A 43,901-nucleotide genomic window follows, 5' to 3' on the forward strand; every position below is an offset into this window, starting at 1 on the left:
TCCTTGAGTTGCACCATACACCTGCTCTGTCAGAACAGTGCAAATATACTGAAATTCTGTTTATCCGAACAGTATTGAGGTATTTACCCAGTTATAACCGCATTGAGCTAATTCGGCCAAGTGATCAGGGGATTGGTTAGCCCCGCTGCAGTTAGCGAGTTCAGACCTCCGGTTTTTTCCAAAAACCCGGAGGTCTCACGCCGCTCAAGTCATAATCGCGCCACCCATCAGTTTTTCATAGCGCCGCTGGTGCTCCTTTGCCAGCTTGGGGCAGCGGGCCAGCTCTGGGTCGTCCTTCAGCAATGCTTCCGCCGCTTCCCGGGCCACCATCAGCACATCTTGGTCTTCAATCAGGCTGGCCAGGGCAAAGTCCGGCAGGCCCGACTGGCGGGTACCCAACACCTCCCCGGGGCCGCGAAACCGCAGGTCCATCTCGGCAATAAAGAAGCCATCCTGGGACTGTTCCAGCACCTTCAGCCGTTGTAAGGCTGTCTCGCTACGGCTGCTGCTCATCAGCAAGCAAAAGGACTGGGCCGCCCCCCGGCCCACCCGGCCCCGCAGTTGGTGGAGTTGCGATAGGCCAAACCGTTCCGCATGTTCAATCAGCATCACCGAGGCGTTGGGCACATCCACCCCCACTTCCACCACCGTGGTGGATACCAGAATGTGGGTCTCCCCAGCCCGAAAGGCGGAAATGGCCGCGTCTTTTTCAGCCGATGACAGGCGCCCATGCAGCAACCCCACCTGAAACTCAGGAAAGATCACCTCCGCTAGCTGGCGGTGCTCCTCCACCGCCGACTTCAGGTCCAGCTTTTCCGACTCTTCCACCAGGGGTAGCACCACATACACCTGGCGGCCCTGGGCCATTTCCCGCTTAATTAGGTCGTAGGCGTGGTGCCGTTCTCGGCTGGTCATCAGGGTGGTTTGGATCGCCTTGCGTCCGGGGGGCAGCTCATCAATTTGGCTGACGTCGAGATCCCCGTGCAGGGTCAAAGACAGGGTGCGAGGAATGGGCGTAGCGGTGAGGGTGAGCACATGGGGGTTGGCCCCTTTGCGCATTAGCCTGGCCCGCTGCTGCACCCCAAACCGATGCTGCTCGTCAATCACCACCAGGCCCAGCTCGCGAAACTGGACCGGGTCTTCAATTAGGGCGTGGGTGCCGACTAAAATCGGCAGTTCTCCGGTGGTCAGTTGCCCCAGCATTTGGCGGCGTTTGGCGGCCCGGGTGGAGCCAGTCAACAGCTCGACGGGCAGGTGCAGCTGGGTGAACCACTCCACCAGTTTGCGGTAGTGCTGCTCGGCCAGCACCTCGGTGGGGGCCATTAAGGCGGCCTGGTACCCGGCCTGAATCGCCGCCAGGGTAGCAATTACCGCCACGACGGTTTTACCGGAACCCACATCCCCCTGCACCAGGCGATTCATCGGCACGGGCTTTTGCAGGTCGGCCAAAATGGCGTTGACCACCCGCTGCTGGGCGTTGGTGAGGCTAAAGGGCAGAATGCTGTAAAAGTTGTCGATCAGCTCCCCAGTAGGGGCCAGGGTAATGGCGGTTTGTTGGGCCTGCTGCTGTTGGCGGCGACGCAGCAGCCCCAGTTGCAGGTAGAAAAATTCGTCGAAAATCAGGCGGCGACGGGCCTGGGCTAGCTGATCTTCATCGTCGGGAAAGTGGATTTGGCCGATCGCCTGCTTCAGCGGCACCAGTTCATGGCACTGACGCAGGTCCACGGGCAGGGGGTCTGGCAGCTCAGCTACGGCGGGTAGGGCGGCGGCGACGGCCTTGCGCACCAGGTCCGCTGGCACCCCCTCGGTGAGGGGGTACACCGGCACCAGGCGGCCAATGGTGAGGGACTCGATGCGATCGCTGAGGCTATCCAGCACCTCCAGGTGCGGATCGTCCAGGGTGACCCCATACTTCCCCTGCTTCACTAGCCCAGAGGCGGCCACGATCGCCCCCTGGGGATACTGGCGTTTTTGCTGGTGCTGCCAGCTGGGGGTGGCGTAGCGGTTGCCGGGGTAGAACCGGTTGAGCTTCAGGGTGCCGCTGCCGTCGGACAGCTGAAGCTCAAAAATGGTGAGTTTTTTGTTGCGGGGGCTGGTGAAACAGTTGACCCGCTTGACGCTACCGACAATGGTGACGGTTTCCCCTGGGTTCAAGTCACGAATTTTCACCTGCTGGGCGTAGTTGATGTGGTCTCGGGGGTAGTAGTAGAGGATGTCTTGGACCGTGAGCAGGCCCAGCTTGGCCAGGCGATCGCTGTTTTTAGGCCCGATGCCCTTCAGGTAGGTGAGGGGCTGGTCCAGGGTGGGGAGCCGACTGGGGGCCGTGGTAACGGCTACTGCAGTGGTGGGGGGGCGAGCCGGAGGCTTTTCCTGGGTGCGACCGGCGCGAATGGTGGCATGCCGTTCTAGCAAACGCTGGTTTTGGTGCAGAAATCGACGGGTTTCCGCCACCAGATGCTGCCGCTGGGCAAAGCTGAGGTCGCTGTAGCGACTGTACTGTTGGCCCAGAGCTTGCCAACTCTGCTGTTGTTCGGCGGGAAGGATGGCGGGGGGGTGGCTAAGACTTTCCCCTAAAAACCGACTAAAGGTTTGCTGCTTACCCACCAGATCATTGAAACCACTGTCGGCCTCCACAGACAGCGCCCGCTGCAGCCTGGTCCAGTCGGGGGAGGATGGTCGTGCCTCAGAGGTCATAGCGCTTGATTGATAGCTCCCATTCGCTGGCTAGCGATGCTTAGATGTATTGTCGTACCATACGGCCCGCCAAGCCTGCTCGGCTTCGGCGATCGCCAGTTCCCGCTGAGCTTGCTTATATTGCTTGCCCACCTTGCGCAATCGCCCCAGGGTCGTGCGCAGCTTGCCCCGCCACAGGGAGGCTTGCACATCGGCAAACTCAATATCTGACAGTCGTAGGTTAATGGCGGCCAGGTGGGTCATCGTACCCCCCAGTAGTTCCGGCTGCATCCCACTGGCCTCATCCGCCTCCGGGGATGGCTGATCATCTTCTGATTGATCCCGCAGTTCCACTAAGGCTTCCCAGGAGGTGCTCAAGGTCGACGGCTTAGAGTCCTCGTCCTCAGTCTGATCATTGCTGTCGCTGGCCTTGTCCTCCTGGTCCAAGACCTCATCCATATCCCCAGCCATGGCCACCAGAACATTCAGCAGGTTCGGCACCGGGTGACCATGATCGGCATCACGATCGGCCGCTGTGGCCGCCTCCAGCACCTCCTCCGGTAAGTCAGGCAGCACCTGGGCCGCTTGCAGACATTGATTAATTTGGTTAGAGATCTGCTGTAACACATTGCGAATGCGCTGTTCCAGCCGTAAGTGCTGCTTGGCGAGCTGGGTTGGGGTGAGGCGATCGCCCGTAAACAGTGGATCTTGAAGGGCGTCCTCCACCTTGTCGGCCATGGCGGCTAGCAACACCGACTGAATCAGCGATCGGGGGGGCATTGCCGCCGCTGACTCAGCCTCAGCGATCTCTGACGGGCTGGCTTGGTCGGTCGCGGCCAGTGCTGCCGAAGCAGATGCTGCTGAGTCGGGCTCTAGGGTGGCATCAGACGGTGGGTCGTCAGCCTCTGCCCCCTTTGCTTCACCCGTTTCCCCGGCTTCCTCTGCTTCCCTGGCTTCCTCTGCCTCTTCCTGTTCCATCGCCTGCAGAGCTTCTAGGGCCGCTTGGGCCGCCTCCTGCTCCTCTTGATCAGGCTCCATCAGATTTTGCAGCCAGTCTTGGGCTTTACGTCCTAGCCGCTGAATATCTTGCTGTAGCTTTTCCCGCCCTTTCACCGACAGGGCTAAAAACGCTTCGGGATAGATTTGGGTACAAAGGTGATAGGTGGCAATCACCCCTTGGCGGCGCACAGCATGTCCCAAAATTCCCAAATAGCTACTGTACAGCTCCTTAAAATCAGCAGCTAGGGAAGCCGTGGCTGCTTCCAGGGCGTCAATGTCTTTGCGAATCGTCTCAACCGACCTGACCATGCCGCTGTCTTTTCCTAATCAATGTTTGATTATAGTGTGCCCCAACTCACCCAGCAAAAAGGGGAGCCTTGCAAACCGCCGCTCCCCCCTTGGGCAATTCGATAGTGATACTAATCTGCCAGCTACTTTTTCTTGCTGGTTTGGGCCGCCACTTCCTCAGCAAAGTTAGTTTCCTCTTTCTCGATGCCTTCACCCAGCACAAACCGGGAGAAGCGTCGCACCTGAATATTTTCCCCTAACTGGGAAACCGCCTGCTTCACTAATTCTTCCACAGAAATATTCTGGTCCTTGATGAAGGGCTGATCCATCAGAGAAAGCTCCTTCAGCCGCTTTTCAATCCGGCCTTCCACAATTTTCTCGCGGATATTGGCTGGCTTTTTACCCAGATCATCGCGCCCCATTTCGATCTCTTTCTCTTTGGCCACGATCGCCTCAGGAATATCGCTAATACGCACATATTCCACATTAGGACAAGCGGCAATCTGCATCGCCACATCCCGTACCAGGCTTTTAAATTCATCCCGACGGGACACAAAGTCGGTTTCACAGTTGACTTCCACCAGTACGCCGACCCGGCCACCGGTGTGAATGTAACTGTCAACCAGTCCTTCCGATGCTACTCGGCCCTCTTTCTTCGCAGCTGAGGCAATGCCCTTCTGCCGCAGCCACTCAATGGACTTTTCGACGTCGCCATCATTTTCTTTCAGGGCTTTTTTACAGTCCATCATGCCTGCGCCCGTTTTGTCGCGCAGGTCTTTGACTAACTTCGCAGAAATTTCTGCCATGGTGCTTTACCTTCCTAACGCGCTACCGTCAACTTAAGTACATCTCGCTGACCCAATCCAGCTTAAACCGAAGCCAAACTTCGGGAAAGCCAAAGCCCTTTCTACCCCGTTAGCCAGACCTAACGGATCTATAGCGACAGATCCAGAGATCCAGACAGGTCGAACAGCATGGAGCTAGACGTGGCTGAGAGCCTCCCATCTATACATCTATATCAGACTCGTCCTATTCAGACTCGTCATCAGCTCCCGGGGCATCGTAGTCGTAATCGTCTTCGGCCCCATCATAATCATCGTAATCCTCATCGGGGGCGCTACGACCGTGGGATCCTTCATAAATGGCATCCGCCAGCTTACCCAGAATCAGCTTAATGGAACGGATGGCGTCGTCATTGCCAGGAATGGGCACATCCACCAGGTCGGGATCGCAGTTGGTATCTAGCAAGGAGATGATCGGAATCCCCAGCTTATGACACTCGGATACCGCGTTATATTCCCGCTTGATGTCAACGATGATGGCCACATCAGGTACCTTGCGCATGGTTTTGATGCCACCCAGGTACTTTTGCAGCTTTTCCAATTCACGGCGAAGCACCGCTGCTTCTTTTTTAGGGCGCAGGTCAATCGCCCCAATCTCTTCCATCCGCTCCAGCTCTTTGAGGCGATCTGCCCGAGACTTAATTGTGGCCCAGTTGGTTAACATCCCCCCCAGCCAGCGCTGGTTGACATAGTGGGAACCACAGCGGGAAGCTTCTTGGGCGACAATACCCGCCGCCTGGCGCTTGGTGCCAATGAATAAGAACTTTTGCCCATTGCCCGCTGCATCCCGCACAAAGCCATAGGCTTCTTCGATCAGCTGGGCGGTTTGCACCAGGTCAATGATATGAACCCCATTGCGGGAGGTGAAGATGTATTGATCCATCTTCGGGTTCCACCGACGAGTTTGGTGCCCAAAGTGAACCCCCGATTCTAGTAGTTCGGGTAGGGTAATAACAGCCATTTAGGTTTTCTCCTTTCGGGTTTATCCACCATCCGAACGCTCCCTCAATTAGCAAGAGACCCGAAATTTCGGATGTGCGATTTTGACAACCTTACAAAGATAACATAAATGAGCGACATCTTTCTATCAGGCTGTTTTGCCTTGGTCCTAAAGCGAATTTTGAAAGTTAGTTGGCCCTTCGTAACCAGAGCGTTGGGCTAACGCTTGCAGGGACTGAGCTCCTGATAAACGCTCGCCATTAATCTCCCAGGTGGGATAGCCGGTAATGCCTGCTTCCTGGCATTCTGGAGTTTGACTCTGCCCGTCAGATTGGGAGCATTCGACATAGTTAATCAGTTGAGCTGCTGCTTGGCCGAAAAGCTGCTTCTGATCCTGGCAGTGGGGGCACCACCAAGCACCGTAGAAGATGGCGCCCGTATCTGTTAGGTGCTGAGCCAGGGCAATTTCGGCAGGGCCAGACTGGGTGGTCACTTCAATCACGGGTTGCCCATCAGCCCCGGTTGCCGTGGTGGGTTGGCCGACATTGGCGTAAACGCCTAGGGTGCCGACAAAAACGACCACGACGGTGATTAGGCCGATAAAGAAGGGCTGGGACCAATCCGGCCAGTCTTGGCCAACTAGTGCCATTCCAAATAAGCCGGTGGATAGCAAGGCCGAGCCAATGCAGTACAGACAGGCGGCCTGAATTTCCGCCGTGAGTAGGTACATCAGGTAGCCACTGAAGACCATCATCGCGGTGCCACCGATGAACAGCAGCGGCTGGGTCCAGGTCATCAGCTTGGCCCGCAGCTCTTTCTGCTCAGGCATCCGCACCAGTAATGGGGCGATCGCCAGTACGACCATGCCCAGATAAGCCAGGAAGCCAAATAGTGCCAGGGGCTGCCCAAACACGGTGGCATAGGGACTGGATAGGACAATATCGCAGCCCTGGGTGGGGCAGGCGGTGGTATTGCCTGTGAACGCAATCACAGTTAAGTAAGCTGTGACTGCAGCTCCGATGGCGGCTAACCCAGCCATCAATGGGCGAGCATAGCGGTTAATCCAGGGAATGTCCTTTTTACGACGTGGCATGTCCTAATCTCCTAATACCTGACAGCAGGTTTATAGTAAGTTCAGCTCGGGATCTAGGGTTTTCCCACTGGCAAAACTCCAGGTCTGGCCTGGGAGTTGGTCTACATTACGGCTAAGCGTTCTGCAAATCGTCTAAAGTGGCTAACACTTCTTGGCTATGGATGGCCGGGCGCACGCCTAAAAAGCGGGCTCTGAGCATGCCATCAGGATCGATTATATAAGTGTGACGCAGGGAAGCGGCCCCTAGCCACGATCCATAGGCTTTACTCACCATCCCTTTGGGATCAGACAGCAGGGGAAACGCTAACCCTTCGGCATCGCAAAACTCGGCGTGGGAGTTGACACTGTCGGCACTAACACCAATCACTTGAGCATGGCGAGCCTGGTATTCGTCTAGATCTCGCTGAAACCGTTGGGCCTCTAGGGTGCAGCCGGAGGTAAAGTCGCGGGGATAGAAGTACAGCACCACCCACTGGTCACGATAGTCTGCCAGGGAAACAGAGCCATCGCCCGCATTGGTGGGCAGGGTAAAGTCAGGGGCAGGACTGCCCAGGGGAAGTTGGGGGCCGCCCAGGGCCAGGGCCGGGGGTGCCCACAGCAACCCACTAAACCAGCCCAGGCAAATCGTTAAAACCAGTTGAAGTAAGTGGCGACGACCGATCATAGGCATCCTCATGTTCTTTACTAAAGTTTACATGAGGTGGCTGGCGATCGCCCCCCCAGCCTTTAAGGGCATTCTATAAAGTTGTCGTTTAGGCGGTGGCAGCCCCAGTAAAACCAGGTTAAGTTGACCAGAGATCTCTGAATTCTCCTCCCTTCTGTCCTCTACTGTCTTGTCCATGAGGCTCCTAATCCCCAGTCCTTTCACCGTAGAGGCAGTAACGGTGAGCATTCGTGATTTACCTCAGGAACTGGCAGGTTGTCGCATCGTCCAACTATCGGATTTCCACTACGACGGGGAGCGACTCGCTACCCCTTTGCTCGAAGCCGTCATTGCCCAGGTCAACGCGCTCAAGCCTGATCTGGTGGCTCTAACGGGAGACTATGTCACCACCGATCCGGCCCCAATTTTTCGGCTTATCCCTTATTTGCAGCAGTTGCAAAGTCGTTATGGCACTGTGGCTGTTTTGGGTAACCACGACAATATGAGTCGTGGGGGCCGTCAGACGATTTTGCAAGCGCTGCGCCGGGCTGGTATTCAGGCCCTGTGGAACCAGGTGGCCTATCCGTTAGGTCCAGGGCTGCCGGTGGTGGGCCTCGCTGACTTTTGGTCTACCGAGTTTGACCCCACTGGGGTAATGGCCGCTATCCCTGAGGCTGTACCCCGGCTGGTACTTTCCCACAATCCCGATAGTGCGGCAGAATTAAGGTCCTATCGGGTGGACTTACAACTGTCAGGGCACACCCACGGCGGCCAAATTGTGTTGCCTGGGCTAGGGCCTGTGCCGGCTTTGACCCAGGCCTTGAAGCAATCCACCTGGGCTAGGCTGCCGTTTGTCAACCAGCAGTGTATTAAGGTAGTGCATCACTGGGATTGGGTCTCGGGGCTATATCAGGTGGGGGATAATCAGCTTTACGTAAACCGGGGGCTGGGCACCTATGCCCCAGGCCGATTTCGCTGCCCGCCGGAGGTTACGTTGGTAAGGCTGGTGGGGGAGTGATGGGGTGGATGGGGGGATGGGCGCTGCCCTGAGCTTGTCGAAGGGGGGATGGGGGGATGGGCGCTGCCCTGAGCTTGTCGAAGGGGGGATGGGGGGATGGGCGCTGCCCTGAGCTTGTCGAAGGGTGGATGGGGGGATGGGGAAGGTGGGGAGGTGACGGGGTGACGGGGTGGATAGGTGGTAGACGCGGAGCGGCTTCCCGCAGGGTAGGGTGGATGCGTAGGGGCGGACCTGTGTGTCCGCCCTGGTGGGGGAATGGGGAAGAGGAGAATTTTGGATTTTGGCATCCCCTCCTGGGAGGCCTGTGCTGAGCTTGTCGAAGTAGGCAGGGGTGGGTTTGCGAGAATTTTGGATTTTGAATTTTTCCTTTGCTACGCACGGGCTACGCCCTACGTTTTTCTGTTTTCGTTTTTCGTTCTCCAGGTTCGTAGGGGCAGACCTGCGTGTCCGCCCTGGCGGGAAATGGCTAGGCGGTAAACGATCGCCCTAGACCCAGCTTGGCCAACAGTTTGCGGTAAGTGATGGAGCTTTTGTCCCCAGCAATATGGACTTCATCGGCCAGGTTAATCGGTAGATCTTCTGGCCAGAGTTCTTCTACGATCACTTTATCTTCGCCAAACACTTGATGATTGAAGGCCAAGGTATCTTCGAGGGAAGCATCTTTGTCGAAGTTGCGGCAGAGGGGCGAGAATACCCGAGTTTTGCGGGCCGATACGGGACAGGCGGCATTCAAAATGTGCAGCATGCCCTCTGGGAAGGTGACCGACAGCTTGACGGTAAACGGCAGCCACACCTGAAACAACCGTCGCCACTGAAAGTCAGGGGGGCTGAGGTGCTTGTACCCATGGGGTAGGTTGCTCACGGTACTGACATAGTCGGCGGTAAAGCCGCCGTCGGTATAGGCAATCGGATAGTCAGGCACTTCTGGGTTGTCGCTTTCCCCAAAAGAAGCTTTATGAACAAAGGCAAAGTGGCTGACATCCAAGAACCCTTCCACCTGCCGGCCGGCGGCGGCCTCCAGGTGAACCGAGTCGGGAACAATGGGGATGTAGTCAGGATCGTCCCAGGCGTCAAAGTCTGGAAATGGCACTGGACCGTTGTCCACCAGGCGTACCCAAATCAGCCCGTACCGCTCCTGGACCGGGTAGGTGGTTAACCGCAATCGGTTGGGAATAGCGGCATCGGGGGCTGCCGGAATGCAAATACACTGCCCGGCGTCGGTGTAGCGCACCCCGTGATAGGCGCAGACCAGTTCTCCTTGCTCGACCCAGCCCAGGCTGAGGGGGGCACCCCGATGCAAGCACAGGTCTCGGGCAGCAGTGACCTGGCCATCTTGGGTCCGATATAGCACCAGCCGTTCGTCCAACAGCCGTGCCCCTAATGGCTTGTCAGCGGTAACCTCTTGGGAAAAGGCCACCGGGTACCAAAATGGAGCCAGGGCTTCCCAATCGGAGGGGCTAAAGGTGCAGTCCCGAGGCAGAGTAATGGCGGTTGGCATAGGATTAGTTTTGGATCAGAACTGTGGGTAGGCGCGGTAGGCAAAAGTGTGCTGGCCACAGCTAGATTACGGCTTACCTTTGACGGTGGACTGTATTGCTAGTTACCCCAGAGCATGAGTACAATCTGCCCAGTCCCCAGGAGTCTTGGCGCTTGGACGGAGATTTTGGCGTTGTGGTTCTGGCCCTGTTCAGGAGGCTAAGGGTTCCAGGGAAGGGTGGGGCAGAGCGCCTTGGGTCGCCAGGATTTCGCCCAGACTGATGTGATCTTCCAGCAGGCTGATGTGGCCACTGTGGGGCAGGGCATGAATGTGCGCATTGGGCAGCAGGGTGGCTAGACGCTGGGCCTCGGCCAGGGAAGGTAGCAGGCGATCGCTCTGGGAGGCGACCAGCAAGGTTTGGGCTGTGACTCGGTGCAGTTGTAGGGGTTCTAACCGAAACTGGTGTAACAGCGATAGCCGCCAGGCCGCACTTTTCTGGGATACAGCACCCATGGCCTCGAATAGGGCGGACTGATGGGGGCGGGAAATCCGGCTCAAGTTGGCCAGCAGGGGGAGGCTGCTGAAGGCCGAGGTTTTGTACAGAGGAGATGCCACCCAGGCTGTGAGGTTGGCCACCCAGTGCAACCAGGGCAAGCGGTGAAAGGATGAGGCGGAGTTAATCAAAATTAAGTGGCGAGCCAGGGTAGGGGCTTGAGCCACCATCTGTAAGGCCAGACAGGCCCCGAAGGATTCGCCACAAAGGTAAAGGGAGCGATCGCCCAGCTCTTGGTGAATTAATCGCAACACCTGGGTCGCTAACCGATCCCACGGGGAAAGGTCATCTGCTGCTATGGTCAGGCAGCGAATATCAACATGGGGCTGTAAGTCGGGCACCTGCCGGGTAAATAGCCGACCGCTACCGTCCAGTCCAGGTAGATAGACAAACAGGGGTTTGTGATCATTGGGCGGCACTGGGGCTAACAATTGGAGAGATGGAGACGGCTGTGACATAGGTGATGACCATCGTGGGCAGCGGCTTAACAGCCAGTGCCGTGGAGCAGGGTAGCGATTTCATTGTGGCAAGAGGCGGTAATATCGGCCACCAGCGAGCTTACCCCTGGGCGGCGATCGCGCGATCGCAGTCGACTGTCCACCCGGATTGGACGACCAATCCGCAGCTCCACCTGACGATAGACCACGGCTGGGTGCCACCCCGACTGCTGAAACAGCGGCTCAGAAGCGTCAAACCAGCTGAGCCAGCGTAAAGGGACCTCAATGCCGCTGGTTTCTTGCTGAGAGGCGATCGCTACCGGCACAATGGCCAATTCATCTACGGGTGCCCGTAGGGCTAAATGGGCAAACCCCCGGTGAAACCGACTGAGACTATTGGGGGAGGTGCGCTGTACCATCGGCGTTGCCCCTTCCGGGAAAATACCCACAGACTCCCCCTGACGCAAGGCAGTCAAGGCTTGACGAAAAAATCGGGTTTGGCCACTGCCAGGGGCATCTAAGGGTAAACAATCCAAAACCTTAATCAGTTCCCGCAGACCAGGCACTTGTCCCATGTAGTGGTGGCAGGCAAATCGAACCGGACGATTTACGACCCGCATCAGCAGGGGAGCGTCCATAATACTGCGATGGTTACTCACGATTACCAGCGGTAAGTCCGCCGGCAATCGATCTTGGCCTTGAATGGAAACCTGCACCTGGGAGAAGGCCAATAGCCAGCGAGACCAGTCCAGCGGGGTAGCGGTAGGGGCAGTGGGTAAATGAAGTGGGCCAAAGGTTGGAAAAAGAGATGGAGCTGCAACCATTCAGTACTCAGTCAGGTCCCTGAATCAAGCATTGCTGCGTTAATCAGATAAGAATCCAGGGGTGTACGTTATATAACTTAACAAAGTTTTAAGAAAACTGTTGCCTCTAGAGCCCTGAGTGTGCAAAATCGCATCGTGGAACTCCCCATGACCAGCAAATAGGCAGGCCCAGGGATGAACGACGCGGCTTTATGCGGCTAAAAACTGTTCAAACTCTCGCAGGGCCACGCTAGAGCCCATGGCCCAGGCCTTCTCCACATAATCGGGCAATAAATTTTTAACATCCACTGCGGGAAATGTCGGACTACTAGAGCGGTCCTCATAGCCCTCAGCAGTCAGCCCATAGATGCTCAAACACCCCTGTCGGTAAATCCAAACCTCTGGGACTCCCAGGGTTTGGTAGACCTCTAGATCCGTCAACGAGGTCATGTCCATCTCAATGACCAGATCGGGTGGGGGGTCAGTGGCCAGATCAAGGCGATCCTTACCCAGGACCGCTTGCCAATTTGCGATATAAAAGCAGGCATCCGGTTCCGCCCCGGCCTCTTGCAGGCGCTTCAGGGTGACCGGGTCGTAGCTGTGCCAGTCTCGACTTTGATGGCGCAGCAGAGCTTTAACCAAATCGACCAACGTGTCAATCCGATTACCGTGACTGGCCATTGGTGCCATGAGTTGAATTTGGTGAGTATGACCGTTGAACCGAATTTTGATCGCCGCATCATCACGACGGCTCTCTAACAGCGCCTCATAGTCATCCCAGGTTTGATCCTGCAGGGTTACCTCACTCCCTGGGGGGAGTTGAATGTACTCTCGGCTAACGGTTAGCACCATTGGACGTTTCCTCTGGATATCTTCTCTCATATTATCCGGAGCTATCCCCAACTCTCGCATAGGCCAAAAAGCAATCCGCCAAACCTCACGAAAAAGAGTCGCCTCCAGCGTTACACATTGCAGGCGACTCTTTGACATTTAAGGGGGACTGAAATTACATTGGGGCCTGGATGAATCAGAACGGAATGTCGTCGTAGCTGGGGTTGCTGGCCGGGTCGCTGGGGGGGGGAGAGGCCGCAGGAGAGGTAGCAGGAGAAGCCACCTGGGGGCTGGGGGAAGCCGCCGGATTGGGGGTGACCGCTGGCGGTGCCATGGTCATGGTGCCCAGGGAACTGACGTCATAAATACGCTGAACCGTCATTTCCGCCTGCTTCTCTTTAAAACCTTCGGGGCGGTCAAACACAGTCATGGAGAGCCGCCCCTCTAGCAGCACCCGTTGACCGGCCCGGTAGTTCTCTTGGATTTCCTGGGCCAGGTTGCCCCAGCCCACCACTTTCATTTGAGCAGAGGGATCCCCCTCCTTGATACCGGGAAACTGGACCACAAATTCAGCCACAGGGGTCTGGTTATCTGAGGTGTAGCGCAGCTGGGGAGCCTGCACAATTTCTGCCATTAACAGACAGTTGTTCATGGGCTAACAACCTCCTTGATCCCCTGTTCTTTGTCGATAAAGTCTTGGACTTGGCTTTGATACTGGGCCAGAGTCACATCTAGCCACTCCCGGTTTTCGCTGTTGGCGAAAATGTGAACCAGGGGTTCCCCGGCATCTGGCAACACCAAAATCCAGTCGTCGGGGTTATCCCCCAAAACCTTGACACCATCGATTAATTCTAGCTTTTCTGGCGGATGCTCTTCAACCAGGTAGCGCATCAGCGCCCCTTTCACGGTCCAGGGACAGCGCAGGGTTTGGATGCGGTAGCCAATACGGGGCAGGTCAGACCAGATTTGCCCCAGAGACCGTTTCTGTAAGGTGAGAATCTCGATCAGCTTAGCGACGCAGAACATGGCGTCAAAGCCGGGATGCAGCTCTGGGAAGATAAAGCCCATGTCGCCACTACCCCCCAGCACCACGTTGGGATTTTCCTGGCAGGCTTCCATTAGGGCGGTGGGATTCGCTTTGGTGCGAATCACCTGACCATCGTGGCGACGGGCGATTTGCTCAACCGCGCCAGAGGTATGGACGGGCACGACGATGGTACCTCGGGGATGGGTGGTCAACATCATATGGGTCATCAGGGCAGTGAGAATTTCCCCTCGGATGGGGGAGCCCACTTCGTCTACCAAGATCAGTTGCTCACCGTTGGCAGATACCTGGACCCCAAAGGTGGCCCGCAGGGACTGTACCACTTGTCCCAACTGTCCCAGCATCACATCCCGTTCGTCGTTGGATAGGGCTAACTGGCGCAGGCTGGCATTCAGGACGACGGCATCGCAGTCAAATTTGCCTAAGATTTGGGGTAAAACGGCCCCAGAGACCGCATAGACATAGTCAATAACGACTTTGGCTTGGCTGCTGATCAGCGCCTCTACATTCAGGTGCTTTTCAAAGGCGGTGGCGTAGGTGGAGACCACTTGGCTGGGGTAGGCAACGGTACCAATTTCGTGAATTTGCGATCGCCGTAGGTCTTCTTTAAAGTAGGCCCCTTCAATCTTTTTCTCTTTGCTCTTGGGAATATCAATGCCATGTTCGTCGAAAAATTCGATCAGGATGTAGTTGGGCCGATCGGGATGCAGGCGCACATGGATGCCCCCGGCTACGCCCAGCTGGGCCAACACACTGCGGGCCACAGGAATCGCGGTCGCCTCTAGGTTTTGGACGTTCACCCCCACGGACATCAGACCGGCAATCAGCGATCGCGACACCATCCGAGAAATACTGCGTTGATCCCGAGACACCGTCACATGGGACCCAGGCTTAAGGGTAGACCCATAGGCCGCCCCCAGTTTCACCGCAAATTCGGGGGTAATGTCGATATTGGCTAACCCAGACACCCCCCGCTGACCAAACAAGTTACGCTGGGCCGTATTGCCCCAAATGAGATTAATGTTCAAAGTTGCACCTGACTCAATTCGCTTACTCGGCCATACCCGCACCCCAGGACTAATTTGCGCCTCTTCCCCAACGGTAGAGAGCGGGCCAATCACAGCCCCCTCGAGTACATGAGAGCGGCGATCAACCCGAGCCCCCCGGGCGATAATGCAGGCCCGCAGGTGGACCTCATCGCCAATGATGGCGCCATTCCAAATGATCGGCCGCTTTAGATCAGCATCACTGCCAATGGTGACATTGTCGCCAATCACAGTCCCCGGCTCCAAAATGGTGCGAGGGCCAATGCGGCAATTGTTGCCAATTAGCACAGGGGGATGAATCTGGACGGACGGATCTATCTGGGTATTTTCCCCCATCCAGACCCCAGGGGATGTTTCCTGATAAGCGTAATCAACCACCACTTTTTGGTGCAGGGCATCGTACTGGGACTCTCGGTAGGCATCTAAGTGGCCCACATCACACCAATAGCCATCGGCCACATAGCCAAACATTGGTTCCCCTTTCTCCAGCAACGTAGGGAACAAATCTTTGGAAAAATCAGATTCCTGGTTTTCAGGCAGGTATTTCAGCACCTCTGGTTCCAGAATGTAGGTGCCTGTGTTCACCGTGTCCGAGAAAATTTCACTGGTGGAAGGCTTCTCTAGAAACCGCTGAATCCGATTGTCACCGTCCGTAATTACCACCCCGAACTCAATCGGGTTGGGCACCCGAGTCAGCACTAGGGTAGCCTTTGCCCCCTTTGCCTTGTGGAACCGAATCGCCGCTTGCAAGTCAAAGTCAGTGACGCCGTCCCCACTAATGACCAAGAAGGTGTCATCCAACAGATCGGCAATATTCTTAACACATCCGGCGGTGCCCAGCGGCTGATCTTCTTCCACCGCATAGGTCATCTGAATGCCAAAGTCACGACCATCGTGAAAGTAATCGCGCATCACATCCGGCAGGTAGAAGAGTGTCGCAATAATCTCAGTGATACCGTTACGCTTCAGCAGATTGACGATGTGCTCGGCAATGGGGCGGTTAAGAATCGGCACCATTGGTTTGGGCAAGTCACAGGTTAAGGGCCGTAGACGAGTCCCTGAACCACCGGCCATTAGCACTGCACGCATATATCCTCCTTCCTGCTACTCAATTGCCCCTAGATACCCATCGGCCCCATGAGTTCTGCCCCATGAGTTGAGATGGGCCATGATCAGTGAAAACCTAGGGCTCTGGTTTGAAAACCTTTGACTAACCCCGGTAACCCTAACGTTGACTATGCTTCCCTAGATAGAGTAAGCCGAGACCTACGCCTTAATCTCTATCTCAGGTGTGATCACCAATGGTCCCTCCTGCGGTTAGCCAACGTTGGTATTGTAGAAGATAGAGGACAATGGTTGATAGAAGGAGTAATCATGGAGACATTGGTTGTGTTGGTATTGGTCGGCCTATATGGCGGTGGCGTTTGGAAATTCTGGACTGGCTTTGACCGTACCAGTTTTAGCGACGGCAAGGTGAAGTTTTCGCTACTGTGGCCTGTGTTTTTTGCCTTAAACAAGTCTTACCGCGAAAATTTTAACCGTGCCCTGAAAGGATAACGCCATCAGCATGCAACCATCGATCGCAGACCCCTCCCCCTGGGCAGGGCAGCTTCAAGCTGTGGCCCAGCGCTATAACCAGGAATTTTCTGGCCAACCCTTCGATCTGCCTGCTGAGGTAGAAGAGATGCTGGTGTTCCATGACTGGGTATCGGGGGCGCTGTCGTCCCGCATTGCTACCCCATTCTGGGAGGTGGTGCAGCCCCGTAAGCGCGATCGCTGTTTAGATATTGGTTGCGGGATTAGTTTTCTCGTCTATCCCTGGCGGGAGTGGGATGCCCTGTTTCATGGCCATGAGATTAGTACTGTGGCCTGTCAAGCCCTGACGGCTCGGGGGCCACAGCTGAACTCGAAATTGTTTAAAGGAGTGAAGCAAGCTCCGGCCCATCGCCTAGAGTACGACGGGCAGTTGTTTGACCTGGTAATAGCTACGGGCGTGAGCTGCTACTACCCTGCTGCCTATTGGGATACGGTACTGGGTCAAATCAAGCGGGTGCTGAAGCCGGGTGGTTGGCTGCTGTTTGACGCGATCAATCCAATGGCTCCATTGGCAGAAAGTTGGGCCATTTTAGAAACCTACTTAGGGGCCGAAGTCTACCTGGATGACTTAGACCAATGGCCCACACTCGTGAAGGCGGCTGGCGGTCGGGTGATGTCTCACCGGGACTATGAGCTGTTTCGGCTGTTTAAGGTGAAGTGGGGTGGCTGACAAATTAGCCTCACCAGGCTGTGGCTGATAGATGTGCCCAAGAATCCATGAGCCATCTAAAAAATTTGAGATACCATGGCGGCTGATGTCATCAGTGGTGACCAGGGCTTGCCTGGGAAGAACAGCGAATGGTATTGGGCTTGCGGACAACAGGATACCGGTTAGCAGCCTGTTTGGTGCTGGGGGTAAGTCTGGCTGGGGGACTGGCGGCTTGCGGTGGGACCAATGCTGAGGTCGATAGCCCCCTATCAACTGAGGCCACCGTCGAGCAATCATCCCCCGACGCTATGGGAAGCTTTAATGAAACGGTGATTGAACCGGTGCGGCGCGCCACCCTGGAAACCCAACAACCTGGGGCTCAGGTGAATGTGCGATCGCGCCCTACCACCGAATCGCCATCCCAAGGGATGGCTGCCGGGGGTGATCCAGTGGATTTACTACGCTTGGCTCGGGGCCGGGACGGCTACACCTGGTACTACCTGACCACGGTTAACGGCGGCACTGAGGGCTGGGTGCGAGGCGACTTTGTCGACACCAGCAGCCCAGCGGCCACCCAGGCCACCGCGCCAGCCGCCACCTCGACTAGCCCCTGTGGCGACGATCGCCAGGAAGCCTACTTTGAGACCCGTTCGTTTATGGTGTACCTGTGCAGTACCGACCAGGGGCTACGCTATGTGGGCACCGAAAAAACGACCCAAGAGGCGCTGGTTACCCAGGATGTGCACCAGGCCCAAGACACCTATATCGCCATTGACGGCCGGGTGCAGTACCACATCAATGAACAGACTCTGGCGGTATACCAAATTTCCAACGGCAGCTACAGCCAGATGACAGCAGAACCCGTCCTCCGCCACGAGCAGTTTTTGTACTAGCCTATTGCCTCGGTAATTCTAAGGGCTGCTCAACCCGGCCCAATTGACTGGGGCGTTCAGAACGAGTAGGAATAGGCTGCTGGGCCGCGATGGTTTGCTCTAGCACCTCGGCGGCCCGCATGTACTGGGTATCAGCTTCGGTACCCAATTGGTCTGGATTGCTAAACAGTTCCCGCCGCTGGCGATCGCTCAACTCTACCGTCACATCCGGGGTGATGCCCTTAGTGCTGATGTCAGTGCCGTTGGGGGTGTAATAGTGGGCCACGGTCACCGTCAGCCCTGAACCGTCAGCTAAACCATGGAGAGACTGAACCAAGGCTTTGCCATAGGTGGTAGTGCCCACTACGGTGGCCCGATTGTTATCCCGTAAGGCACCGGTAACAATCTCACTGGAGCTGGCAGACCGGCCATCCACCAACACCGTCAGTGGTAGCTGGGTCAAAGCGGTACGATTGGCTGAAATGGCATCGTCTTTGCCATTGCGATCGAGGGTACGCACGATTGGGCCATGCTGTAACCACATGCGGCTAATGTCAATGCTGGCCAGCAGTAGCCCTCCGGGGTTACCGCGCAAATCCAGCACAAACCCTTCTACCCCCTGATCCACCAGGCTCAAAATCGCCCGTTCCATTTGGTCAGCGGCATGGGCATTGAACTCGATCAAGCGAATATACCCAATGGGGCGATTGCCTACTGTCTTCAGGGCATACTCCGCCGTCGGTACTTCAATCCGAGCTCGGGACAACACCACCGTACGGGAGGTGCCATCCCGTGACACTGTCAAGGTCACTTGGGAACCTTCGCTACCTCGCAACAGCTGGGTTACCCCTTCTGCTGTATAACGCTCCGTGCTTTGGCCGTTCACCACCATAATCCGATCGCCCACGGCTAAGCCACTGCGCTCCGCTGGCGAATCTGGCGATACCTCAGTGACAAGCACCGCCCCAGTTTGCTCATCCCGCCGTAGCCGTACCCCAATGCCAGAAATTTCCCCTGAGGTTTGCTCCGTTAGGTCAGAATACTCTGAGGGCGCTAAAAAGCGGGTGTAGGGGTCATTTAATTGACGCAGCGCACCGCGTAGAGCCCCATAGGCGGCTTCCCGGGAGGTGTACTCAGCCCCGAGTAAGTCTTGGCGGACCCGTTGCCAGTCCACCTGGTTAAAGTCACCGTCCACATATTCTTGATGAACAATTTGCCAAGCCTCGTCTAGGACGGCTTTGGGACTATCCTGAAACTCGCTGGTCGGGGCTTCGGCCCGCACAGCGGTTCCCAGGGCTAGGGTGGTGGCCACTGCCAGTGACGGCAACGCCATCGCCTTTATGGCGATCGCCCAAGCAGAGCTGGGCCAGGAAGTAGGGGTGAAGGCGGTGGTTGGAGCTTGAGGTTGAAACGTTACCGACATAGGCGTTTACCGGCAATGGCGAGGGGTTAGCAAAAACAGTTGGACACATTTTGACCGATCAATCGGTCCTTTGACGAGAAATCTATAGATTCCCTCAGGATTTTCAGTGAACTATCTAACTGGCATCATTAGCCTGACCTGAATCGGCCCAGCCAACGACAGGGTAGAGTCGTCCTGGGCTAGAGCTGAAAGTCTTGGTTGAAGGTGTTACGGGTCATGGGTTGTCTAATCTCCAGCCCCTCTCCCCCTAGCAGGGTTAAGGCTTGGCCATCGACGGACAGCCAGACCGAGGCACTCGGATCAAAGGCGGTGGCTGTGTAGATCACCTGGCCCAGACGACCGATCATCGAGGCACTGCCGCCACCGGTTTCAAAGGCACTCGATAGGTTGACATGCACCCCATCCGCCTTCACTTCGGCTGACAATAGGCGAGTGTCCTCAGGAATGGTGCTAAATGCATCCTGACTGGGGTCTCCAGACTGAGCCAGCAGGGCCTCAAAGGCCGCTGCCACCTGGGCTGATGAGGAAGCATCCCTGGGGATAGCCACCGTTTGGGGCACCAACTGGAACCCAGTGCCATCATCCTTGAGCCAGTAAACTTGGGTATCCACATCAGCGGACGGCGCCTGGGCCACGGGGTCGGAATCAGGGGTGTCTGGGGTTGCAGCTGAATCATCCGGGGTGGTTGTATCCGGTAGGGGGGTAGTGATTTCAGGCGGAATATCCAGGGTAGGAAATTCGGCCACGGGTGGTCTGGGATTCAGGGTCCGCCAGGTGAACCAAGCCACCGAGCCCCCTGAAGCCAGAACCAGGGTAATCAGGCCCACTAAAATACCCAGGGGAATTTGCCGGAGTCTAGTTTTGTAGTCCATGGTGGGTCTCCCAAACGAGATGATGGCGCCGAGGGCTCGATCTGAAAGCTCTAGTTCGATCTTAGGCTAAGTTTTAGGCTAAGGGAGAACCTGAGACCTCTAGGGGGGGGATGGGACAGCTTGTGTAGCTGTCTGCCCCGCCAGCAGTGGCGAGGTTGGCTCTATTCTGGCAAAGATAACCAGATCTAGCTCATTGTCTCGCACTTTAAACTCCAGCACCCGGGCGATTAAGCCCAGGGCTTCTAGACGCTTGAGCGTTAACTGGTTGCTGATGCCATCCACCACAGCCGTCAGCAGTTGGGGCGGGATGTCTTCCCCATCGGCGGTGAGGACCGGGTCAACCAACTGGAACCGATGGCCATTGACAATCGCGAGTCCTAGATCGATCACAAGGGCAATATCTTCGTTAGCCACCCGGTCTTGCAAATCGACCATGACGCGCAGGCGATCGCCCTCTAGAAACACCACAGATGGATTGGCCAAACCATAGCGGTTAAGCTCGCGATCGTCCACCGGCCCAGGCAGACTAAATCGCAGCGTTTGTAGCCAATCGTCTACCTGGTCCGACTGCAGAAACTGGTTAAAATCATCCGCCTGGAACCGCAGCCGCAGGGCCGCCTGGGCCGGTTCGTCCAGCACCAATTCCCCCCGCTGTAGGCGACCCACGTCAATATCCACCACGTCTGTTTCTAGATCAATGGCGGCAATGCGCAGATCCGGCAATTGTCGTAAATAGATGCCCCGCCCGGCCACCCGAGCCTGATCGATCCGGCCACGCAAAATCTGGAAATTGGGGACATTGTCTACCCTGACCTGAATTTGTTCTGCCCCGGCCAGTTGATCACGAATGGCGTTGACCGCCAGGGAATCGACCACTGTCCCCACTGGGGCCACAATCGCCAACAACGTCGCCACAATTGCGGTCAAGATCTCCATCAGCCAATCAACTCCTCATCGATCCAGCTTTTAATCAGGCTGACCACAGCGGTAATCGCCACCTCCTGCACGATGCCTGTGGCCCGTTCCGCTACTTCCACCTTGCCGTCGCCCAGGGCCCGCCCGGTGACAATCCGATAGGGAATGCCAATTAAATCGGCATCTTTAAACTTGACCCCAGCCCGCTCATTGCGATCGTCCAGCAGGGTTTCCACCCCAGCGGTATTCAGTTCCTGGTACAGCTTGATGGCTGCCGTGACTTGCAGATCATCCCCCATGTTAGGAATCACCACGATCGCCTGGTAGGGGGCAATGGCCACGGGCCAGATAATGCCATGTTTATCGTAGGACTGCTCCACCGCCGCCTGGGCCAGCCGGGATACCCCCACCCCGTAGCAGCCCATCATCAGCGGTAGCTCTTCCCCAGACTCGCTGGTGTAGGTGGCCCCCAGGGCCTGGGAATATTTCGTCCCTAGCTGGAAAATATGGCCAATTTCAATACCCCGAGCTGTTTCTAGGGTTTGGTTAGGATCATGGCAGGCGCGATCGCCCGCCATTGCCTTGCGCACATCCACCACGGTTTTGGGCTGGGGAAAGTCCGTTCCCCAGTTACCCCCCACGGTGTGGTACCCCGACCGGTTAGAACCCGTGACAAAATTTTTCAGATTAACCGCCGTTTGATCAATCAGCCGCAGAAACTTGGGCTCTAAGTCGCTTACCCCCGGTTTAATGTAGTCATCAGCCAAGTTAGGAGCAATATAGCCCAGGGGCAAGGGTCTGGCGGCCCAAGCCTGTTGGGCGTCAGCATCAGGCACCTCCAAAGACAGCAGGGTTGTCCCCCCATAGTTAGCCGCCAGATTGGTCAGAGCGTTGGTCAGCTTCACCTCGTTCACGTCCTGATCCCCCCGAATACTGACCAGCACCAGCACCCGCTTACCACTGTCAAATCCGGCTTGGTAGAGCACGTTTTTGACAATTTGCGTGGGGGAACACTGGAGAAACTTAGCCAGCGATTCAATGGTCGGGGTGTTAGGGGTATCTAGGGTCTCAAAGGTGGTAAACGGCGATGGAGCAGCGTCCACCGGTTGAGAGACCGCCTTTTCTACATTGGCGGCATACTGACCATCAGCGGTGTACAACACCTCATCTTCCCCGGCTTCCGCCAACACCATAAACTCGGTGGACCCCGACCCACCAATGGCCCCAGAGTCGGCATCTACTGCTCGAAACTCTAGGCCACAGCGGCGCAGGATATTGCTGTAGGCATCGTACATATCCCGATAGGTTTGCTTCAGGCTAGGGGCATCGGCATGGAAGGAATAGCCATCTTTCATGATGAACTCCCGGCCCCGCATCAACCCAAAGCGGGGACGGATTTCATCCCGGAATTTGGTTTGAATTTGGTAGAGATGCAGCGGCAACTGCCGGTAGGAGCGGATCATATCTCGAGCTATTGCCGTAATCACCTCTTCGTGGGTCGGCCCTAGCCCCATCTCCTGCTGGCGGCGGTCTACCAGGGAGAACATGATGCCCTCGGCCTTGGTATAGGTATCCCAGCGGCCTGACTCTCGCCAGAGATCAGCGGGTTGCAGCTGCGGCAGGAGACATTCTTGGGCCCCGGTTGCGTTCATTTCGTCGCGGACAATGGCCGAGATTTTGGTCAGCACCCGCCACAGCAACGGCAGATAGGCATATACCCCGCTGGCAACGCGACGCATGTACCCGGCCCGCAATAGCAGCTTGTGGCTCGGAATTTCAGCCTCTGCCGGGTCTTCCCGCAGGGTTACAAACAGCATTTGGGACAAGCGCATGTACGGGAAATCTCCAACGTGATTAGGGGAAAGGGGGAATGGCTCTGTGGCACTAACTCTGTGGCACTGAATTAAGGCTGGTGGGCACTACCCTAGGGCTGATGGGTCAGTGGGTGCCCTCTAAGCATAATAAAGGACAGGCTATCCCTCTGAATCGTCTGAACCGCCTGAATGTCCGCTAAAGTGTCTAAACAGCTTGGGTGATCTTTCGGGACCACTGCGATCGCGCCCTGACATTGGTCGGCGGCATCATTGGGCTAGCCCCTGCATCGGTGGCTCAGGACTTTTGAGTCATCAGGCCGGGAAGTGCCACTGCTGGCGTTGGCCCATCCCTAATCGTCTCTTGTAAGTTCTGCAAATAATGAAAAAAGTTTTTGTGCTCGATACCAACGTATTGCTCCATGATCCGATGGCAATGTTCAGGTTCGAGGACAACGATGTGGTTTTACCGATCACCATTATTGAAGAACTGGATCGGTTCAAAAAAGACACTGATGACACCGGTCGCAACGCCCGCTATGTGTCTCGCACCCTAGATGACTTACGCCAGCAAGGGTCCCTGGTTCACGGCATCCCGTTAGCCGAAGGCGGCTCCCTGAAGGTGGCCCTGTGCCACCGAGACACCCTGATGCAGTTGCCCGCCGAACTGGAAGGGGATAAGGGGGATAACGCCATTTTGGCCGTGGCCATGGAGTACCGCCATCAGTATGATCTACCGGTGGTTCTGGTTAGCAAAGATACTAACCTGCGGATCAAGGCTGACACCCTGGGGTTGGTGGCTGAAGATTACGAAACCGATAAAGTTGACATTGACGATCTCTATACCGGCACGATTGAGGTGATGACCTCGGCTGAGGCCATGAGCGAGCTATTTGGGGATGGCCATTTACACCTGGACCGGCCGTTTTACCCCAACCAGACGATCACCCTGGTGGATGAGGCTAACCCGACCCACACCGCCCTGGCCTATGTGCAGGGGGAGCACGGCAAGCTCTTACCCCTGGGCAAACTGCCCCATAGTGGGGTGTCACGGGTCCAGCCGCGCAACCGGGAACAGCGCTTTGCCTTTGAGCTGCTGCTACAAGATCATATTTCCCTGGTCACCCTGGTGGGCAAGGCGGGCACCGGCAAAACCTTACTAGCGATCGCGGCGGGGGTGCAAAAAGTCGCTGACGAGCGGCTCTACTCGCGGTTGTTGATTGCGCGACCGATTGTTCCCCTGGGGCGCGACATTGGCTACTTGCCGGGCGACATCATGGAAAAACTCAACCCCTGGATGCAGCCCCTTTACGACAACTTTGACCTGATTTTTGGTACCCAGGACACTCGAGGTAAGCCTGATCACTGGCGACGTGGCCACCAGGACATGATCGATCAAGGACTACTGCAAATTGAACCGCTGACCTACATTCGGGGGCGATCGATTCCCAAGCAGTTTTTAATTGTCGATGAGGCCCAAAACCTTACCCCCCACGAGGTGAAAACCATCCTCACCCGGGCTGGGGAGGGCACCAAAATTGTGCTGACTGGCGATCCTGAGCAGATCGATAATCCCTATGTGGACGCCTCTAGCAATGGCCTGACCTACGTGGTGGAACGGTTTAAGGGGGAAGCCCTGGCGGGGCACATCACCCTGACCAAAGGGGAGCGATCGGCGCTAGCGGAGCGATCGGCGTTGCTGCTTTAGGCAATTTGCTGCTTTGGATGACACAAAACGTTACAAAATTTGGTGGCTTGTCATAACCGGTCTGTGTCTGTAGGGTTGAATACCTGGATCCCTTAACCTTTCTTGAATAGAAATTAACCTTTATGGGAACCTGCCCAGGGCCAGGAATGAACCTGCTAGGATCGCCACCAATAGACTAGAACGGGAGATACTATGACTCGCTTTCTTGTGGCAACCGTCGATGGAGCCAGGGCTAGTTTCTTAACCTTAGAGCCGCTGATTGCTCCAGAGTTTGAGTCAGGCCCGGATTTGATTGAGCGCTGCACCCTAGCGAATCCAGCCCTGGAAATGGCCGGTCAAGAGTTGTGGGCTAACTCCAAAACCGGGCGCAACCGCAGCAGTGGCAGCAAGGGACACAACTACGACGACCACCGCAACAACCACCTGGTGGAGTTCGAACGGCGCTTTGCCCAGGCGATCGTCAGCCGCATGGATGAACTGATTGCGGAATATAGCTTGAATACTGTCATTCTGGTGGCTGAGCCCCAAATTCTTGGTATTTTGAGAGAAACCTTACACAGCAGCAATGGCCGCTCAGTCCAGATTCACGACATGGCCAAGGATTTATGCTGGATGAAGCCCCGGCAACTGCACGACTACCTGGCGCAAAAAGACCTGCTGCCCGCTCACCAGGTGGCGATGACCGGTAGCCGCGCCCGGTAAGCGAGGCGATGGCGATCGACGTTGCGCTAACGACTCTCAGCGGTAATCTCATCTAAAATCACCTGGGCACCTTCGGCTCGCAGTTGCTTTGCGAGTTGGGTGCCCAGGTCATCGGCCGTTTGGGCGGGCCCCTGGACCGTGTTCTGAATCACCCGTTGGCCATCTAAGCTGGCCACCAACCCGGTCAGGGTCAGGGTGTCGTCCTCCAGGACGGTATTTACCCCAATCGGCACCTGGCAGCCCCCTTCCAGCTCGCGCAAAAAGGCCCGTTCCGCCAGACAGCGGGCGGTGGTCGGTGCGTCCGATAGCACACTCAACAGAGCCAGGATTTCTTCATCCCCGGCTCGACATTCAATCCCCAAGGCTCCCTGCCCCACCGCATGGAGGGAGATGTCAGCGGGCAAGATTTCATGGATGCGATCGCCCATATCCATCCGCTGTAAGCCAGCTACCGCCAAAATAATGCCATCGTAGCCCCCCTCGTCTAGCTTGCGCAGGCGGGTATTCAGGTTGCCGCGAATATCTTTGAAGGTCAGGTGGGGGTAGTGGTGCCGCAGTTGGGCCAGCCGCCGCAGGGAGGAGGTGCCAATCACCGCCCCTTCTGGTAAGGTGGCCAGGGTTTTATCCTTATTTTTCTCGTGCATCACCAGGGCATCGGCGGGGTCTTCCCGCTTAGTGACACAGCCCAGCATCAGCCCCTGGGGCAGGCGGGTGGGCAAGTCTTTGAGGGAATGGACCGCAAAGTCACTGTCTCCCCGCAGCATCGAGTCTTCCAGTTCCTGGGTGAACAGCCCTTTGTCGCCAATTTTCGACAGGGAAACATCCAGGACCTTATCTCCCTGGGTGTCCATGGTGACCACCTCAAAGGCCAATTCAGGGAAGTGCCGCTGTAACTCATCCCGCACCCAGTGGGTTTGAATCAGCGCCAGCTGGCTCTTGCGAGACACGATCCGAATGGTGCGCTTGGGGGTAGAAACGGTAGAGGATGCGGTGGATTGCATAGTCCGTGAAAAAAGGGTTGCTAACGGGTATCAGAATACAGATGAAGGGTTGAGCCGAGACGCTGAACTGGCCGCTGAAACGATTCAGATACCTGGACTCGATATCTGGACTGCGCCGCTTCTGGGGCTAAACCGGCTCACCGTCACCGAATCTTAAGGTTACAGTAATCTGGTTCTCTGGTTAGGACAGCCGGGCTAGATGTTAAGGGGTTGTCACACTTACGGCTATGATCCGGTGCAGAGGCGTCTACACTCTGAGACTGGGCTCTGGGACTTGATCTGGAATCTATGTTTGTACCAACCACCAACGGCAGCGAATAGGGGTTACTGGTTTGATGTGTGTGCGGCTTTTCGATCACAAGTGGCCCCTACCGCCCTGGCGGGGATGGGTGTTGGCCATTGGTCTGGGCTTCGTCATCCTGGGGCCGCTGCCGCATTCTCCGCTGCGGCCTACTTTGGTTCAAGCCCAAGCGCTGCGGCCCGAGTTGCGCGATCCCTTTTTGGCTGACCCCCTGGAGGACGATCCCCGGGACCCGCTGTTGCCGATGCCATTGGTGGATCGCCCCCTCAGCCCGCTGGAGCTGTTAGCCTTGGAGGCTGATCTGGACGAACGGTTACAGGCGGCGGAGGCGCTACTGGCGGCTGGCCAGGATGACGAGGCGATCGCCCTGTGGTTGCAGGACGTGCGACTGCGGCGGTTACTGGGGGTGGATGCGGAGTTGGCTGCGATGCAGCGGTTGGCCCCTCGCCTGCGCGATCGCAATGCCACCGAATCCCTACAGCTCCTCTCCCTACGGTTAGAGGTGGTGCAGGCCGCGTTGGCGGCAGCCGACAGCCTCACCCCAGAGCGTCAATTGCTTTTAGCAGACACCTACCGCCAGTTGGGCAACTCCCCGGCGGCGATCGCCCTGCACCAGGATCTGGCAGAACAGGCCCAGGCCGCCGGTAACCTGAGGCAGTATCAAACCCAGCTGGAAACCGTGGCCGACCTGGAAGCCCGCCAGTTTGCCTTTGCCGCCGCCGCCACCGCCTACGGTGACCTGGCCGACTTGGCCCAAACCGCCGAAAACCAGAGGGACGAAACCCGTTACCTGAAGGCTCGTATCCATAACCTGGAGCAGGGACAACGCCTGGAACCAGCCCTGGAGGCACAGCAGCGCTTACTGGCCCTCTACACCGCAGATGAGTCCCAGTGGCCGTTGATTCCGCCGTTGCAGCACCAAATGGCCCAGAACTACCGGGCTCTGGGCAACCTCGATACCGCTTCTCGCTCTTACCAGGCGGCCTATATTAATGCCATCGACCAGGACCAGTTCAATGTGGCCGCCGAGGCGATCCGGGAGCTGGCCGACCTGTACAAAACCCTGGAGCGCTGGGCTGACGTGCGCTACCTTTACGAGCAGCTGATTTTGGTGGAACAACAGGCCTTCAGCGCCTATGGACTGATGGATGCCTTTGACCAGTTAGGGCAGCTGTACGAACTCATCGATGATCCCGAGGCAGCCCTGGAGGCCTATCGAGAGGGGTTGATTTTGGCCCGACATCTGAACCATCGTCAGGACTACTTTGAAATGCAGATTGATCGACTTACCGAGGAGACAACCTAACTATGGTGGTGGAATGGTTAACCTTCGCTGTAGATCCTGACCATCGGGAAACCTTTATTCAGGTAGATAATGACATCTGGACGGCCTCCCTCAGCCAATACCCGGGGTTCATTTCTAAAGAAGTGTGGATTTCCCCCGATCTGCTGGACCAGGTGGTGTTAATCATGCGCTGGCAAACCCGGGACCAGTGGAAAGCCATTCCCCCTGCCGAACTGGACGCCATCACCCAACGGTTTGACGCCGCCCTGCCAGGGATCAGTTACCGGATGATTGATGCCCGGGAATACCAGGTGCGGCGGTACCCTGAAATGTACTGAAGAGGTTGGTCTAGTATTGCCTGGTAGACATATGACCACTGTTGCTGAGGGTGTCAGGTGTCAGGAATGGTGGGCTGACTTATGCCTCAGAGCCTCGGAGTACTAGCTGCCATCGACAGGATGGCATTACCGTGTCGAAATAGGGGCTAATAGCCCAGTTGATCGTCTACCCCAGAGAGATGTTCTGTGCCTAGCGTTAACCCCCTCAAACAGGCCATTGTGACCTGGCCCCACTGGCGTACCCTGGCCCTGTATGGCCTGCTGCTGCTGATCGCGATCGCCATGGTATTTCCGATGGTGTGGCTGTTCAGCACCTCCTTCAAAGGCCCGGAGGAAAGCCTGCTGACCACCCCACCCCAGTTGATTCCCCGAGATCCTACCCTGGACAACTACCGTCGGGTGTGGCAGCAAAACCCCTTCGGCCAATACTTTCTCAACAGCACCATTGTGGCCGTGCTAACGGTGGTGATTAACCTAGTGCTATGCTCCCTGGCCGCCTATCCCCTGGCCCGGTTAGCCTTTCGGGGCCGCGATTTGATTCTGGCGCTGATTGTGGCCACCATTATGATTCCCTTTCAAATCGTGATGATTCCCCTGTACATCCTGGCGGTGAATCTGGGCCTGCGCAACACCTATGCTGGGCTGATCCTGCCCTACCTGGCCTCTGCCTTTGGCATTTTTTTAATGCGCCAGGCGTTTCAGGGGGTGCCCAAAGAACTGGAAGAAGCCGCCCGAATGGACGGCTGCTCTGACCTGGGCATCTGGTGGAATGTGATGATTCCCGCCACTCGCCCAGCCCTGGTTACCCTGGGCATTTTCGTGTTTATCGGCACCTGGAGCGAGTTTCTCTGGCCGCTGATTTTGCTAGACCGGCCGGAACGCTATACCTTGCCCCTGGGAGTGGCCCAGTTGGCGGGCAGCTTTTCCCTGGACTGGCGATTGGTGGCCGCCGGGTCAATTTTGTCGGTCCTGCCTGCGATCGCGGTGTTTGTGCTGTTGCAACGGTTCATCTTGCCCACGGAAACCAGCAGCGGTGTCAAAGGGTGAGGCACTGACAGACCAACCAACGGCTGAAAGATGGCTCTACCACAGCGATCGCCGCTCGACACCTGCTATACTACTCAACAGTAATACATAAAGTTTTGTATTGACTGCCCCGGATTTGCCCCTGAGTTGTTCGTTATCGGTTTATGCCCATGGTTTCTTCCGCTCCGGCCCAGACGTCTGCCGTTGCCGATAGTGATTGCCTGTTGGTCAAGCTTTCCCCAGATACCCTGCAACTGGTGGCTGACTTTTTTAAGGTGCTGTCAGAGTCCAGTCGGCTGCAAATTGTCTGCTCCCTCAAGCAGGGGCAGAAAAATGTGTCTGAAATTATTGAAGCCACCGGCCTGGGGCAGGCCAATGTGTCTAAGCACCTGAAAATTTTGGCCCAGGCCGGGATCGTCAGCCGCCACCAGCAAGGGGTGTGCGTTTACTACAGAATTGCCAATGCCTTTGTGTTTGAGCTTTGCGAACTGGTCTGTGACTCCCTGTCGGTACAGATTCAGCAACAGTCTGAGAAGATTGCCCACCTTGATGCCTTTCGGCAGCCGTCTAGTTAGGGGCAGGTGTTAGGTGTTAGGTTTCGAGCTGACCCACCCCTGCCTACTTCGACAAGCTCAGCACAGGCCTCCCAGGAGGGGATGCTGAAACCGGAAATTCAAAATCCAAAATTCGGACTGACCCACCCCTGCCTACTTCGACAAGCTCAGCACAGGCCTCCCAGGAGGGGATGCCAAAATCCAAAATCCAAAATCCAAAATTCTCCTCCTTCCCCATTCCCCCACCAGGGCGGACACACAGGTCCGCCCCTACGCATCCACCCTACCCTGCAGGAAGCCGCTCCGCGTCTACCACCCATCCACCCCATCACCCCATCACCTCCCCACCTTCCCCATCCACCCATCCACCCTACCCTTCGGGAAGCCGCTCCGCGTCTACCACCCATCCACCCCCTCCCCCCATCCCCCCACCACTCCCCCTCCCCTCCCATGTTGCAAAAGTCTCTCAAACTGTCGCGGGTGATGCTGTCGGTCTACTACGCCTATATGGTGGAGTACCGGGCTGAGCTGTTGTTTTGGGTGTTGTCGGGCACCCTGCCGTTGATTCTGATGGGCCTTTGGGCTGAGGCCGCCCAGGGTGGGCAGTTTGCCCTGGGCCCCACGGAGCTGGTGCAGTATTTTCTGGCGGTGTTTTTAGTGCGCCAGTTCACGGTGGTGTGGGTGATTTGGGAATTTGAGCGAGAGGTGGTGGAAGGTAAGCTATCCCCCTATCTGTTGCAGCCGGTGGACCCGGTATGGCGGCACTTCTTTAGCCATGTGGCTGAACGGTTTGCCCGGTTGCCGTTTGCGTTTGTGCTGGGGGGGCTGTTTGTCGTGCTTTACCCAGATGCGGCTTGGTGGCCTACCCCTGGCAATCTGGGGCTGGGGCTGTTGGCGGTGATACTGGCGTTTTGTCTGCGGTTTGTGATGCAATACACCTTCGCCCTGGCGGCGTTTTGGACTGAGCGGGCCACGGCCATCGAACAGTTTTCGTTTTTGCTCTATACCTTTTTGTCGGGGATGATTGCCCCTTTAGCCTTGTTTCCTGATAATGTGCGGGCCGTGGTGCTGTGGACCCCTTTCCCCTACTTGATTTACTTTCCGGCTAGCCTGTTGACGAATCAGGGAGACGATATTGTGCAGGGGTTTGTGGTGATGCTGCTGTGGGGCAGTGGCTTTTTTGTGCTTAACCGCTGGCTGTGGCGGCGGGGGCTGCGGCAATACTCTGGCATGGGAGCTTGATGGATGCAACGGTATTGGCAGGTGCTGCGGCTATTTTGGGGTACGGCGATCGCGGCTGAACTAGAATACCGGCTCAATTTTATTGTGGCCACCGTCACCAGCCTGGGCGGGCTGGCCGGTAGTTTGTTTGGCTTGTTTTTGTTCTACCGCACTGGCTACCAGTTCCAGGGCTGGAGTTGGGAGGCGGCGCTGCTGGTGCTGGGTACTTTCACCATGCTTCAGGGGTTCTCGGCCATGGTGCTGATCCCTAACCTGAACAAAATTGTCACCCAGGTGCAGGAAGGAACCCTTGACTTTGTGCTGCTCAAGCCGATTAGTTCACAGTTTTGGCTCTCCAGTCGGGTACTGTCCCCCTGGGGGCTGCCGGATGTGCTGTTTGGCGCGATCGCGATCGTCTACGGCGGCACTCAACTGGGTCTGCAACCCTGGAACTATCTGGTTGCCCTACCGCCTTTGGCCTTTGGGGCCATCAGCCTTTATAGCCTCTGGTTCATGTTGGGGGCCACCAGCATTTGGTTTGTCAAAATCTACAACGTCACCGAGGTGTTGCGCGGGCTGCTGGAAGCGGGCCGTTTTCCAATCGTGGCCTATCCGACCGCCTATCGCGTATTTTTTACCTTCATCATTCCAGTGGCGTTTCTCACCACTGTGCCAGCCCAAACCATGCTGAACCAATCAGGGGCAAGCTGGCTCCTGGCCTCTGGAATTCTGGCTGGGGCGTTGCTGTGGCTCTCGAATCGCTTCTGGCGGTTTGCCCTGCGATATTACACCAGCGCTTCTAGCTAGAGGCTAGTGGTCTATCAAGTTAAAGATGACGGGCTGAAAGGGTTTACGGTTCACGGGTTAAGGTCTACGGCTGGCCGTGAACCGCAGGCCGTAAGCCGTAAACCCCGGTTCGCAGCACCCGCCATGATCAGATTGACTGAGCACTAGTCAATTCTAAATTTGTAGGTTGGGTGGCGCGCCAGCAGAACCCAACCAGGCTGACTGCTGTTGGGTGACCCTGCGTTTCACTCAACCTACGGGACTGATTGGCCACGTTTTTTGGGACCTCCAGAGACAGAACCCTCCTAAGGAAACAGTGCTCCAATCGTAGGGTGGGCTCTGCCCACCAGCCCCAGGAAACACCCTCACAAGGTTTCTTCCTGCTCCATCGAAGGGCACCGCCGTTAGTCAACCGCTGGGATCTATACCGGCGTTCTAGTGGGTGATTCGAGGGCTCGACTAAGCCAACAGCCCGCCAAAAATAAATTTTCGTAACGTTGCATAAAACAGCTGGTTAACTCCCCATACCAGGGTAGGAGGAAGCCGAGTGCATCCTAGTTCTGGGATGCCATAGGGCGCTGTGGTAACGGCCTGGCGGCGATCGCTGGGGCTACCGCAACAGGTCCCTTGGCCTCGGCATCGAACTCATGCTGGCAACCAATACGTAGGAGGATGAAGTGTTTCAGGACACAACAATTGACATCCGTGGCCGTTTAACCGGGAGGTACTGGGGTAGTCTGTCCCTGCACGCGGACAAGTTGGGCTAACCCCCTTTGGAGCCATGACCTTATCCCTACAGGAGCTGATCACCGCTGTACAGGAAACCCCCTGGACGACTGAACCGGGGCGGCGCTACCTGGAAGAGTTGATTGGCCGCATCTTGAGAACCCCCTGTTTCTATCGCTCAGCCAGATCGCCCACGGCGGTGGTGATGGAGATTAACCAGCAACTGCGATCGCAGCTTTACCAGGACCTGGCCACCGCTATCCAGCACTACCCCAGGCGGCTCTCCCCCCGGGAGTGGGTTGAGGCCAAACGCCGTCAGATCTATCGAGCCGTACTGGATGACCACTGCCTCAACCGGCTGGCCTGGCAGGCCCAGGACTTTTTCCCCGAAAGCCCCCAGCGGCGACAGGCCCTAAACGAGCTGATTGAGGCCATCCAGCGCTCGGAAAAGCTGGCCCGAAATCGTCACCACTCCCCCACCTACGACGAAGCTGTGAGCCTTACCCTCAGCCATGTCTACGAAAAAATTGACCAATACGACCGGCAGCGCAGCAACCTCATGGGCTGGGTCAACTACTGGCTGGGCATTCACCTGCGCCAGGCGGAAAAAGACCAGCTTGACCCCCTGAAGAGCAATTTCATGGCGCGACGGTTGCGGTGCAAAGCCTGGTTAACCCGCCTCGTCAAAAAAATCCGCCAGGAAGATCTAGACCGTTGGCTGTTCTTGGTTGGCCTGCGCTGGGATCCTGCCTCGCCTATTTTTGCCACAGGCCTGTTGGTGCTGGTGGGGTGTCTGTGGCTGGCCCGCCTGCGGATTGTGAACCCACCCCAGGCGAATGCCCTGCTGTTTATTCTGGCGGATAGCCTCCTGGGCATCCAGATCTTTATGGATTCCCTGGAGGACAAAGAGATTGCGGTGCCCACTACCCCTAAGGCCCTTAGCGATGGCGATCGCGTGTGGCTATACCTGATGAAGGATCCCCGTAACCGCTGCCAGGAGCACATCCGAGGCAGGCCCGATGTCACCTTTCAGATAATTGCCCTGGCTTACATGGATGGCGTCCCCTGGAACACCTTCTCCCAGCAGGTTGACGTCCCCGTCCCTACCCTCAGCAGCTTCTACCAACGCCAACTGGAAAAACTAAGCCCCCTAATTCAGCAGGATTTAGAGGAATTAGATGATGAAGACCTGGGCGATTTAGACGATTTAAACGATCCCAATGACCCAGATGACTTAGACAACCCAGGCGATTTAGAAGATCCAAACAATCCAGACAACCCAAACAATTTAGAAGATCCAGACGATTGCCCAGATACCCGTTCTCCACCTTAAGCCTTCGTAGGGTGGGCACTGCCCACCACTCAATAAACCTGTCCCACAGTCCTCGTAGGGTGGGCACCGCCCACCACTCAATAAACTTGTCCCACAGCCCTCGTAGGGTGGACACCGCCCACCACTCAATAACCTTGTCCCCCAGTCACCTTAAATGCCCCAGACAACCCAAACGATTAATTGCACCAGACTGGCCAAAACCGCCATGATTATTGATATCCCCTTCCCCAAACCTTGTCTGAGCCCTACCATGATCCGCCTGACCACCACCGCCCATCAGTGGGCTGCTCAGTTTTGTAACCAACAGCGCCAGCCCCTGAAGGCTGAGCAGGTGTATCGCAATACCCTGGCTGTGTGGGCCGTCCACGAACTGCTTCGGGTCGAGGGCATCGACAGCGACCTGGAGGCCAGCCATAGCTGGAATCTGATCTTTCAAACCTGTAGCGACGCAGCCGACCTGGTGCTGCCCAGCCAAGGTCGGCTGGAATGTCGCCCCGTGGACCCAGACGCCGCTGTGATGGCCGTCCCCCCCGAAACCTGGGAAGATCGCCTGGGCTATGTGGCCGTGCAATTGGACGACGCCCTGGAAACGGCGATGGTGTTGGGGGTAGTGGAATCGGTGCAGCAGGAAACCGTGGCCCTGGCGGACCTGCAAGACTTTGCCCCCTGGCTAGAGCGCTTGCGCCCCCAGAAAACATCCCCCCCAGTTCCTGCCCTCACCCGCCTGCAAGACTGGCTGCAGGGCCAGCTCGACCAGGGCTGGCAAACCCTGGACAGCCTATTGCAGCCGCCCACCCTGGCCCTGAACCCCCGCAGTGACCTGACCACCCGCGATCGCCCCCTGATCCGCCGAGCCAAACCCCTGGCCCTACCCTCCCTGGGGGAGGCGCAGATTGTCCTGGCGGTGGCCGTGCTACCCCAAGCCGCCCCCTGGCCGATCGCCGTCAGCCTGGGCCCCCTACCCCCAGTCCAGTATCTGCCCCCAGACCTGACCCTGTCGGTGCTGGACCCAGACGGCGTAGCGGTGATGCAGGCCCAGTCCCGGGCCACAGAGCAGCTAACCCTGGAGTTTACCGGCGAGCCCGGCGATCGCTTCAGCGTCCAAATCACCCTGGGGGCCACCACCCTCACCGAAGCCTTTGAGATTTAAGCCTCTCGGTAACCAGATCCCAGGGCTCTAGTAGGGTGGGCACTGCCCACCACCCTCAAGAAACGCCATCACCAGGTTTCTTCCGGCTCTATCGAAGCCAGATCCCAGGGCTCTAGTAGGGTGGGCACTGCCCACCACCCTCAAGAAACGCCATCACCGGGTTTCTTCCGGCTCTATCGAAGCCAGATCCCAGGGCTCTAGTAGGGTGGGCACTGCCCACCACCCTCAAGAAACGCCATCACCGGGTTTCTTCCGGCTCTATCGAAGAGCATCGTTGTTCGTCAGCCACTGGGATCTTGGGGACTCATAACCAGCCAGATCCCAGGGGTCTAGGGTAGCCAGTCCCTGGTTCTGGTGGGCAGTGCCCACCCTACTTCTGCCTTCTGGTTCTGGTGGGCAGTGCCCACCCTACTTCATCCTTCTGCCTTTTGCCTTCATCCTTTTACCATGTCTCTCAAACGTGTTGTCCTCACCCTCAACGGCGATCTCACCCAGGGCTTTCAGGTGCGCCTAACCCTGGGCAGCCTGACGATCGCCCCCTCTACCCCCGCCACCTACACCCCCCTGGTGGAAACCACCGGCCAGTTGCCCCCAGCCCCGGCCCTGGGGCAGGCCCTCCAGGACTGGCAACAGGTCTACCACCAACTGCTGCTGCCCACCCGGGCCCTGCGGCCCCAGCGGATTCGCCACGATGGTTCCCTGGATTTGAGGACCGACTGTCGGCGGTTGGGGGATAGGGTGATTGCGCAGTTTCAGCGGTGGTTGCAGACGGAACCCTTTCAGCCGATTAACCTGCGCCTGCGGGAAGAACTGCATCGGGATGAGCCGATTCAACTGCTGATTCGCAGCTCCAATCCTGACCTGGCCCATCTGCCCTGGCATCGCTGGGACTTTGTGGAGCGCTATGGCCAGGTGGAGGTGGCCTTTAGCCCCCCCGATGCCGACCGGTTGGCGGCCCCCACCCCTGACCCCACCGCTGGTAAGGTGCGGATTCTGGCGATTTTGGGCCACAGTGCCGAGATTGATGTCAGCCGCGATCGCGCCCTGCTGCAAGCCCTACCCGATGCCGATGTCACCTTTTTGGTGGAGCCCGACCGGGGGCAGCTCACCGATCAGCTGTGGGAGCAACCCTGGGACATTTTGTTTTTTGCCGGTCACAGCACCACCGATGCCCAGGCCGGGCGGCTGTACATCAACGCCACCGACACCCTGACCATCGACGAGCTGCGCTACGGTCTGCAGCGGGCGATTGCCCAGGGGCTGCAGTTAGCCATTTTTAACTCCTGCGATGGCCTGGGGTTGGCCCAGGCCCTAGGGGATTTACACCTACCCCAGATGATTGTGATGCGGGAGCCGGTGCCCGATGCGGTGGCCCAGCAGTTTTTGCTGTACTTTTTGCAGGCCTTTGCCGCCAACATCCCCTTTTACCAGGCGGTGCGCCAGGCCCGGGAGCGGCTGCAAGGTTCAGAGCAGGCGTTTCCCTGTGCCAGTTGGCTGCCGATGGTGTACCAGCAATCTACTGCTCTGCCCCCCAGTTGGGCCGATTTAGCCCAGCGCGATCGCCCTACCCCCCATCGCCCTAATCCCCTGTTGGCGCTGGTGGGGGGTGGTCTGGTAGCGGCCCTGGTGGTGGCGGCCCGCCTGGCGGGGCTGTTGCAGGGGGCGGAACTGGCGGCCTATGACCAGCTAATGCGCCTGAAGCCGGACCAGGGCCTGGATGATCGGCTGTTGATGGTAGAAGTGACTGCCGAGGATGTGGCGAACCAAGATCCGGACGAACGGGGCGAGGCGTCCCTGTCCAATGCAGCCCTAGAACAGGTCCTGGACAAGCTCTTAGAGCATCAGCCCCGAGCCGTTGTCCTCGATATTTACCGGGAAGCCAGGGTGGGTGAAGGCCATGAAAATTTGGTCGATCTGCTACAACGACAGCAGGTGGTGTTCCCCTGTAGTCAACCCCTGGAAGAAGGTTTTGGGGTGCGTCCGCCCCCGGAACTTCAGCCCGATCAATACAGAATCCGCCTGGGGTTTACTAATTTTCCGGCGGATGATGACGATGTTGTTCGCCGCCAGTCCCTCTATCAAGTGCCGGCAACCACATCGAACTGTCCAGCCGAATACTCACTGGCTCTGCAGGGTGTCCGCCACTATCTCCATGGCGAAGGCATTGGGCTGGAGTGGACAGATGAGTCGATTTCCGCCATTCAATTTCAAGAGACTGTCTTTCCTCGCCTCCACCCCCACTTCGGAGGCTATCAGGGGGTAGAAGATACTGGGGAGCAAATTATGCTGAACTACCGCTCCTCGGCCCAGGGGGTGGCCCCAAGGGTTTCCCTCGGTGAGGTTCTGACCGATGAGGTGGACCCCAGCTGGATTGAAGGCCGCCTGGTGCTGATCGGCACCGTAGATCCCAGCTTTAAGGATGATCACCTTACGGCGGGGCACGGCAAAATGCGCGGTCTTCATATCCATGCCCATGCAGCCAGCCATTTGTTAAGCGCAGTATTGGACGGACAGCCCTTAATTTGGACCTGGTCAAACCCGGCTGAAATGGCCTGGATTGTCGCCTGGGGGGTGACGGGGGGAGGCATTGCCTGGGGCGTTCAGTCATTGAAGAAACGTAGCCTGGCGATCGCGACCGGGATCGTGCTGCTCTATGGTGGCAGCTACGGACTGTTTTTGTTGGGGGGCTGGGTTCCCTTAGTGCCAGCGGTGCTGGCCTTGACAGGCGGTGTGGTGGGAGGGGCAATGATGCCATCCCTGCTGAGCCGTACCCAGACGAACGATTAGACCAATTTGATTACGCGAGGATTATTCGCCATGAAATTTCGTTACCAACCTTCGGTTTTGGGCTTAGCCATGGGCCTGGGTTTGCTGACCAGCCTGGGACTACAGCCGGTCCAGGGAACTGAAGCCCCTGGAGCCCAGGTGAAGGCAGAAACGCCCATTCAAGATCCTGACCCACCGGCTAGCGCCAACCGGGGTGCCCCGACCCGCCAGGTGGATGCAGGCACTCGCCGGTCTTGCGGTACCTTTGACCCCACCGAAACTGGCTTCTTAACTGCTCTGATTCCGGGGGATGGCCCAGCCCTGACCCTGGCCTCCCACCCCACGTTTTGGGCCTATGTCCCCTTTGATGCCGACGATGTGGATGCCATGGAACTCTCGGTGCGCCCGGTGAATGAGGCTGACATTGCCACCGTCGATATCCCGGTGCCCGAGGCCTTGCCGGGGGTGGTGTCGTTGCCGATGCCCGAAACTGGGGCCGCCCTGGAGCCAGATGTGACCTACCAATGGGTGCTGCGAGTCTACTGCCGCAACGCCCCCCAGCCCATTCCTGACTTTCATGTCATAGGGGCCGTCCACCGGGTAGAAGCCAACACCGCCCTACAACAGACCCTGGCCCAGGCCGACTCGACGGCAGAGAGGGTGGCGGTCTACCAGCAGGGTGGCCTGTGGTATGAGGCGCTAACGACGCTGGGCCAGCAATACAAAATGGAGCCGGATAATTCCGCGATCGCAACTCAATGGGCCACATTTTTGGAAAATCTGGAGATCGACTGGCAAACCTTTAACATCGAATTCGACCTCACCACCCAACCCATCGTGATGGAATAAAAACCCGTAAGGTGCATTCGCGGCCCCATCTTTCGGGCAACCTCCCGCCTCTAAAGTTAAGCCGCAATGCACCGCCCTAGATCTAAGTACACATAAGTCCTGAGACCCTTGTGGGCAGGGCTTTCCCTCCATCCCCCATCCCCTTCCTCCCAAAACGGGAGGAAGGGGGGCCGGAAACAGCCAGAAATGCTTGTCTTGCCTCCCCCACTCTACGAGAAGCAAGCTACGCCCATTTTTGGGAGAGGGGGACTGAGGGGGTGAGGGCCAAGATGTGTGTACTTAGTAGCCCAGAAAGGGACAGCAAGCCTGGGGATGCACAGCCCCTAAGCCGGTAGCATTCGATTTTTAACCCCCACCATGAAGAACCCCCTCACAACCTCCCCAGCGATCTGTCTAGCCGCCTGCCTGGTGGGGGCCAGCCCGGCATTGGCCACTGCCCCTGACCCCGAACCCATTAACCTGGCCCAAATTAATCAAGATTCAACCTATCTCTCAGTCGCCGACTCTTTCTACCACCAAACCGCCGATCTCTATGAAGCAGGAGACTACGAACAGGCCCTGCGCCTATCCCAACGCGCCCTCGCTATTCGAGCTGCCCGTTTAGCCCCCGACCACCCGGCCATGGTCAGCAGCCAGAAACAGCTCGCAGCCCTTTACCAAGCCACTGGCCAAGCTGAAGAGGCGGCCCGTTTGGAGGAACAACTGGCAGCGGTGCCACCCCAACCAGACAACGGTGGTGATGCTGCTGTGGATCGTTCCAGTGAGGACAATGCACCAGAATCATCCCCACAGCTAGCCGAGGCGGAGGATTTACTTCAGCAGGCCATAGAGCTCTATGAAGCCGGCCAATACGCCGAAGCTATCCCCTTGGCTGAGCAAGTCCTCGCTATTGTTGAAGCGCAATTAGGCTCTAACCACCCTGATACTGCTGGCAGTTTATCCTGGCTAGCGGCCCTTCATCATGCAATAGGCCGATATGTCGAGGCAGAGCCTCTGCATGAGCAAGCCCTGGCAATTCTTGAAACCCAGCTAGGTCCAGACCATCCCCGTTTGGCTACCAAGCTGAATAACCTGGCGGAGCTGTATCGGGCGATGGGCCGTTATAGGGAGGCGGAACCTCTCCATAAGCGGGCCCTGGCGATTCATGAAGCGCAGTTAGGTCCCGACCATCCGAGTGTAGCCACCAGCCTGAATAACCTGGCGGTTTTGTATCGAGCAATGGGTCGTTATAGGGAGGCAGAAACCCTATTTGAGCGGGCCCTGGCGATTCATGAAGCGCAGTTAGGCCCCGACCATCCAAGTGTGGCTGCCAGCCTGAATAACCTGGCATTGCTGTATTGGACTATGGGTCGTTATGGCGAGGCGGAACCGCTATATGAGCGGGCCCTAGCGATTGTTGAAGCACAGTTAGGCCCCGACCATCCCGCTGTAGCTACCAGCCTGAACAACCTGGCGTTGCTGTATAAGGATATGGGTCGTTATGGGGAGGCAGAACCGCTATATGAGCGGGCCCTAGCGATTCGAGAGGAACAGTTAGGCCCCGATCATTCCGATGTGGCTCAAAGCCTGAATAACCTGGCAATGCTGTATCAGGAAATGAGCCGTTATGGCGAGGCGGAACCGCTATATGAGCGGGCCCTAGCGATTGTTGAAGCACAGTTAGGCCCCTACCATCCCCATGTGGCCACCAGCCTGAATAACCTGGCGTGGCTGCATCAGGCTAGGGGGCATTATGGGGAGGCAGAACCGCTATATGAGCGGGCCCTAGCGATTGTTGAAACACAGTTAGGCCCCGATCATTCCGATGTGGCCACCAGCTTGAATGGTCTGGCGGAGATGTATCAGGATATGGGCCGTTATGACGAGGCAGAACCGCTGTTTGAGCGGGCCCTAGCGATTGCTGAAGCGCAGTTAGGCCCCTACCATCCGAGTGTGGCTGGCAGCCTGCATAACCTGGCAGGGTTGTATCGAGCGATGGGCCGTTATAGGGAGGCAGAAACCCTGTTTGAGCGGGCCCTAGCGATTCGTGAAGCACAATTAGGACTCGACCATCCAAGGGTGGCCACCAGCCTGAATAACCTGGCGTTGCTGTATCTGGATATGGGTCGTTATAGTGAGGCAGAAACCCTATTTGAGCGGGCCCTGAAGATTCGTGAGCAGCAGTTAGGACCCGACCATCCAAGTGTGGCCACCAGCCTGAACAATCTGGCGTTGCTGTATCTGGATATGGGCCGTTATGGCGAGGCAGAAACCTTTGTTGAGCGGGCCCTGAAGATTCGTGAGCAGCAGTTAGACCAGGATCATCCTAATGTCGCTGACAGTCTGTATCTCCTGGCGGCGCTGTATCAGACGATGGGCCGTTATAGTGAGGCGGAATCCCTATTTAGCCGAGCGGTTGATATCGAGGAAGCCAACTTAGCCCGCCTGCTGGCCATTGGCTCTGAACCCCAGAAACAGTCCTACATGGCCACTTTGACTGGCACAACCTACGCCATACACACCCTCGCCCTACAACTCGACAGCCCCCAAGCCCCCCACCTGGGCCTGACCACCCTACTACGTCGCAAGGGCCGCATCCTGGATACAGTGACCGATTCCCTGCGAATTGTGCGCCAGGAATTGGCCGATGACCCCGAGGCCCAGGCTCAACTGGATGAGCTGATCGCAGTGCGCAGCCAACTGGCCACCCTGGTCACCCATGGGCAGGGGGAGCTGGAGCCCGAACAATACCGCCAACGCTACGATCACCTCGTCCAGCAAGAGCAGGATCTAGAAAGTCGCCTCAATCGCCTCAGTTCAGCCTTTCAGGCGGTGAATGAACCTGTCACCATCGCCGCTGTGCAGGCCCAGATCCCCGACGATGCCGCCCTAGTGGAATTCGTCCGGTACCGCTCCTATGACTTTGAAGCTGAGTTCATAGATCGCTGGGGAGACGATCGCTATGCCGCCTACATCCTCAAATCCACAGGCGAACCCCAGGTAGTTTATCTGGGCCCTGCCGAGGCAATCGTTTCCCTGGTGAGGGACTTCCGGTGGGCGCTCCAAGACTCTTCCCGGGAAGCCACAAAAACGGTCCATCCCAGTGGTCGTGCCCTCTATGCCCAAATCCTCCAGCCCCTGTCTGATTCCCTCAGCGAGGTCGATCACCTACTGCTCTCCCCCGATGGAGCCCTCAACCTGATTCCCTTTGAAGCCCTGGTCACCGACCAGGATCGCTACCTGATCGAAGACTACCGCCTGTCTTACCTCACCTCGGGCCGTGACCTGGTGCGCCTCGGCGCCCTGCCCAATAGCCAGAACCCGTCGCTAATTGTGGCCAACCCCGACTACAACCAAGCCGACACCCCAATCGCCGCTACCCCCGCCACCACCCGAGGTCAACAAAACCGCCGCTCTGCTGACCTGGCTACCCTATCGTTTGGGGCGCTGCCCGGCACCAAGACGGAGGTGAACGAACTGAAAGCCCTCTTCCAGCAAACGGCGTTGCCCCTTGATGTGCTCACGGGCCGCCAAGCCACCGAAACCCAGGTGAAGCAGGCCCAGGCCCCCAGCATTCTGCACATTGCCACCCACGGCTTCTTTCTGCCCGACCAGGAAGTAGAACTTACCCCAGCACCAGGATTTGGCCGCCTGGGGGATACCCCACCACCGGTACTCAACATCGAAAACCCGTTGATCCGCTCGGGGCTGGCCCTGGCGGCGGCAAATCCTCCCCGCCCTGCCCTGGACGCCAACGAAGACGATGGCCTGTTAACTGCCCTGGAACTGGCGGGCATGGACCTCTACGGCACTCAACTGGTGGTGCTCTCGGCCTGTGAGACTGGGGTGGGCGACAACAGCAGCGGCGAAGGGATCTACGGCCTGCGGCGGGCCCTGGTGATGGCCGGGGTGCAAAGCCAGGTGGTTAGCCTCTGGCATGTGGCCGATGACAGCACCGCCACCCTGATGAGTGACTACTACCAGCGGCTGCTGGACAGTGAAAATCCCGCAGGTCGCCATGAGGCGTTACGGGACGCGCAATTGGCCATGCTCCACGGCGATGACACGACCCGCCGTCATCCCTACCACTGGGCAGCGTTCATCGCCTCTGGAGACTGGCGTCCCCTGGAGTTTTAGCGGTCAGGAGGATTGATCAATCTCGGCCTTACCCAGTAGACCCAGATCCCAGGGTTCTTCAATCCATTAGCCATAAATTGCAGAGGATGTTAGGGCAGAACCCTGGGATCTATCGCCACTCTGGGATCTATCGCCTCAGATCGTAGGGTGGGCTCTGCCCACCAGCCCCAGGAAACGCCCTTACAAGGTTTCTTCCTGCTCAATCGAAGGGCACCGCCATTAGTCAACCGCTGGGATCTGAACCGGCGTTCTAGCGTTAAGGACTCCTTTCCAGGAAACGAAGCTGCTGTTCAATGATTTCCAGTAGCTCCAGTTGCTCTTGTTCTTTGGCCAGGTCTCTGGCCCTAAGTAAGGAATCAATGGCCTCTTGGCGATTGCCTTGCTCTAGCTGCGTCAGGCTGCGTTGAAATAATATGGACGGATCATTTGGTGCCCAGTGCAGGGCTTCGGCGTGGTTTTCCATGGCCGCTTCAAGCTGCCCTAGCTGGGTTTGCGTCAGAGCCAAGGCGCTATAGGTGCGGGCGCGGAAGGGATTGATTTCTAGAGACTGTTCAAAGTGGACGATCGCGTTTGTAAGATCCTCTTGGCGAGCAAACAAAACCCCCAGGTTGTGATGAACAGCGGCACTGTCGGGGTCTAGCTCTAACGCTCGTTCATATTTAGCTTTGGCGTCCGTCAGCTCGTCCTGGTGAGCCAGGGCAATGCCCCATGAATTGTAGGCACTGGATAGGTTCGGATTGCGATCGAGGGCTTGCTGAGCCGCCGTGATTGCCGCCGCCGACTGACCATCCCTCGCCAGAGCAAAGCTCAGGACACCATAGGCATGGGCATTATCAGGTTCCAGGTCGATGGCGGTCTGGGCGGTATCGATTTATGGCTCGCATAAGTAGGTAGGCTCAATTATCTTGTAGACGGGTTGTCTCCCTTCGGTATAAAATCAGCGGCGGGTGTGACGTTTGATTAGCCCCGGCTACTTATAAGTAGGTCAGCAGAATCTTGTGTGGGAATGGTTAGGCCCCGCCGTAGCGCATTAAAGGCTTGCCTCCCATGGGTTATGCTTCGCCAACCCATCCTACGGTAGTCTGAACTTGGAGTTGGTTTATTTCATCTTCAGGAGTAGACAAAAATGGCCGATAGGGGGTGTGATTTAAGCCGGGAAACCCTCTAAGTGAAAGGGACTGAGGGTTTGTGCTTTTAGTGACTGACGGGCAAGG

The 43,901-nt window shown here is 57.2% G+C and carries 35 protein-coding genes; 17 read left to right on the forward strand and 18 right to left on the reverse strand.

All coding sequences use genetic code 11. The features are described from left to right. Positions 1 to 204: 204 nt before the first annotated feature. The 6 genes from recG to E1H13_RS18080 form a co-directional block, all read right to left on the reverse strand. Positions 205 to 2,694 (reverse strand): ATP-dependent DNA helicase RecG, encoded by a 2,490-nt coding sequence (gene recG / locus E1H13_RS18055; protein ID WP_169615231.1) that lies wholly within the window; start codon positions 2,692 to 2,694, stop codon positions 205 to 207. A gap of 30 nt (positions 2,695 to 2,724) precedes the next feature. Next, a complete protein-coding gene (locus E1H13_RS18060; RefSeq protein WP_169615232.1) occupies positions 2,725 to 3,981 on the reverse strand; it encodes a hypothetical protein in 1,257 nt (418 codons plus the stop codon). 122 nt (positions 3,982 to 4,103) lie between these two features. Then, complete coding sequence (gene tsf / locus E1H13_RS18065) at positions 4,104 to 4,766, reverse strand: translation elongation factor Ts (RefSeq protein WP_169615234.1); 663 nt, start codon at positions 4,764 to 4,766, stop codon at positions 4,104 to 4,106. Positions 4,767 to 4,989: 223 nt separating this feature from the next. After that, positions 4,990 to 5,763 (reverse strand): 30S ribosomal protein S2, encoded by a 774-nt coding sequence (gene rpsB / locus E1H13_RS18070; protein WP_169615236.1) that lies wholly within the window; start codon positions 5,761 to 5,763, stop codon positions 4,990 to 4,992. A gap of 147 nt (positions 5,764 to 5,910) precedes the next feature. After that, the gene (locus E1H13_RS18075; protein WP_169615238.1) at positions 5,911 to 6,834 is read right to left on the reverse strand and encodes a vitamin K epoxide reductase family protein; all 924 of its coding nucleotides are present in this window, start codon (positions 6,832 to 6,834) and stop codon (positions 5,911 to 5,913) included. Between the two features lie 112 nt (positions 6,835 to 6,946). Further along, complete coding sequence (locus tag E1H13_RS18080) at positions 6,947 to 7,495, reverse strand: peroxiredoxin (protein WP_347404186.1); 549 nt, start codon at positions 7,493 to 7,495, stop codon at positions 6,947 to 6,949. A gap of 178 nt (positions 7,496 to 7,673) precedes the next feature. Here E1H13_RS18080 and E1H13_RS18085 point away from each other — a divergent pair, with 178 nt between their 5' ends. Continuing rightward, positions 7,674 to 8,495, forward strand: coding sequence for a metallophosphoesterase (locus E1H13_RS18085; protein ID WP_169615242.1), 822 nt, complete (start codon positions 7,674 to 7,676; stop codon positions 8,493 to 8,495). Positions 8,496 to 8,961: 466 nt separating this feature from the next. Here E1H13_RS18085 and E1H13_RS18090 read toward each other — a convergent pair whose 3' ends face one another. From E1H13_RS18090 to E1H13_RS18115, 6 genes are all read right to left on the reverse strand, one after another. Beyond that, positions 8,962 to 9,993, reverse strand: a complete 1,032-nt coding sequence (locus E1H13_RS18090; RefSeq protein ID WP_169615244.1) for an aromatic ring-hydroxylating dioxygenase subunit alpha — start codon at positions 9,991 to 9,993, stop codon at positions 8,962 to 8,964. A gap of 189 nt (positions 9,994 to 10,182) precedes the next feature. Then, positions 10,183 to 10,983, reverse strand: coding sequence for an alpha/beta fold hydrolase (locus tag E1H13_RS18095; protein ID WP_169615246.1), 801 nt, complete (start codon positions 10,981 to 10,983; stop codon positions 10,183 to 10,185). A 26-nt stretch (positions 10,984 to 11,009) separates the two neighbouring features. Beyond that, complete coding sequence (locus E1H13_RS18100; RefSeq protein WP_169615248.1) at positions 11,010 to 11,786, reverse strand: lysophospholipid acyltransferase family protein; 777 nt, start codon at positions 11,784 to 11,786, stop codon at positions 11,010 to 11,012. A 189-nt stretch (positions 11,787 to 11,975) separates the two neighbouring features. Beyond that, positions 11,976 to 12,617, reverse strand: a complete 642-nt coding sequence (locus E1H13_RS18105) for a Uma2 family endonuclease (protein ID WP_169615250.1) — start codon at positions 12,615 to 12,617, stop codon at positions 11,976 to 11,978. Between the two features lie 175 nt (positions 12,618 to 12,792). Continuing rightward, a complete protein-coding gene (locus E1H13_RS18110; RefSeq protein WP_169615252.1) occupies positions 12,793 to 13,248 on the reverse strand; it encodes a single-stranded DNA-binding protein in 456 nt (151 codons plus the stop codon). Further along, positions 13,245 to 15,776 carry a mannose-1-phosphate guanyltransferase gene (locus E1H13_RS18115; RefSeq protein ID WP_169615254.1) on the reverse strand — a complete coding sequence of 844 codons (2,532 nt, stop codon included), beginning with the start codon at positions 15,774 to 15,776 and terminating at the stop codon, positions 13,245 to 13,247. The genes E1H13_RS18110 and E1H13_RS18115 overlap by 4 nt, the downstream gene beginning before the upstream one ends. Before the next feature lie 285 nt (positions 15,777 to 16,061). Between E1H13_RS18115 and E1H13_RS18120 the strand changes: the two genes are divergently transcribed. The 3 genes from E1H13_RS18120 (at position 16,062) to E1H13_RS18130 (ending at position 17,825) form a co-directional block, all read left to right on the forward strand. Then, entirely contained in the window at positions 16,062 to 16,244 is a 183-nt protein-coding gene (locus E1H13_RS18120) for a hypothetical protein (RefSeq protein WP_169615256.1), read from the forward strand. Between the two features lie 10 nt (positions 16,245 to 16,254). Then, the gene (locus E1H13_RS18125; RefSeq protein WP_169615258.1) at positions 16,255 to 16,953 is read left to right on the forward strand and encodes a class I SAM-dependent methyltransferase; all 699 of its coding nucleotides are present in this window, start codon (positions 16,255 to 16,257) and stop codon (positions 16,951 to 16,953) included. 128 nt (positions 16,954 to 17,081) lie between these two features. Next, entirely contained in the window at positions 17,082 to 17,825 is a 744-nt protein-coding gene (locus E1H13_RS18130; RefSeq protein WP_169615261.1) for an SH3 domain-containing protein, read from the forward strand. Position 17,826: 1 nt separating this feature from the next. On the opposite strand, the gene E1H13_RS18135 is transcribed toward E1H13_RS18130, so the two are convergent. From E1H13_RS18135 to E1H13_RS18150, 4 genes are all read right to left on the reverse strand, one after another. Beyond that, complete coding sequence (locus E1H13_RS18135; protein ID WP_347404185.1) at positions 17,827 to 19,227, reverse strand: S41 family peptidase; 1,401 nt, start codon at positions 19,225 to 19,227, stop codon at positions 17,827 to 17,829. 179 nt (positions 19,228 to 19,406) lie between these two features. Then, on the reverse strand, positions 19,407 to 20,099 hold the full coding sequence (locus E1H13_RS18140; protein WP_169615263.1) for a GerMN domain-containing protein: 693 nt from the start codon (positions 20,097 to 20,099) through the stop codon (positions 19,407 to 19,409). A gap of 99 nt (positions 20,100 to 20,198) precedes the next feature. Then, positions 20,199 to 21,035, reverse strand: a complete 837-nt coding sequence (locus tag E1H13_RS18145) for a DUF2993 domain-containing protein (RefSeq protein WP_169615265.1) — start codon at positions 21,033 to 21,035, stop codon at positions 20,199 to 20,201. Continuing rightward, positions 21,035 to 22,846, reverse strand: a complete 1,812-nt coding sequence (locus tag E1H13_RS18150) for a proline--tRNA ligase (RefSeq protein WP_169615267.1) — start codon at positions 22,844 to 22,846, stop codon at positions 21,035 to 21,037. Before E1H13_RS18150 ends, E1H13_RS18145 begins: the two co-directional genes overlap by 1 nt. A gap of 361 nt (positions 22,847 to 23,207) precedes the next feature. On the opposite strand from E1H13_RS18150, the gene E1H13_RS18155 reads away from it, so the two are divergent. After that, positions 23,208 to 24,533, forward strand: a complete 1,326-nt coding sequence (locus tag E1H13_RS18155) for a PhoH family protein (protein WP_169615269.1) — start codon at positions 23,208 to 23,210, stop codon at positions 24,531 to 24,533. A gap of 192 nt (positions 24,534 to 24,725) precedes the next feature. Then, a complete protein-coding gene (locus E1H13_RS18160; protein ID WP_169615271.1) occupies positions 24,726 to 25,235 on the forward strand; it encodes a host attachment protein in 510 nt (169 codons plus the stop codon). A 26-nt stretch (positions 25,236 to 25,261) separates the two neighbouring features. Here E1H13_RS18160 and hemC read toward each other — a convergent pair whose 3' ends face one another. Further along, positions 25,262 to 26,236, reverse strand: coding sequence for a hydroxymethylbilane synthase (hemC, locus tag E1H13_RS18165; protein WP_169615272.1), 975 nt, complete (start codon positions 26,234 to 26,236; stop codon positions 25,262 to 25,264). A gap of 341 nt (positions 26,237 to 26,577) precedes the next feature. Here hemC and E1H13_RS18170 point away from each other — a divergent pair, with 341 nt between their 5' ends. The 11 genes from E1H13_RS18170 to E1H13_RS18220 all read left to right on the forward strand — a co-directional run bounded on the left by E1H13_RS18170 (position 26,578) and on the right by E1H13_RS18220 (position 42,687). Further along, positions 26,578 to 27,843 (forward strand): hypothetical protein, encoded by a 1,266-nt coding sequence (locus E1H13_RS18170; protein WP_169615273.1) that lies wholly within the window; start codon positions 26,578 to 26,580, stop codon positions 27,841 to 27,843. Positions 27,844 to 27,845: 2 nt separating this feature from the next. Then, positions 27,846 to 28,160 carry a TIGR03792 family protein gene (locus E1H13_RS18175; protein ID WP_169615274.1) on the forward strand — a complete coding sequence of 105 codons (315 nt, stop codon included), beginning with the start codon at positions 27,846 to 27,848 and terminating at the stop codon, positions 28,158 to 28,160. Between the two features lie 282 nt (positions 28,161 to 28,442). After that, the gene (locus tag E1H13_RS18180) at positions 28,443 to 29,207 is read left to right on the forward strand and encodes a carbohydrate ABC transporter permease (RefSeq protein ID WP_169615288.1); all 765 of its coding nucleotides are present in this window, start codon (positions 28,443 to 28,445) and stop codon (positions 29,205 to 29,207) included. A gap of 149 nt (positions 29,208 to 29,356) precedes the next feature. Beyond that, entirely contained in the window at positions 29,357 to 29,761 is a 405-nt protein-coding gene (locus E1H13_RS18185; RefSeq protein WP_278002528.1) for a metalloregulator ArsR/SmtB family transcription factor, read from the forward strand. A 429-nt stretch (positions 29,762 to 30,190) separates the two neighbouring features. Further along, positions 30,191 to 30,982, forward strand: a complete 792-nt coding sequence (locus tag E1H13_RS18190; RefSeq protein WP_169615276.1) for an ABC-2 family transporter protein — start codon at positions 30,191 to 30,193, stop codon at positions 30,980 to 30,982. 3 nt (positions 30,983 to 30,985) lie between these two features. Next, positions 30,986 to 31,768 (forward strand): ABC transporter permease, encoded by a 783-nt coding sequence (locus E1H13_RS18195; protein ID WP_169615277.1) that lies wholly within the window; start codon positions 30,986 to 30,988, stop codon positions 31,766 to 31,768. A gap of 760 nt (positions 31,769 to 32,528) precedes the next feature. Further along, positions 32,529 to 33,806 carry a hypothetical protein gene (locus E1H13_RS18200; protein WP_169615278.1) on the forward strand — a complete coding sequence of 426 codons (1,278 nt, stop codon included), beginning with the start codon at positions 32,529 to 32,531 and terminating at the stop codon, positions 33,804 to 33,806. A 154-nt stretch (positions 33,807 to 33,960) separates the two neighbouring features. Then, the gene (locus E1H13_RS18205) at positions 33,961 to 34,956 is read left to right on the forward strand and encodes a DUF1822 family protein (protein ID WP_169615279.1); all 996 of its coding nucleotides are present in this window, start codon (positions 33,961 to 33,963) and stop codon (positions 34,954 to 34,956) included. 447 nt (positions 34,957 to 35,403) lie between these two features. Next, positions 35,404 to 37,743, forward strand: a complete 2,340-nt coding sequence (locus E1H13_RS18210) for a CHASE2 domain-containing protein (RefSeq protein ID WP_169615281.1) — start codon at positions 35,404 to 35,406, stop codon at positions 37,741 to 37,743. 30 nt (positions 37,744 to 37,773) lie between these two features. Next, a complete protein-coding gene (locus tag E1H13_RS18215; RefSeq protein WP_169615283.1) occupies positions 37,774 to 38,571 on the forward strand; it encodes a DUF928 domain-containing protein in 798 nt (265 codons plus the stop codon). 357 nt (positions 38,572 to 38,928) lie between these two features. Next, complete coding sequence (locus E1H13_RS18220) at positions 38,929 to 42,687, forward strand: CHAT domain-containing protein (protein WP_169615285.1); 3,759 nt, start codon at positions 38,929 to 38,931, stop codon at positions 42,685 to 42,687. A 256-nt stretch (positions 42,688 to 42,943) separates the two neighbouring features. On the opposite strand, the gene E1H13_RS18225 is transcribed toward E1H13_RS18220, so the two are convergent. Beyond that, a complete protein-coding gene (locus tag E1H13_RS18225) occupies positions 42,944 to 43,558 on the reverse strand; it encodes a tetratricopeptide repeat protein (RefSeq protein ID WP_169615290.1) in 615 nt (204 codons plus the stop codon). Positions 43,559 to 43,901 lie beyond the last annotated feature (343 nt).

The organism is Nodosilinea sp. P-1105, assembly GCF_012911975.1.
In the GTDB taxonomy this organism is placed as follows: domain Bacteria; phylum Cyanobacteriota; class Cyanobacteriia; order Phormidesmidales; family Phormidesmidaceae; genus Nodosilinea.

Bases quoted from the DNA above. Each gene is read 5' to 3' on its own strand.
- E1H13_RS18135 (WP_347404185.1), bottom strand. From the start codon at position 19,227: ATGTCGGTAACGTTTCAACCTCAAGCTCCAACCACCGCCTTCACCCCT.
- E1H13_RS18205 (WP_169615279.1), top strand. From the start codon at position 33,961: ATGCCCCAGACAACCCAAACGATTAATTGCACCAGACTGGCCAAAACC.
- tsf (WP_169615234.1), bottom strand. From the start codon at position 4,766: ATGGCAGAAATTTCTGCGAAGTTAGTCAAAGACCTGCGCGACAAAACG.
- E1H13_RS18155 (WP_169615269.1), top strand. From the start codon at position 23,208: ATGAAAAAAGTTTTTGTGCTCGATACCAACGTATTGCTCCATGATCCG.
- E1H13_RS18210 (WP_169615281.1), top strand. From the start codon at position 35,404: ATGTCTCTCAAACGTGTTGTCCTCACCCTCAACGGCGATCTCACCCAG.
- E1H13_RS18215 (WP_169615283.1), top strand. From the start codon at position 37,774: ATGAAATTTCGTTACCAACCTTCGGTTTTGGGCTTAGCCATGGGCCTG.
- E1H13_RS18185 (WP_278002528.1), top strand. From the start codon at position 29,357: ATGGTTTCTTCCGCTCCGGCCCAGACGTCTGCCGTTGCCGATAGTGAT.
- E1H13_RS18125 (WP_169615258.1), top strand. From the start codon at position 16,255: ATGCAACCATCGATCGCAGACCCCTCCCCCTGGGCAGGGCAGCTTCAA.
- E1H13_RS18085 (WP_169615242.1), top strand. From the start codon at position 7,674: ATGAGGCTCCTAATCCCCAGTCCTTTCACCGTAGAGGCAGTAACGGTG.
- E1H13_RS18145 (WP_169615265.1), bottom strand. From the start codon at position 21,035: ATGGAGATCTTGACCGCAATTGTGGCGACGTTGTTGGCGATTGTGGCC.
- E1H13_RS18100 (WP_169615248.1), bottom strand. From the start codon at position 11,786: ATGGTTGCAGCTCCATCTCTTTTTCCAACCTTTGGCCCACTTCATTTA.
- rpsB (WP_169615236.1), bottom strand. From the start codon at position 5,763: ATGGCTGTTATTACCCTACCCGAACTACTAGAATCGGGGGTTCACTTT.
- recG (WP_169615231.1), bottom strand. From the start codon at position 2,694: ATGACCTCTGAGGCACGACCATCCTCCCCCGACTGGACCAGGCTGCAG.
- E1H13_RS18120 (WP_169615256.1), top strand. From the start codon at position 16,062: ATGGAGACATTGGTTGTGTTGGTATTGGTCGGCCTATATGGCGGTGGC.
- E1H13_RS18200 (WP_169615278.1), top strand. From the start codon at position 32,529: ATGACCTTATCCCTACAGGAGCTGATCACCGCTGTACAGGAAACCCCC.
- E1H13_RS18090 (WP_169615244.1), bottom strand. From the start codon at position 9,993: ATGCCAACCGCCATTACTCTGCCTCGGGACTGCACCTTTAGCCCCTCC.
- E1H13_RS18180 (WP_169615288.1), top strand. From the start codon at position 28,443: ATGGTATTTCCGATGGTGTGGCTGTTCAGCACCTCCTTCAAAGGCCCG.
- E1H13_RS18175 (WP_169615274.1), top strand. From the start codon at position 27,846: ATGGTGGTGGAATGGTTAACCTTCGCTGTAGATCCTGACCATCGGGAA.
- E1H13_RS18190 (WP_169615276.1), top strand. From the start codon at position 30,191: ATGTTGCAAAAGTCTCTCAAACTGTCGCGGGTGATGCTGTCGGTCTAC.
- E1H13_RS18220 (WP_169615285.1), top strand. From the start codon at position 38,929: ATGAAGAACCCCCTCACAACCTCCCCAGCGATCTGTCTAGCCGCCTGC.
- E1H13_RS18105 (WP_169615250.1), bottom strand. From the start codon at position 12,617: ATGGTGCTAACCGTTAGCCGAGAGTACATTCAACTCCCCCCAGGGAGT.
- E1H13_RS18140 (WP_169615263.1), bottom strand. From the start codon at position 20,099: ATGGACTACAAAACTAGACTCCGGCAAATTCCCCTGGGTATTTTAGTG.
- E1H13_RS18110 (WP_169615252.1), bottom strand. From the start codon at position 13,248: ATGAACAACTGTCTGTTAATGGCAGAAATTGTGCAGGCTCCCCAGCTG.
- E1H13_RS18150 (WP_169615267.1), bottom strand. From the start codon at position 22,846: ATGCGCTTGTCCCAAATGCTGTTTGTAACCCTGCGGGAAGACCCGGCA.
- E1H13_RS18130 (WP_169615261.1), top strand. From the start codon at position 17,082: ATGGTATTGGGCTTGCGGACAACAGGATACCGGTTAGCAGCCTGTTTG.
- E1H13_RS18075 (WP_169615238.1), bottom strand. From the start codon at position 6,834: ATGCCACGTCGTAAAAAGGACATTCCCTGGATTAACCGCTATGCTCGC.
- hemC (WP_169615272.1), bottom strand. From the start codon at position 26,236: ATGCAATCCACCGCATCCTCTACCGTTTCTACCCCCAAGCGCACCATT.
- E1H13_RS18060 (WP_169615232.1), bottom strand. From the start codon at position 3,981: ATGGTCAGGTCGGTTGAGACGATTCGCAAAGACATTGACGCCCTGGAA.
- E1H13_RS18115 (WP_169615254.1), bottom strand. From the start codon at position 15,776: ATGCGTGCAGTGCTAATGGCCGGTGGTTCAGGGACTCGTCTACGGCCC.
- E1H13_RS18160 (WP_169615271.1), top strand. From the start codon at position 24,726: ATGACTCGCTTTCTTGTGGCAACCGTCGATGGAGCCAGGGCTAGTTTC.
- E1H13_RS18095 (WP_169615246.1), bottom strand. From the start codon at position 10,983: ATGTCACAGCCGTCTCCATCTCTCCAATTGTTAGCCCCAGTGCCGCCC.
- E1H13_RS18195 (WP_169615277.1), top strand. From the start codon at position 30,986: ATGCAACGGTATTGGCAGGTGCTGCGGCTATTTTGGGGTACGGCGATC.